The sequence below is a fragment of the Erwinia sp. S38 genome (assembly GCF_016624545.1).
In the GTDB taxonomy this organism is placed as follows: Bacteria; Pseudomonadota; Gammaproteobacteria; order Enterobacterales; family Enterobacteriaceae; genus Erwinia; species Erwinia coffeiphila.
Genome location: NZ_JACVTS010000022.1, coordinates 57,672 through 112,066 on the forward strand (window position 1 = coordinate 57,672; position 54,395 = coordinate 112,066).

The 54,395-nt window shown below is 57.4% G+C and carries 50 protein-coding genes and 1 pseudogene (1 of these 51 only partly in view); 31 read left to right on the plus strand and 20 right to left on the minus strand.

The features are described from left to right. The 4 genes from IBT46_RS21065 to IBT46_RS27600 form a co-directional block, all read left to right on the plus strand. A protein-coding gene (locus IBT46_RS21065) for an ABC transporter ATP-binding protein (protein ID WP_200547277.1) crosses the window boundary here: on the plus strand, positions 1 to 923 show its 3' portion. The gene continues 844 nt to the left of window position 1, outside the view; 923 of the gene's 1,767 nt are visible here — the last part of the coding sequence; the start codon falls outside the window, past its left edge; the stop codon is at positions 921 to 923. Beyond that, entirely contained in the window at positions 920 to 2,638 is a 1,719-nt protein-coding gene (locus IBT46_RS21070) for an ABC transporter ATP-binding protein (protein WP_200547278.1), read from the plus strand. Before IBT46_RS21065 ends, IBT46_RS21070 begins: the two co-directional genes overlap by 4 nt. A gap of 131 nt (positions 2,639 to 2,769) precedes the next feature. Next, entirely contained in the window at positions 2,770 to 4,077 is a 1,308-nt protein-coding gene (locus tag IBT46_RS27595) for a TonB-dependent receptor domain-containing protein (RefSeq protein ID WP_200547279.1), read from the plus strand. Further along, positions 4,035 to 4,925 (plus strand): TonB-dependent receptor domain-containing protein, encoded by an 891-nt coding sequence (locus IBT46_RS27600; protein ID WP_200547280.1) that lies wholly within the window; start codon positions 4,035 to 4,037, stop codon positions 4,923 to 4,925. Before IBT46_RS27595 ends, IBT46_RS27600 begins: the two co-directional genes overlap by 43 nt. Positions 4,926 to 4,963: 38 nt before the next feature. Here IBT46_RS27600 and IBT46_RS21085 read toward each other — a convergent pair whose 3' ends face one another. From IBT46_RS21085 to IBT46_RS21095, 3 genes are read right to left on the minus strand one after another with little or no spacing between them, the layout of a single operon-like run. Continuing rightward, positions 4,964 to 6,349, minus strand: a complete 1,386-nt coding sequence (locus tag IBT46_RS21085) for a glycerate kinase (RefSeq protein ID WP_200547281.1) — start codon at positions 6,347 to 6,349, stop codon at positions 4,964 to 4,966. A gap of 2 nt (positions 6,350 to 6,351) precedes the next feature. Next, the gene (locus tag IBT46_RS21090) at positions 6,352 to 7,440 is read right to left on the minus strand and encodes a tartrate dehydrogenase (RefSeq protein ID WP_200547282.1); all 1,089 of its coding nucleotides are present in this window, start codon (positions 7,438 to 7,440) and stop codon (positions 6,352 to 6,354) included. A gap of 20 nt (positions 7,441 to 7,460) precedes the next feature. After that, complete coding sequence (locus IBT46_RS21095) at positions 7,461 to 8,771, minus strand: MFS transporter (protein ID WP_200547283.1); 1,311 nt, start codon at positions 8,769 to 8,771, stop codon at positions 7,461 to 7,463. 129 nt (positions 8,772 to 8,900) lie between these two features. On the opposite strand from IBT46_RS21095, the gene IBT46_RS21100 reads away from it, so the two are divergent. Then, on the plus strand, positions 8,901 to 9,809 hold the full coding sequence (locus IBT46_RS21100) for a LysR family transcriptional regulator (protein WP_200547284.1): 909 nt from the start codon (positions 8,901 to 8,903) through the stop codon (positions 9,807 to 9,809). 33 nt (positions 9,810 to 9,842) lie between these two features. Here IBT46_RS21100 and IBT46_RS21105 read toward each other — a convergent pair whose 3' ends face one another. Together IBT46_RS21105 and IBT46_RS21110 are read right to left on the minus strand one after the other, a co-directional pair. Next, complete coding sequence (locus IBT46_RS21105) at positions 9,843 to 10,124, minus strand: type II toxin-antitoxin system RelE/ParE family toxin (RefSeq protein WP_200547285.1); 282 nt, start codon at positions 10,122 to 10,124, stop codon at positions 9,843 to 9,845. Beyond that, positions 10,117 to 10,359, minus strand: coding sequence for a type II toxin-antitoxin system ParD family antitoxin (locus IBT46_RS21110; protein WP_200547286.1), 243 nt, complete (start codon positions 10,357 to 10,359; stop codon positions 10,117 to 10,119). The genes IBT46_RS21105 and IBT46_RS21110 overlap by 8 nt, the downstream gene beginning before the upstream one ends. 297 nt (positions 10,360 to 10,656) lie before the next feature. Here IBT46_RS21110 and IBT46_RS21115 point away from each other — a divergent pair, with 297 nt between their 5' ends. Beyond that, positions 10,657 to 11,532 carry an AraC family transcriptional regulator gene (locus tag IBT46_RS21115; RefSeq protein WP_200547287.1) on the plus strand — a complete coding sequence of 292 codons (876 nt, stop codon included), beginning with the start codon at positions 10,657 to 10,659 and terminating at the stop codon, positions 11,530 to 11,532. Between the two features lie 49 nt (positions 11,533 to 11,581). Here the strand turns inward: IBT46_RS21115 and IBT46_RS21120 are convergent, their stop codons facing one another. Both IBT46_RS21120 and iolG read right to left on the minus strand, forming a co-directional pair. Further along, positions 11,582 to 12,541 (minus strand): sugar phosphate isomerase/epimerase, encoded by a 960-nt coding sequence (locus tag IBT46_RS21120; protein WP_200547288.1) that lies wholly within the window; start codon positions 12,539 to 12,541, stop codon positions 11,582 to 11,584. Positions 12,542 to 12,544: 3 nt separating this feature from the next. Beyond that, positions 12,545 to 13,546 carry an inositol 2-dehydrogenase gene (iolG, locus tag IBT46_RS21125; protein ID WP_200547289.1) on the minus strand — a complete coding sequence of 334 codons (1,002 nt, stop codon included), beginning with the start codon at positions 13,544 to 13,546 and terminating at the stop codon, positions 12,545 to 12,547. A gap of 664 nt (positions 13,547 to 14,210) precedes the next feature. On the opposite strand from iolG, the gene IBT46_RS21130 reads away from it, so the two are divergent. Both IBT46_RS21130 and IBT46_RS21135 read left to right on the plus strand, forming a co-directional pair. After that, positions 14,211 to 15,644, plus strand: a complete 1,434-nt coding sequence (locus IBT46_RS21130; RefSeq protein ID WP_200547290.1) for a sugar porter family MFS transporter — start codon at positions 14,211 to 14,213, stop codon at positions 15,642 to 15,644. Between the two features lie 123 nt (positions 15,645 to 15,767). Further along, a complete protein-coding gene (locus tag IBT46_RS21135; protein WP_105591922.1) occupies positions 15,768 to 16,355 on the plus strand; it encodes a TetR/AcrR family transcriptional regulator in 588 nt (195 codons plus the stop codon). Between the two features lie 22 nt (positions 16,356 to 16,377). On the opposite strand, the gene IBT46_RS21140 is transcribed toward IBT46_RS21135, so the two are convergent. The 3 genes from IBT46_RS21140 to IBT46_RS21150 are packed head-to-tail and all read right to left on the minus strand — an operon-like array spanning position 16,378 to position 19,632. Further along, a complete protein-coding gene (locus IBT46_RS21140; protein ID WP_200547291.1) occupies positions 16,378 to 17,862 on the minus strand; it encodes an FGGY family carbohydrate kinase in 1,485 nt (494 codons plus the stop codon). After that, positions 17,859 to 18,809 carry a transketolase family protein gene (locus tag IBT46_RS21145; protein WP_200547292.1) on the minus strand — a complete coding sequence of 317 codons (951 nt, stop codon included), beginning with the start codon at positions 18,807 to 18,809 and terminating at the stop codon, positions 17,859 to 17,861. Before IBT46_RS21145 ends, IBT46_RS21140 begins: the two co-directional genes overlap by 4 nt. After that, positions 18,802 to 19,632, minus strand: coding sequence for a transketolase (locus IBT46_RS21150; RefSeq protein WP_200547293.1), 831 nt, complete (start codon positions 19,630 to 19,632; stop codon positions 18,802 to 18,804). Before IBT46_RS21150 ends, IBT46_RS21145 begins: the two co-directional genes overlap by 8 nt. Positions 19,633 to 19,943: 311 nt before the next feature. Between IBT46_RS21150 and IBT46_RS21155 the strand changes: the two genes are divergently transcribed. Continuing rightward, a complete protein-coding gene (locus IBT46_RS21155; protein WP_200547294.1) occupies positions 19,944 to 20,894 on the plus strand; it encodes a sugar-binding transcriptional regulator in 951 nt (316 codons plus the stop codon). Here IBT46_RS21155 and IBT46_RS21160 read toward each other — a convergent pair. After that, complete coding sequence (locus IBT46_RS21160; RefSeq protein WP_200547295.1) at positions 20,891 to 22,381, minus strand: DUF5605 domain-containing protein; 1,491 nt, start codon at positions 22,379 to 22,381, stop codon at positions 20,891 to 20,893. The two genes, IBT46_RS21155 and IBT46_RS21160, sit on opposite strands and share 4 nt — an antisense overlap. 16 nt (positions 22,382 to 22,397) lie before the next feature. Next, complete coding sequence (locus IBT46_RS21165) at positions 22,398 to 23,759, minus strand: glycoside-pentoside-hexuronide (GPH):cation symporter (RefSeq protein WP_200547296.1); 1,362 nt, start codon at positions 23,757 to 23,759, stop codon at positions 22,398 to 22,400. A 313-nt stretch (positions 23,760 to 24,072) separates the two neighbouring features. Between IBT46_RS21165 and IBT46_RS21170 the strand changes: the two genes are divergently transcribed. Then, a complete protein-coding gene (locus tag IBT46_RS21170) occupies positions 24,073 to 24,336 on the plus strand; it encodes a CopG family ribbon-helix-helix protein (RefSeq protein ID WP_200547297.1) in 264 nt (87 codons plus the stop codon). 6 nt (positions 24,337 to 24,342) lie between these two features. Further along, on the plus strand, positions 24,343 to 24,621 hold the full coding sequence (locus IBT46_RS21175; protein WP_200547298.1) for a type II toxin-antitoxin system RelE/ParE family toxin: 279 nt from the start codon (positions 24,343 to 24,345) through the stop codon (positions 24,619 to 24,621). 99 nt (positions 24,622 to 24,720) lie between these two features. Here the strand turns inward: IBT46_RS21175 and IBT46_RS21180 are convergent, their stop codons facing one another. Together IBT46_RS21180 and IBT46_RS21185 are read right to left on the minus strand one after the other, a co-directional pair. Then, positions 24,721 to 26,214: a CoA-acylating methylmalonate-semialdehyde dehydrogenase gene (locus IBT46_RS21180; protein WP_200547299.1), complete on the minus strand. Its 1,494-nt coding sequence runs from the start codon at positions 26,212 to 26,214 to the stop codon at positions 24,721 to 24,723. Between the two features lie 10 nt (positions 26,215 to 26,224). Then, the gene (locus IBT46_RS21185) at positions 26,225 to 27,556 is read right to left on the minus strand and encodes an aspartate aminotransferase family protein (protein WP_200547300.1); all 1,332 of its coding nucleotides are present in this window, start codon (positions 27,554 to 27,556) and stop codon (positions 26,225 to 26,227) included. Between the two features lie 99 nt (positions 27,557 to 27,655). Here IBT46_RS21185 and IBT46_RS21190 point away from each other — a divergent pair, with 99 nt between their 5' ends. The 14 genes and pseudogenes from IBT46_RS21190 to IBT46_RS27765 all read left to right on the plus strand — a co-directional run bounded on the left by IBT46_RS21190 (position 27,656) and on the right by IBT46_RS27765 (position 43,280). Next, positions 27,656 to 28,558: a LysR family transcriptional regulator gene (locus tag IBT46_RS21190; RefSeq protein WP_200547301.1), complete on the plus strand. Its 903-nt coding sequence runs from the start codon at positions 27,656 to 27,658 to the stop codon at positions 28,556 to 28,558. Positions 28,559 to 28,772: 214 nt separating this feature from the next. Continuing rightward, a complete protein-coding gene (locus IBT46_RS21195) occupies positions 28,773 to 29,606 on the plus strand; it encodes an ABC transporter substrate-binding protein (protein WP_200547302.1) in 834 nt (277 codons plus the stop codon). 63 nt (positions 29,607 to 29,669) lie between these two features. Continuing rightward, the gene (locus IBT46_RS21200; protein ID WP_200547303.1) at positions 29,670 to 30,506 is read left to right on the plus strand and encodes an amino acid ABC transporter ATP-binding protein; all 837 of its coding nucleotides are present in this window, start codon (positions 29,670 to 29,672) and stop codon (positions 30,504 to 30,506) included. A gap of 11 nt (positions 30,507 to 30,517) precedes the next feature. Further along, positions 30,518 to 31,189, plus strand: a complete 672-nt coding sequence (locus tag IBT46_RS21205) for an amino acid ABC transporter permease (protein WP_200547304.1) — start codon at positions 30,518 to 30,520, stop codon at positions 31,187 to 31,189. 7 nt (positions 31,190 to 31,196) lie between these two features. Further along, the gene (locus IBT46_RS21210; RefSeq protein ID WP_234480227.1) at positions 31,197 to 31,865 is read left to right on the plus strand and encodes an amino acid ABC transporter permease; all 669 of its coding nucleotides are present in this window, start codon (positions 31,197 to 31,199) and stop codon (positions 31,863 to 31,865) included. A gap of 21 nt (positions 31,866 to 31,886) precedes the next feature. Then, a complete protein-coding gene (locus IBT46_RS21215; RefSeq protein ID WP_200547305.1) occupies positions 31,887 to 32,765 on the plus strand; it encodes a dihydrodipicolinate synthase family protein in 879 nt (292 codons plus the stop codon). Positions 32,766 to 32,829: 64 nt separating this feature from the next. Beyond that, a complete protein-coding gene (locus tag IBT46_RS21220; protein ID WP_200547306.1) occupies positions 32,830 to 34,104 on the plus strand; it encodes an FAD-binding oxidoreductase in 1,275 nt (424 codons plus the stop codon). Then, positions 34,101 to 35,582, plus strand: a complete 1,482-nt coding sequence (locus tag IBT46_RS21225; protein WP_200547307.1) for an aldehyde dehydrogenase family protein — start codon at positions 34,101 to 34,103, stop codon at positions 35,580 to 35,582. Before IBT46_RS21220 ends, IBT46_RS21225 begins: the two co-directional genes overlap by 4 nt. Before the next feature lie 11 nt (positions 35,583 to 35,593). Then, positions 35,594 to 36,619, plus strand: coding sequence for a proline racemase family protein (locus IBT46_RS21230; protein WP_200547308.1), 1,026 nt, complete (start codon positions 35,594 to 35,596; stop codon positions 36,617 to 36,619). A gap of 42 nt (positions 36,620 to 36,661) precedes the next feature. Continuing rightward, a complete protein-coding gene (locus IBT46_RS21235; protein ID WP_200547309.1) occupies positions 36,662 to 37,369 on the plus strand; it encodes a GntR family transcriptional regulator in 708 nt (235 codons plus the stop codon). A 109-nt stretch (positions 37,370 to 37,478) separates the two neighbouring features. Continuing rightward, positions 37,479 to 38,234, plus strand: a complete 756-nt coding sequence (locus tag IBT46_RS21240; RefSeq protein WP_200547310.1) for an SDR family NAD(P)-dependent oxidoreductase — start codon at positions 37,479 to 37,481, stop codon at positions 38,232 to 38,234. A gap of 11 nt (positions 38,235 to 38,245) precedes the next feature. After that, the gene (locus IBT46_RS21245; RefSeq protein ID WP_234480228.1) at positions 38,246 to 39,001 is read left to right on the plus strand and encodes an SDR family NAD(P)-dependent oxidoreductase; all 756 of its coding nucleotides are present in this window, start codon (positions 38,246 to 38,248) and stop codon (positions 38,999 to 39,001) included. A gap of 328 nt (positions 39,002 to 39,329) precedes the next feature. Continuing rightward, the gene (locus tag IBT46_RS21250) at positions 39,330 to 41,711 is read left to right on the plus strand and encodes a membrane-bound PQQ-dependent dehydrogenase, glucose/quinate/shikimate family (RefSeq protein WP_200547311.1); all 2,382 of its coding nucleotides are present in this window, start codon (positions 39,330 to 39,332) and stop codon (positions 41,709 to 41,711) included. Between the two features lie 367 nt (positions 41,712 to 42,078). Then, positions 42,079 to 43,280 (plus strand): annotated as a pseudogene (locus IBT46_RS27765) (MFS transporter). 66 nt (positions 43,281 to 43,346) lie between these two features. On the opposite strand, the gene IBT46_RS21260 reads toward IBT46_RS27765, so the two are convergent. Further along, a complete protein-coding gene (locus tag IBT46_RS21260; RefSeq protein ID WP_200547312.1) occupies positions 43,347 to 43,781 on the minus strand; it encodes a DoxX family protein in 435 nt (144 codons plus the stop codon). A 383-nt stretch (positions 43,782 to 44,164) separates the two neighbouring features. On the opposite strand from IBT46_RS21260, the gene IBT46_RS21265 reads away from it, so the two are divergent. After that, the gene (locus tag IBT46_RS21265) at positions 44,165 to 45,241 is read left to right on the plus strand and encodes a nitronate monooxygenase family protein (RefSeq protein WP_200547313.1); all 1,077 of its coding nucleotides are present in this window, start codon (positions 44,165 to 44,167) and stop codon (positions 45,239 to 45,241) included. Between the two features lie 79 nt (positions 45,242 to 45,320). Here the strand turns inward: IBT46_RS21265 and IBT46_RS21270 are convergent, their stop codons facing one another. Continuing rightward, complete coding sequence (locus IBT46_RS21270; protein WP_200547314.1) at positions 45,321 to 46,250, minus strand: DMT family transporter; 930 nt, start codon at positions 46,248 to 46,250, stop codon at positions 45,321 to 45,323. Positions 46,251 to 46,382: 132 nt separating this feature from the next. Between IBT46_RS21270 and IBT46_RS21275 the strand changes: the two genes are divergently transcribed. Then, the gene (locus tag IBT46_RS21275) at positions 46,383 to 46,871 is read left to right on the plus strand and encodes an Lrp/AsnC family transcriptional regulator (protein ID WP_200547315.1); all 489 of its coding nucleotides are present in this window, start codon (positions 46,383 to 46,385) and stop codon (positions 46,869 to 46,871) included. Positions 46,872 to 46,945: 74 nt separating this feature from the next. Here the strand turns inward: IBT46_RS21275 and IBT46_RS21280 are convergent, their stop codons facing one another. Both IBT46_RS21280 and IBT46_RS21285 read right to left on the minus strand, forming a co-directional pair. Continuing rightward, entirely contained in the window at positions 46,946 to 48,103 is a 1,158-nt protein-coding gene (locus tag IBT46_RS21280; RefSeq protein ID WP_200547316.1) for an L-dopachrome tautomerase-related protein, read from the minus strand. Positions 48,104 to 48,113: 10 nt separating this feature from the next. Then, entirely contained in the window at positions 48,114 to 48,611 is a 498-nt protein-coding gene (locus IBT46_RS21285; protein WP_234480230.1) for a lactoylglutathione lyase family protein, read from the minus strand. A 93-nt stretch (positions 48,612 to 48,704) separates the two neighbouring features. On the opposite strand from IBT46_RS21285, the gene IBT46_RS21290 reads away from it, so the two are divergent. Beyond that, the gene (locus tag IBT46_RS21290; protein ID WP_200547317.1) at positions 48,705 to 49,577 is read left to right on the plus strand and encodes a LysR family transcriptional regulator; all 873 of its coding nucleotides are present in this window, start codon (positions 48,705 to 48,707) and stop codon (positions 49,575 to 49,577) included. A gap of 70 nt (positions 49,578 to 49,647) precedes the next feature. On the opposite strand, the gene IBT46_RS21295 is transcribed toward IBT46_RS21290, so the two are convergent. Then, the gene (locus tag IBT46_RS21295) at positions 49,648 to 50,451 is read right to left on the minus strand and encodes an IclR family transcriptional regulator (RefSeq protein ID WP_200547318.1); all 804 of its coding nucleotides are present in this window, start codon (positions 50,449 to 50,451) and stop codon (positions 49,648 to 49,650) included. Between the two features lie 74 nt (positions 50,452 to 50,525). Here IBT46_RS21295 and IBT46_RS21300 point away from each other — a divergent pair, with 74 nt between their 5' ends. Genes IBT46_RS21300 through attM form a run of 3 tightly spaced genes read left to right on the plus strand, consistent with a single transcriptional unit; the run spans position 50,526 to position 54,012 of the window. After that, positions 50,526 to 51,977 (plus strand): NAD-dependent succinate-semialdehyde dehydrogenase, encoded by a 1,452-nt coding sequence (locus IBT46_RS21300; protein WP_370569510.1) that lies wholly within the window; start codon positions 50,526 to 50,528, stop codon positions 51,975 to 51,977. A gap of 28 nt (positions 51,978 to 52,005) precedes the next feature. Then, positions 52,006 to 53,166, plus strand: coding sequence for an iron-containing alcohol dehydrogenase (locus tag IBT46_RS21305; RefSeq protein ID WP_200547320.1), 1,161 nt, complete (start codon positions 52,006 to 52,008; stop codon positions 53,164 to 53,166). Positions 53,167 to 53,220: 54 nt separating this feature from the next. Beyond that, a complete protein-coding gene (gene attM, locus IBT46_RS21310; RefSeq protein ID WP_200547321.1) occupies positions 53,221 to 54,012 on the plus strand; it encodes an N-acyl homoserine lactonase AttM in 792 nt (263 codons plus the stop codon). Positions 54,013 to 54,141: 129 nt separating this feature from the next. Here attM and IBT46_RS21315 read toward each other — a convergent pair whose 3' ends face one another. Then, the gene (locus IBT46_RS21315; protein ID WP_200547322.1) at positions 54,142 to 54,294 is read right to left on the minus strand and encodes a type I toxin-antitoxin system Hok family toxin; all 153 of its coding nucleotides are present in this window, start codon (positions 54,292 to 54,294) and stop codon (positions 54,142 to 54,144) included. Between the last annotated feature and the right edge of the window lie 101 nt (positions 54,295 to 54,395).

Consider the following 54,395-nt stretch of genomic DNA (forward strand, 5'->3'; position numbering starts at 1 on the left):
TGCTGGCGCTCACGCTCGGTACGCTGCCCGTCAAAGCGCTGGAGCCACTGGTGCATCTGGCCAATTATCTCAACGATGCCGCCGCCGCCACCCGGCGAATTACCGACATCCTTGCCCAGCCCGAGCTGGAGGAGGCGGCCATGCCGCAGTCGCCAAAGGGGCATCAGCTGTGCCTTGAAAGCGTCAGCTTTCGCTATCCCGGGCAGACAAACTGGGCGCTGCGCGACATCACGTTAACGCTCGAACCGGGGATGCGCTGTGCCATTGTCGGGGCGTCCGGCTCGGGGAAATCCACGCTGGCTCGCTTGATTCCCCGCTTTTACGACGTTGAAGCGGGGAGTATCCGTCTGGGCGGCTGCGATATTCGTCAGATTCGCGGCGAGTCGCTGTTGCAACGAATGGCGCTGGTGCTGCAGGAGCCATTTTTAATTTCCGGCTCGCTGGAAGATAACCTCCGTCTGGCCAGCCCGGGAGCCAGCGATGCCGCGCTAAAGGCGGTCATGGCGGCGACGGGCGTGGACGACATTGCTGCGGGGCTGCCGCAGGGGCTGCAAACGCCCGTAGCTGAGCGCGGCAGCTCGTTTTCCGGCGGGCAGCGGCAGCGTATTACCCTGGCTCGCGCGCTGCTGGCGGATGCGCCGCTGCTGCTGCTGGACGAGGCCACATCGTATCTTGATGCTCACAGCGATCGGTTGATCCAGCAGGCGCTTGGCAGGCTGGCCGCCGATCGGACGCTCATTGTGATCGCCCATCGCCTGCACAGCGTGGTGGATGCCGATCTGATCGTGATGATGCATGAAGGCAGACTGGTCGAGCAGGGAACGCATCAGCAACTGCTGAAGCGGGACGGCTATTACGCACGGCTGTGGGAGCACCATCTTAAGGCCAGCAGTTGGACGCTACAGCGGGAGAATACGGCATGATGCGCCTTTATCGAATGATGATTTCCGTCGCCGGAGAGTTTGCCGGAGCGTTACGCCGCACGCTGTTCTGCTCCGCTGTCGCAGCGCTGATGCAGGCCGCTGGCTGGGCAATCGCGCTGCCGCTGTTTCAACGGGTGCTGGCGCCCGGGCCGCTGGTTTTGGGCAGTATGCTGCCCTGGCTGGCGGGCCTGCTGGGTTTGATGGTCGCCGAAGGCGTTTTGCGCTGGCGTGAGGCGGACTTTATCTATCGCTACTGGCATCGGGTGACCGAAGCCATGCGGCTGAGGCTGGCACGGCGGCTGCGTGCCATGCCGCTGGAACGGCTGGCGCAGCGCAAAAGCGGCGATCTGGCGACGATCCTCGGCAACAATGTGACCTTTGCTGCCACGGCTATCTCCTCTCTTGCCACGCTGGCCGTGCAGTTGCTGATCGTGCCCGCCGCGTTACTGCTGTTAATTTTTGTTCTCGACTGGCGGCTGGGAGGGGTACTGGCGATCGGCGCACTGCTCATTGTGCCGGTGATGCGCCAGGCGAGACGACGGGCAAATAATGATTTTCAGCGCATTGATCGTGCCGACGCGCAGGCCAGTGCGGCCATCGTTGAATATGTGCAGGGCCAGGCCATGCTGCGTGCAAGCGGACGCTCGGGGACCTCCGCTCCCTGCCTGGAGCAGGTATTTCACCGCCAGCACGAAGCGCAGCACCAGGCGGGAGGTACCGTGCGGTATATCGCCCATGCTCAGTTGCTGATGCAGTTGACCATGCTGGCGACCGTCGCGCTGGGGCTGATGTTGTACAGTGAGGGCGAGCTGCCGCTAGCCTCTTTGCTGTGTCTGATTCTGCTGGTGGTTCAGATGGTTGAACCGCTGACTCTCGGTCTGTCGATGGTGCGCCTTTTCGAGCTGGCGGATGCATCGTTACAGCGCATCAACGTGCTGCTGGCCGAAGCGGATCTGATAACACAGGTTCCGCAACAGCAGCCTGAGGGGTTCGATTTCAGCCTGGAAAATGTCAGTTTTCGCTATGAAAATCAGACAGCCTGGGCGGTAAACAACCTTACCCTGTCGATTCCTGAAAAATCACTGACGGCGCTGGTGGGGCCATCCGGTGGCGGAAAAACCACCCTGACCCGACTGCTGAGTCGTTTTGCCGACCCGCAGCAGGGCGGTATCCGGCTGGGCGGGGCCGATCTTCGGCATTTACCGCCGGAAAGCCTGCTCAGCAGCGTTGCCGTGGTATTTCAGGATGTCTGGCTGATGGATGACAGCCTGGCCAGTAATATCGCGCTGGGTAAACCCGGAGCCACGCTGGCTGAGGTAGAAGACGCAGCGCGGAAAGCCCACATTCATCATGTTATTTCGCGCCTGCCGCAGGGCTATGACACCCGCGCAGGTGAGGCAGGCAGCGCGCTGTCCGGCGGCGAGCGGCAGCGTATTGCGATTGCCCGCGCCATTCTCAAAGATGCGCCGGTCGTTCTGCTGGATGAACCGACGGCTTCGCTGGACAGTGAATCGGAATATCAGGTGCAAAAAGCCATCGAGGCGCTGGTGGCGGATAAAACGGTGGTGATTGTGGCTCACCGGCTTTCAACCATTCGGGCGGCGGATCGTATTGCGTATATTGCCAACGGCGGGTGCCTGGAGCTGGGCAGCCATGAACAGCTGATGGCTCACCCTGAAGGCCATTATCGTCAGTTGGTGATGGCTCAACGTTGAGCCATCACCCGTGAGGAGGTGCTGTTCCACGGTCATTGTCATCATATTAAGAAAAATCTGTGCTCTGTATTTGTAATGATATAACATTACAAATGATTCTCATTATACTTAACAGGGAGCACAGGGATTTAATGAATACGATGATGCGGAAAAGGGTCCGTCTTTCTCCACTTAGCCTGGCGTTACTGCCTCTGCTGTGGGCGAACATAGCCCAGGGCGAAGAGACGCTGAACGTGGTGGCGCAGGAGCAAAACACGGAAAACGGGCTGCTGGCGACGAGCAGTAACAGCGCCACGAAAACCGATACCCCGCTGCTGGAAACGCCGCAGTCGGTATCGGTGATTACCCGCCAGCAGATGGACACGCAGAATGTTCGCTCGCTGAATGAAGCTCTGCGCTACACCCCCGGCGTGGCGGCGGAACAGTGGGGCGGGGTCAGCGCTTTCGATCAGTTCTCCATTCGTGGTTTCAACTATGGCTCGACGGGCTTTAACGATCAGTTTCTTGACGGTCTGCGGATGAACAACGGGCTGGTTTACGGCTTCCAGCAGGTCGATCCCTCACTGCTGGAGGAGATTACGGTACTGCGCGGTCCGGCATCGGTCCTGTACGGGCTGGCGAATCCCGGCGGCATTATCGCTTCGCAGAGTAAATTACCGGTTGCCCGCGAGATCCGCCACGTTGAGCTGGAGGCGGGTAACCATCAGTACCAGCGCGGATCGTTCGACCTCGGCGGTAAAGTCACGGACGACGGTAGCGTGCTGTATCGGCTGGCGGGTACGGCAACCACACGTGAAGGGCAGGAGCGCGGTACGGAAATGCGCCGCTGGGCGATTGCCCCGTCGATGACGTTCCAGCCTGATTATTATAATAAATTCACCCTCTATGCCCGTGCGCAGAACGATCCGAAAATGGGCGCGCAGACCTCGCTGCCGGTCGCGGGAACGGCACACGATAACCCCAATGGCAAACTCCCCACGGATGCCTATCCGGGAGAACCGGATCACAATACCTTCTCACGCAAGCAGGCCGCAGTGGGTTACAGCGTGGACCATTTCTTTAATGATGACTGGTCAACCACGCTTAACGGGCGCTACACCAGCGTAACGTCCAACTATAATGCGGTTATTTTCGCCGGGCTGGAGGCCGACCAGCGCACCATCGATCGTGCCATCGCCGCCTCTGATGAACACTTCAATACGCTTAATTTTGATAACCAGCTGCACGGTAAATTCGCCACCGGCGAGGTGGATCATCAGCTGATGCTGGGCATGAGCTGGGATCGTTTCACCGGCCATGCTAACTATGCGTCCGGTGGCGTATCCTCAATCGACATCTTCAATCCTGACTATGGGCAGGCCGTCTATGGCGAGCTGGGGATTATCAGAATAACCGCGTGCAGAACACGCAAACCGGGATCTACCTGCAGGATCAGCTGAGCTACGGCCAGTGGCGCGCCACGCTGGGTGCCAGACATGACTGGTCGAGTATCAGTACCGTTGATAATTTACCTAATGGGCAGGATTTTAAGCAGCGCGATGAAGCAACCACGCTGCGTGCCGGGCTGAACTATCTGTTTGATAACGGCGTTGCGCCTTACTTCACCTGGGCGCAGTCCTTCCAGCCGACCAACCAGCTGGACAGCAGCAGTAAACCTTTCGATCCCTCCCGGGGAGAACTGTATGAAGCGGGCGTTAAATATCAGCCGAAATCACTACCGGCACTGTTCACGCTGGCCGTCTTTAATCTGACTCAGGATAAGGTACTGACCACCGATCCGAACAATACGGCATATTACGTACAGGGCGGAAAAATACGCTCTCGCGGCGTGGAGCTGGAAGCCCGTGGCCAGCTGAGCGAACAGTTCAGCGTGATCGGGGCCATGACCTGGCAGGATGTGCAGTATGTTCAGGACAGCAACCCGGATGTGGTCGGCAGAAAACCGCTGCGCGTGCCGGGCCGCTTTGGCTCACTCTGGCTGAACTGGCAGGCCGCGGAAGCCAGCGCTGTCGCCGGGCTGGGTGCCGGCATCGGAGGCCGGTTCAGCAACGGCACGAAAGGTGGAACGATGGAAAATCAGTTCGATACGGCGGGATATGGCGTGATAGATGCTGAGATCCATTACGATTTGGGACATCTGGCCACCGATCTTAAAGGGGGCAAAGTGCAGGTGACCGCCCATAATCTGACCGACCGCCAGTACGTTACCAGCTGCTTTACCGACTCGCAGGGCTGCTTCTACGGTGCAGAACGCGCCGTGATGGCGAAACTTTCCTGGGACTTCTGATAATACAGCCCTTCCCGACGGGAAGGGCTGTTCCGGCTTCAGGCAATCAGAATCACGCGGATGTCGTTGACGTTGGTCAGCGTCGGGCCGGTGATCAGTAGATCGCCGGTGGCGTGGAAGTAGCTGTAGCTGTCGTGGGCATCCAGATAGTCAGCGGCATTCAGCCCGCACGCCCGGCCCCGCGCCAGCGTGTCGGGGCTGATGATTGCCCCGGCGGCGTCTTCGGTGCCGTCAATGCCATCAGTGTCCCCGGCGATGGCCCAGATGCCGCTTTCCCCTTTTAACGCGCAGGCCAGGCTGAGCAGAAATTCGGTGTTGCGCCCGCCTTTCCCCGCCCGGCCATTGGCCACCGTCACCGTGGTTTCGCCCCCGGAGAGCAGTACCGCAGGGCCGGAAACCGGCTGCCCGTACTGCTTCACCGATTTGGCGATCCCGGCCATCACGATAGCGGCTTCGCGGCTCTCTCCTTCAATGGCATCACCGAGGATCAGCGGGGTTAAGCCCAGCCGCCGGGCGGCATCAGCGGCGGCGTTGAGCGCCATAGCCGGTGTGGCAACCAGCCTGACCTCGCTTATCGTCGCCGAATTATCGCGCAGCCTTGCTTCAACCCTCCTGTCGTCTACCTGAGAATAGCTCCGGGTGGCTTCAACGCTGCTGCTCGCTGGCGATCCGGGAAAAGTGGCCTCCGACAGAGGCGGGCTATGGCGTTCGCTGTCAGCCCGATCCCCAGCCTGCAGCACCTGACGCACCGCCTCAGGCACCGCAATACCGTAGCGCTCAAGTACCCTGAGCGCATCCGCAGGTTGGCTGCCGTCGGCCACCGTCGGGCCGGAGGCAACGTCCGCCGGATTGTCACCGGGAACGTCGCTGATAATCAGCGACACCACCCGGGCGGGATGGGCCATCGCCGCCAGCCTGCCGCCCTTCACGGCTGAGAGATGGCGACGCACCAGGTTCATCTCGCTGATGCTTGCTCCGCTGTGCAGCAGCGCCCGGGCGATCGCCTGCTTATCGCCGAGCGTCAGTCCCGGCAGCGGCAGCGCCATTAAGGCGGAACCGCCGCCGGAGATCAGCGCCAGCACCAAATCGTCGGAGGTCAGCCCGCGCAGGGATTCAACGATCTGTAATGCCGCCGTTTCGCTCATCGCGTCGGCCACCGGATGTGCCGCTTCGAGGATGCGAATGCGTCCTGCGGGAACGGCGTGGCCGTAGCGGGTGACCACCACGCCGCTGAGGTCGACATCCGGCCAGGCCGCATCGACCGCCGCTGCCATGGCCGCCGATGCCTTACCGGCACCGATCACCACGCAGCGCCCGCGCGGCTTATCCGGCAGTACGGGCGGGATTACCGGTCCGGGGCGGGCGCTGTCAACGGCCCGCATAAAGATCTGCCGCAGCGTCTCTGCGGCCTGTGGGTTATTCATTGTTATGCGCTCTCGGCGATGGGCGCTTTGGCGGTAATAAAGCCGACCAGCGCCCGGGTAACCTCGGCGGTGGTGGCGCTGCCGCCGACGTCCGGGGTCAGAATGCCTTTAGAACAGACGTATTCGATACCCTCCATCACTAGAGCGGCGGCCTCGCGTTCGCCCAGGTGTTCCAGCATCTGCACGGCGGTCCAGAAGCTGGCGACCGGGTTGGCGATGCCCTTGCCGGTGATATCGAATGCCGAGCCGTGAATCGGTTCAAACATCGACGGGAAGCGGCGCTGCGGATCGATATTGGCAGTCGGTGCCACGCCCAGACTGCCCGCCAGCGCCCCGGCCAGATCGGACAGAATATCGGCATGCAGGTTGGTGGCGACGATGGTATCCAGGCTCTGCGGGTGCAGCGTCATGCGGTGGGTCATCGCATCTACCAGCATCTTGTCCCAGCTGACGTCCGGGAATTCCTGCGCCACTTCGGCGGCGATTTCGTCCCACATCACCATTCCGTGCCGCTGGGCGTTAGACTTGGTCACCACCGTCAGCAGCTTGCGCGGGCGGGACTGCGCCAGGGTAAAGGCGTAGCGCATAATGCGGGTTACGCCGACGCGGGTGAAAATCGCCACTTCGGTGCCCACTTCTTCCGGCAGGCCGCGGTGCGCGCGGCCGCCGTTACCGGAGTATTCCCCTTCGGAGTTTTCACGCACGATCACCCAGTCCAGATCGCCCGGTCCGCAGTTGCGCAGCGGCGGCGTAATACCCGGCAGGATTTTGGTCGGGCGGACGTTTGCATACTGGTCAAAGCCCTGGCAGATCGGCAGCCGCAGCCCCCACAGGGTGATATGGTCCGGCACATCCGGCGCGCCGACCGCGCCAAAATAGATGGCGTCGAATTTCTTCAGCGTTTGCAGCCCGTCCTCCGGCATCATCACCCCGTGTTTTTTATAGTAATCTGAACCCCAGTCGAAGGTTTCAATAGCGAACCTGAGCTGCGGGTTTTGCTGTTCCAGCGCGCGAAGCACTTCAACACCGGCGGAAATCACTTCAGGGCCGATACCGTCGGCGGGAATGGCGGCAATAGCGTAGTTACGCATGTTGTTTCTCCAGTTTGATATCAGTGAGTACGGGGATGGGGGGCATCAGCGGCCTGCGCCTGCGGTTTTTTTGCCGACAGGATCAAAACGGTGATGGCCGAGATAGCCAGCAGTCCGGCGACAAAATAGAGTCCCCAGGTGTAGCTGCCGGTCTGCTGGCGGATCACGCCAATCATCATCGGGCCGACGAAGCCGCCGAGATTACCGATGGAGTTAATGGTGGCGATGCCTGCGGCTGCGGCCGGTCCGCTAAGGAACAGGGTGGGCATGCTCCACAATGGCGGCTTGGACGCGCTGATGCCCACGGTGACCAGCGTCAGGGCGAGGATCACCGCCAGCAGCGAGCTGACGTTACCGGCATAAATCAATCCGGCGGCGGCCAGCAGACAGGCGGCGATCACGTGCCAGCTGCGTTCGTTGGTGCGGTCGGAGTGGCGAGCCCAGAGGATCATGGCGATAACGCCGACCACCGCCGGAATGGCGTTGAGGAAGCCAAGCTCCAGCGACGATGCGCCAAAACTGTGAATAATCTGTGGCGACCAGATGCCCAGCGTGTACAGTCCCGCCGAGGTGCCGAAATAGACCAGCGCCAGGGCCAGCACGCGGCGATCGGTCAGGCCCCGCCAGGCGCTGCTGTGGCTCTGTTTCGCCGCCCGCGCCAGCTCTTCCTGCTGCATGGTGTTTTGCAGCCACTCGCGCTCTTCATCGGTCAGCCATTTCGCCTTCGCCGGGCGATCGGTCAGCCAGAACAGCACCACCACGCCCAGCACCACGGCGGGGATCGCTTCGAGCACAAACATCCACTGCCATCCGGCGTAGCCGAACAGGCCGTGCATCTCCAGCAGCGCGGCCGAAATCGGTGAGCCGAGCGCGGTGGAGAGCGGCGCGGCGGCCATAAAAATAGCGGTGACCTGGGCGCGTTTCGCCGCCGGGAACCAGTAACTGAGATAGAGAATGATGCCGGGGAAGAATCCGGCTTCGGCGACGCCAAGGAGGAAACGCAGCGTGTAGAAGCTGGTGGTGCCCTGCACGAAGGCCATGCAGCCCGATACCAGTCCCCAAGTGATCATCACGCGGGCTATCCAGATACGGGCACCGACTTTATGCAGGATCAAATTGGACGGCACTTCGAAAAGGAAATAACCGAGAAAGAAGATCCCTGCGCCAAGGCCAAATACCGTGGGCGAAAAACCTAAGTCCTGATTCATCGTTAATGCGGCAAAACCGATATTTACGCGATCGAGAAAAGCGATGAAGTAGAGCAGGATGATAAAGGGCACAATGCGCAACGTCACTTTACGCATTACCCTTTTTTCGAGGGACGTGTTCATAGATAAGTGCTCCGGATTGTGTAGGGGGTGTTATTATTTTGTAATCAAGTTCAGTATGCTGATTTGCCCGGGCAGATCATCAGGGCCGGATTATATAAAGTATTTGAATAATCTTTTGGCGAGGGAAAAGTGGATATAAATCAACTGCGTTGCTTTGTTGCCGTCGGCAAAGAGCTGCACTTTGGCCGGGCGGCCCAAAGAATGGAAATGATGCCTGCGTCACTTTCTCGCTTTATCAAACTGCTGGAAGAGGACCTCGGGGTTCGATTGCTGAATCGCTCAACGCGCAATGTTTCATTCACCGCAGAGGGCGCGATATTCTTTGACGAAGCGAATAATATTATTGAGCGGTTTGATGCGCTGGCGAGGCGATTTAAAGTCGGAATAAAAGACGATCGCCGAACGTTAAGGATCGGTGCAATGGATACCGCCGCCCGGGGATTAGTTCCGGCGCTGCTGAACTTATTTCTGGCGCAGCATCCCGATACCGATATTCATATTATTGAAGATAAAACTATTAACCTGCTGCCTAAATTAAAATCCGGCTGGCTGGATATGATCTTTATTCGTGCGCCGCAGACGCTGGATGCCTCTCTGGCGGTGCGCTTTATCACCCGCGAGCACTGCGTGCTGGCGGTGCCGGTCAGCCACCTGCTGGCGGCAAAAAGCAGCGTCTCGGTAGCGGATTTCAGCGAGGCAGCGATGATCGTCGCCGATCGTCGAACCCGCCCGCACAGCCACGACCTCACCATGAGCCTGTTCAAGCATGCCGGTCTGACGCCGCATATCGCGCAGTATGCCGAAGAGAAGCAGACCATTCTGAGCCTGGTCGCTGCCGGTCTGGGCCTGGCCGTGGTCCCGGCTTCCTATAGCAATATGAACGGTGACAAGGTGGCCTATATTCCGCTGATCATGGACGAACAGAGCAAGGGGCTGCCGCTCAGCGTGGCGTGGCAGAAGGGGAACGAGGATGAATATCTGCGGGATATGCTGCGGCTGCTGAATGAGCATAAAGGGGCGTTGACCGAGGGGCTGTAGACGACCTGCGGAGAAAGCATGTTAGTTTTCGGATTACAGATGGCTGGTGTGATTCATCTGCTGATGCAGGATACGTACGATCAATATGTCTGAATCCCGGATGGCATAAAAGATGCTATGTTTTTGAAATTCAATGCGCTTAATGTTCAGTACCGCCGGATAATCCCGGCCCATTTCAGGCATGCTGGCCAGAGTCTGAAAGAACGCTTCCAGCGTTTCGGTATAGCTGTCTGCCTGAGATTCGCCAAAATTTAACCAAGTATAATCATAGATATCGGTGAAATCTTCAGCCGCACGTTGGGTGAGTTTATACACGATGCTTTAACTTCCTTTGTTCTGCAATTTCCTTCAGCGTCAATTCACTTTCGCCGCTTTCCAGCCCGGCAACAACGGCCTGGCGGAGCAGTTCATCGCTCGCTTCTTGTTTTTCAAGCAGCCTTAATGCTGAACGCATTACTTCACTGGTGGAACCGTACCGACCACTCTCAATCAGGCGGTTGATAAATAATTCCAGCTGTTCACCGATTGTCACGCTGGTTGTTCTTGCCATAATGCCCCCTGTGTTAATTATTAACACAATAATAGAAATGCGTCGGGAGTACGTCAACCTTGAATTATCTCAGCCCTCTGTATCGCGTTTAACGCTGCCCTTCTGAGTGTGACCCTTATCACGTAAAAGCAATTTTTAACCATTAGTGATGTAACCCTGACTATCTAAATCAATCATTTCATCATCTTAGCGTGATACCTACCACAATTTCACGCCTTGCAACTTGTGCATATTCAGAGAAAATAAACCCGACCCTGCCAGCGCTACCCGCTGTGAAAATAATAATGTGAGGCTGTTATGCTGACCCACTGCCAGGATGACGTCACCGTCTATCCCGATTACGCCGCGCACACCGCGCCTAAACTGCTGTTTGTCTGTAAAACTCAGGGCGAAGAGTCCGCCATCCCGCGCGTTATGCATAAGCATGATGACCGGCTGGAAATCATGTTTGTGGCCAGAGGCAGCGGCCAGTATCTGATCGGCGGCCGCCAGTACCTTGCGCAGCAGGGTGATATCCTGATTTTTAACCAGGGCGTGGTTCACGATGAACGTCCCCACGTCAGCGAGGATTCGCTGATCTACAGCTGCGGCATCAGCAAGCTGCACATCGACGGGCTGCCTGAAAATCATCTGATTGGCCGCGATAAAAGCGCGGCGATCGCCGCAGGGGAACAAAGCCAGGTGCTGTGTGGCCTGTTTGATGCGCTTTGTGCGCAAATTTTTAATAATGAGCGCCACCACGGGGTGGTCACGCATCACCTGCTGAGTGCGATTGTGGTTATCTGTCGCAATATTTGCCTGGCGCGCCATGAACAGCTGGAAAAAACCGATGCCTCGCTGGGGTTGTCGATTAAGCAGTTTATTGATGAGCACTATAAAGAGCCGATTAATCTGGAGTCGATTATGGCGGCGTCCGGGATCACCCGCTTCTACCTGATCCACCTGTTCAAGAAGTTCTCCGGCTACACCCCCAAGCAGTACCTGATCCGGCGTCGGGTGGGGGAAGCGCAGTCGCTGCTGGTGAACACCGATATGGACGTTACCACCATCGCCAGTGAAGTGGGCTATGAGAGCGTTAACAACTTCCATCGGGTATTTAAAATGGTGGTCGGTATTCCACCGACGCAGTACAAAAAGCTGTGGATGGAGGGGATTCAGGTAAAGGCGGGATAACGAGAAAGCCCGCCGGATGGCGGGCTTGAGTCTCGTTGCTGTCTGTGGATCAGATAGCCGGTAAAACGTAGTCGGATTTCTCAATGGTTGCCGTGCGCTTCAGCAGATTCACCGATTTGATCACGCCTTCCATCCGCGACAGATTCATATCTTCATGCTCGATACTCAGGGTCAGATCCGGGCTGGCAAAATGCGCCAGATGGTAGCAGAAGGCATTCCACCACGGTTCCGTCTGGCCGTAGCCCAGCGTCACGTAGGACCAGCTGCGTTCGCGGCTCTGCGTCATCGGGCGATTATCCAGCGCCGTGGCGGTGGCGCGGTTAACCGTGTCGATAAAGGTATCTTTGGCGTGAACGTGATAGATCATGCTGCCCGCCTGGCGAATAAACGCCAGCGGATCGCCGCCCATCCACATGATGTGGCTTGGGTCGAAGTTCAGACCCACCACGTCCCCGGTAATCTCGCGCAGCTGCAGGAAGGTTGGCAAATTGTACGCCAGCTGCTGGCCGTGCAGTTCAATGCAGATTTTCACCCCGTAGGTGCGCGCCGCCTCGGCGGTTTTGCGCCAGTAGCCTTCGGCCACTTCCCACTGATGCTTCAGGATGGTCTGCGTTTCCGGTGGCCATGAAGTGACAATCCAGTTGGGATAGCTGTCGCCCGGCGCGCCCGGCAGGCCGGACATGGTGATCACGTTTTCCACGCCCAGCAGGTTAGCCAGCTCCAGGGTTTTATACAGGCAGTCGGAGTGGATCTTGCCGGTTTCACCCGGATGCATCGGGTTGCCGTTAGCGTTTAGCGCGGAGAGCGTCAGCCCGTTATCGTCCAGCTTGCTCTTCAGTTCCGCCCGGGCGTAGGTGCTGGAAAGCAGTTTTTCCAGGTTGAGGTGTGGGGCCGTTGACCAGTTGCCGGTGGCGAACTCGATGCAGTCCAGCTTCAGTTCGGCCGCGGTTTTGATCACCTCATCCACCGGGAGGTGGGCGAGGCTGTCAGAGACTAATCCGATTTTCATCTTTTATCCCTCCAGGTTAACGCTAACGACTTTCTGCGTTTTAAACGATTCGATCGCCGCTTCGGCCAGCAGCAGCGCGCGCAGCCCGTCGTCCGCGTTGGTGGGTACCGGACGATTGTCTTTCAGCGCGGAAACAAAGGCTTTCCACTGCTCGCTGAACGCTTCCTGATAGCGCTCAAGGAAGAAGTGCAGCGGCTTCTGTGCCTGTGCGCCGAACTCTTCAGTCACCTTCACCAGCGTGGTGGTCGGCACGTTGTGAACGTACAGGCAGCCTTTCTGGCCGTGCGCCTCAATGCGCTGGTCGTAGCCATAGCCTGAACGGCGGCTGTTGTTAATCACCGCAATCTTGCCGGAGGCGGTTTGCAGGGTGATCACCGCCGTATCAACATCCCCGGCCGCTTTGACCGTCGGGCTGACCAGCGCGGAGGCGATGGCCGATACCGATACCGGCTCTTCGCCAAGCTGGAAGCGCGCCATATCGAAATCGTGAATGGTCATATCGCGGAACATCCCGCCGGAAACCAGCAGGTAGTCGTCCGGCAGCGGCGACGGATCGCGCGAACAGATTTGCAGGTGTTCCAGTTCGCCAATCTCGCCGCCGCGCAGGGCGCGGTTAAGGTGGGCGTGGTTTGGATCGAAACGGCGGTTAAAGCCAATCATAAACGGCACGCCGAGCGCTTTGATTTCAGCCACGCAGGACTTCACGCGCTCAATATTCAGGTCGATCGGCTTCTCGCAGAAAATCGCCTTGCTGGCGCGGGCGGCCTGCAGGGAAAAACCGGCATGCGTATCGGTGGAGGTGGCAACCAGCACCACGTCAACCTGCGGGTCGGCAATCGCTTCATCTGCTGAGAGTACGCGTGCGGCATACTTTTCGGCGAGGGTTGACGCCGCCTCGGCGTAAATATCCGATACGGAATAAAGTGTGGTATCCGGATGGTCATGAATATGGCGAGCGTGAACCTGAGCAATGCGCCCGGCACCTAATAAAGCAACTTTTAGCATGTTAAACCTCAGCAGAATGAAATTAAGTGCAAAAACGTTTGCCCGTAGAGCAACTTTTAATAGTGAGAGAAAGAACGGCAGCCAATGGCATTTATTCTTCCCTCATGCACAGGGCCAAGAATATATCCGTGGATTTTACGTTTCAATATGTTTTAACGTGGAGTTTTTATTTTGTTATGGCGGTAACATTTCTTACGGGGTGCGAAAAATTGCTGTGAGATAACCTGTTGTTGTATATATATAAAATAATCATGCTGTCGTAAATTTGCCCTAAATCCATGGCCAAATTAGTGTTAAATTGGCGTTTCAATGAGACAATCACTGTAAGGTAAATGTTTATTTTTAGATCCTGAAATCAATGTGTTTATCTATAAACTGAATTAAAATCATCATCTTGTGTTTATAATGGTTTTGGCGGTTTTTTGTGCGCAATGCCGATCTTTGTGAAAGACCTCACAGCTCTTCACTGCTTTCTGCCGCAGAGCAATTTCTATCATTGGAATATAAATTTCATTCGTGATTAATAATAGAACAAACGGCGTGGGGTGTGCGGCGTTTAAAAAATGACTGATTAACGTTGGTATTTGTACCTGAAAACAGGCAGCCATTAATAAACTCAATACGCTGCCTGACATTATCTGACTACCAGGATGAGATAATCACGATGGAAGAAAAACTGGCTCGACAGAATATAGCCACGCAGGATCAATCCTCCGGGAAAAATATAAAACGCATTACGCTGGTGTCGACGATTGGCGGTTTGTGTTTTGGCTATGATACCGGGGTGATCTCCGGCGCATTACTGTTTATGAACCGCGATCTGGGGCTGAGCCCGGCCGCAGAAGGGTTTATTACTTCTTCGCTGCTGTTCGGTGCGGCGTTTGGTTCCTTGTTCGGCGGCATGCTGTCGGACCGCCAGGGACGCAGGAAAAATCTGCTGTGGGTGGCGATTATCTTTATCTTCGGCGCGCTGGCAACGGCGGTAGCCTGGGACGTTCCCTCCATGCTGGCGGCGCGCTTTATCCTCGGTCTGGCCGTAGGCTGCGCCTCGGTGACCGTGCCGGTCTATATTGCTGAACTGGCCCCGGCCAACCAGCGAGAACGGCTGGTGACGGTGAACGAGCTGATGATTGTCACCGGCCAGTTTCTGGCCTACTCGGTCAACGCCGGGATCGTCAACGCCTATCCCGAACTGAGCCACAACTGGCGCATTATGCTGGCTATCCCGGCGATCCCCGGCGTGCTGCTGTGGTTCGGGATGATGATGATGCCGGAGTCGCCGCGGTTCTTCCTGCAGCGCGGCAAAGAAAAAGAGGCGCGCAGGGTACTGTCGATGGTGCGCCAGCCGGAAGAGGTGGAGAAAGAGATTGCCGATATCCGCCAGATTATCGCGCTGGATGCCAGTGGTCCGAGCATTCGCGAAGAGCTGAGCAAGAAATGGGTGATTAAGCTGATCCTGATTGGCCTGATGATCGTACTGGCAACCCGCGTTACCGGGGTTAATACCATCATGTACTATGCGCCGAGCGTGCTGAAATCCACCGGCTTAGGCGATGCCGCCGCCGTTACCGCCGCCGTCGCCAACGGGCTGATCTCGATCATCGCCACCGTGCTCGGCATGGCGATTATCGGCAAAATTCCCCGGCGTAAAATGTTCCTCAGCGGCCAGATCGCCGTGACGCTGGTGCTGGTGATGATTGGCCTGGCCTTCAAGCTGTGCTTCCACTACGAAGATCATAACGGGGTGAGCGTTCTGCAGGGTAACTTTGCCGGTGCGAGCTACATCATTCTGGCACTGATGTCGCTGTTCCTGGTGTTTATGCAGGGCTGGATTGCCCCGGTATTCTGGCTGATGCTGTCTGAAATCTATCCGCTGCGCATTCGCGGGCTGGGGATGGGTATTGCGGTGTTTGGCCTGTTCGGCTTCGATTTTATTATCCAGTCGCTTTTCCCGATTATGCTTAACGCATGGGGTGGCGGCTCGACCTTCGGCGTGTTTGCCCTGTGTAACGTGGTGATGCTGGTGCTGCTGTTTAAATACCTGCCGGAAACACGCGGGCTGTCGCTGGAAGAGATTGAGAAGAAGTTCAGGGAGTAAACGAATCCCCTACAATTTACGCCAATAAACCCGGCCCCAGGCCGGGTTTTACCGTATGACATCTCTTAGGCAGGGAAACATAATTATGTTACTGTAATGAATGATTTTTGCCACGGAGCCTCCATGAAAAACGCGACCCCGCCCATGCGAAAAGGTGAAAAGACCCGGGAACGATTGCTGGCGGTTTCCGCAACGCTGTTTGCAGAAAAACAGTTTCACGGCACCCGTATCAGCGACATCGTCAAAGCCGCAGGCGTCACGCAGCCCAGTTTTTACAGCTATTTCCAGAGCAAAGAAGAAATCTACAGTCTGCTGATCGATAAGTTCGATCGCGAGCTGGAAGAGCTGGTGGCTTCGATGCTGATCGATGCCTCGCTGCCGAAGGAAAACGTGCTGGAAAACGTGTCCGCCAGCTTCCTGCGCTATCTTGAATTTTTCCACCGCAACCGCGAGCTGACGATGATCAGCCTTTTCCAGCAGCCGCAGGATCGGGAAACGCGCGATAAGCTGAAGCGCTGGATCGCCCGCAATATGCAGATTGAACAGCAGCGGGGTTTTTTCAGCCCGGATATTCCGGTGGAGATTATGGCGGACTGCTATCTCGGCGTGTTGCTGCAAACCATGCTGATTGCCACTGATGCGAAAGCGCTGCAACAAATCAGTGAGGAAAGAGGCCGCTTTATCTATGGCGGCCTGACGTTTCGGCGTTAACGTGGACTTCGGTTCGCCGGCTTCAGCCCGGCTGGAAGCGGCAGCGGGCGATAGCATCCCGCCAGCCTGCGTAACTCTGCACCATCGCTTCAGCCTGTTCCGGTCTCGGCACGATCACCGCACCGCCCTGTAGTGCGGCCAGGTCACGGCCATGCTGCCACCAGCCCAGTACTTTCCCCGCCATCACCGCCGCCCCTAATGCAGAAACTTCAGGCGTCGGTGCGCAGCGCAGCGGGCGTTGCAGCACATCTGCCTGTAGCTGCATCAGCCAGCGATTGGCGGTGGCGCTGCCGTCAACGTAAAGCTCCGGCAGGGTATGATCGCAGGCCTGCTCCATGGCGAAGAACACATCCGCTATCTGGAACACAATCGATTCCAGCGCCACCCGCGCCAGCGTTTCCGGCGTGGCCGCATCGGTCAGGCCGCAGATCAGTCCGCGAGCCTTCAGATCCCACCAGGGTGCACCCAGGCCGGACAGCGCGGGCACAAAGTAAATGCCCTGGTTCGATCCGGCCGTTTTCGCCATCTCGGTCAGGCGGGTTGGGCTGTCGATGCCCAGCATTTTTGAAACCCAGGCCGCCCCCGATCCCGTATGGGTGATGTTGCCTTCCAGCGCATAGCGCAGTGTACCGTCGTGCCAGGCCACCGTAGTGCTTAACCCGAACTCATTCTGTACCGGGCGTTCGGTGGACATCATCAGCGACGAACCGGTGCCGTAGGTGGCTTTGATGGTATCCACGCCCGGCCTGGCGCGCGCATACAGCGCGGCGTGAGAGTCACCAACGCGGGACAGCAGCGGCACGCCCGCAGGCAGCCCCGCAGCGGCATCGGCGACGGTTTCACCGCATGATTGCGCCGACGCGACGGTTTCGGGCAGGGCGGCGCGTGGGATATGGAACAGTTCCAGCAGCTCATCGTCCCAGTCTTTTTTCTCCAGGCTGTAGAGCTGAGTGCGGGCCGCGTTAGCATGGTCGGTGACGAACACCGCGCCGCCGCTCAGCCGCCAGCTCAGCCAGCTGTCGACGGTGCCGATACACAGTTCAACGTTCTGCGCGCGACGATAGCCGTCCGCGATGGATTGAAGCATGCCGGTCAGCTTGGCAGCGGGGAACATCGGGTCAACCGCCAGTCCGGTGAGGGCGGTAATTCTGGCGTTCTGGCCGCTTTCCTGCAGCTGCTGACAAAAGGCTTCAGAACGACGATCCTGCCAGCTGATCAGTGGCGTAACGGGTTCACCGGTTTTCCGATCCCAGATCAGCACCGACTCACGCTGATTGCTGATGGCAATGCCCGCCACCGGTGCACCGCTCAGGCGGATACACTCTTCGATGGCATCCTTCACCGCCCGCCATATCTGCCAGGGGTCCTGCTCGGACCAGCCCGGCTGCGGGTGAGACAGCGAAAGAGGGCGGCTGCTGCGTGCCACCACCTCGCCTTCACCGTTGACCGCCAGGACTTTGGCGTTGGTCGTGCCTTCATCAATCGCCAGTATCACCGGTGAGGTCATACATTTTCTCCGCGAATAAGATGCTGTGCCGTGCGGGCGATGCCCTGCGCATCAATACCCAGCCGGTCACGCGTTGCGGCGCGGTCGCCGGCGATCGCGTACTGCCCATCCGCCAGACCCAGCCGTTTCAGGCGAATGCCCAGACCGTGTTCCGCCAGCACTTCCGCCACCAGGCTGCCGACGCCGCCGTTAACGTTATGTTCTTCTGCTGATACCACGTAGGACACGTCTTTCAGCTGTTCAAACAGCGCCTGAGTATCGCACGGACGCACCGAAGAGATAGAAATCACTTTGGCAGAAATGCCCTGCCCGTTGAGTAACTCTGCCGCGCTGACCGCCTCATGCACCGTTGATCCCAGCGCCACCAGCGCTACGTCCGAACCCTCGCGGAGGGTATCGATTTTACCCGGCACAAAGGCGTAATCGTCGTCGTGCAGCACCGGCAGCGCTTTGCCATCCAGACGGATGTAAACCGGCCCGGTGTGGCGCAGGGCATAATCGATGATTTTACGGCATTCCACCGGACAGGACGGCGCGTAGATTTCAATGTTGCCAAAGCCGCGCATGATGGCGATATCGTCGGTACTGTGATGAGTGCTGGCCAGCGGGCCGTAGCTGGCACCGGCATTCAGCCCGAACAGCTTGACGTTGGTATTGTTATAGCAGACATCGACCTTCACCTGCTCGTTGGCGCGGGAAATCAGGAAGGGCGCGGCGTTACAGGTCACGGCGACTTTACCGCCCAGCGCCAGGCCTGCGGCGGTGCCGACCAGGGTCTGTTCGGCGATACCGACGTTAACCAGCCTGCCGGGGAACGCTTTAACAAACGGGCTAATTTTTGCCGTTGAGGTAGAGTCGGCCACCACCGGAACCAGATCGATTCCCTCATTCACGGCGTTGATAAAGGCGTCAACCATCACGCTAGCCAGGTGTTCTGCATTACTCATCGTTCAGTTCCTCCAGCGCCAGCGCGATCTCTTCGCCTTTTGGCACGCGGTGATGCCATTCCGGCTGCCCCTGGATAAACGAGATCCCGAAGCCTTTTTCCGTATTGGCGATAATAACCTGTGGTTTTCCGGCGGGCTTTAAGCCTTCCAGCGTATCCACAACGTCCTGCATATCGTTGCCCCGGCACTCGGTAACATCCAGTCCAAAGGCGCGCCATTTTTCCGCCAGCGGGTCGGTATTCAGGATGTCGCGCGTAGCACCGGCCAGCTGCAATTTATTTTTGTCGTTAATAATAATCAGGTTATCCAGCCCGTAATGGGCGGCAACCAGCGCGGCTTCCCAGTTACTGCCTTCGGCCAGTTCACCGTCCCCGGTGACCACAAAGATGCGGCGAGCGTGATTGCTCTTTTTCGCTGCCAGCGCCAGACCAACCGCAACCGGCAGGCCGTGGCCGAGTGCGCCGGTGTTCAGCTCAATACCCGGGGTTTTTTGCCGTACCGGATGGCCCGGCAGGCGTGAGTCCGCGTGCTGATAGGTTGGCAGCCACTCGGTCGGGAAGTAACCCGCCTCGGCGAGCACACAATAATAGCCGCCTACCGCATGCCCTTTGGACTGGATATAGATATCCCGATCCTCAGCGTCCGTGCGGTCCGGGGCGCAGTTCAGCACGCGGAAATAGAGCGCCGTCAGGATTTCAACCTGCGACAGGTCCGCACCGGTGTGCCCACCCGCCGGACTGTTGGCGTTCAGCTCAATGATACGGCGACGGACGGCGCGAGCCTTCTTCTGCAGTTCCGGTACATCATATCTGAAGGGATTCATCTGCTACTCCTGAATACTAATTCATGCATGAATAAATATTCATGCGGGGTAAAAATAAAGACCGTCGCGAGCGGTCGTTCAGTCTTGAAACCGTATTAACTGCAGTGCGCAGGTTTTTGCTTTACTGGCTTGAATATATATTCACTATTGATTTAATATTTATTATTATGACCTCAGTTACGCAGTCGAACTATCGGTTCAGCGAACAATTGAGATCGCGATCACAATTTAACCGCAGAAATTATCCGGTGTCACGGTGCTGACTTTAGCTTACGCTCTGCGCAGTAGGGATTGTTTAAATACGAGGCTTTATGATCAGGCAAAACGAAATCAGATTGATGGTAAAAATCGCCAACCTTTATTACAACGAAGGTTCCAAACAGGCTGAGATTGCCGCCGCGCTGAATCTTTCGCAGTCTTTTGTCTCCCGCATGCTGAATCGCAGCGTTCGCGAGGGGATTGTTAAAATCAGTGTGGTCCAGCCTGATAACGTCTTTCCGCAGCTTGAGCGCGGTATTGAGCAGCGCTACGGCATTCAGCAGGCGATCGTCGTTGATGTCGCCGAGGATGACGATGCGGCGCAGGTGCGCAAGGCCATCGGTGCCGCCGCCGCGCACTATCTGGAAACGCGGCTGCGCAACGGCGAGCTGGTCGGGATTTCGTCCTGGAGCAGTACCATCAGAGCGATGGTCAGTGAAATGCATCCGCAGACGGTCAAAGTTGATGGCGTGATCCAGCTGCTCGGCGGGGTAGGCGTGAACGGCAACGTGCAGGCCACCATTCTGACCCAGGACCTGGCAAACCGGCTCAGCTGCCGCGCGTGGCTGCTTCCGGCACAGTCGATTGAAGGTTCGGTGACCAGCCGCGATCTGCTGGCGGCCAGTAAGGACGTGAGCGAGGTGCTGCATAAGTTTAATGAAGTCACCACCGCCGTGGTCGGTATCGGCGATATGGAACCGTCGCAGCTGCTGCGCCATTCGGGAAATTACTATGATAAAACCATGCTGCTGTCGCTGACGGAAAAAGGCGCGGTCGGTGATATCTGCCTGCATTATTTCAACGCGGCGGGCCAGCCGGTGCTGAACGAAGATGACGATCCGGCGATTGGCATGACGCTGGCACAGCTGAAAGCCTGTCCGCACGCCATTGCGCTGGCGGGTGGACAGGAGAAGGTGACGGCGATTAAAGCGGCGCTGAGCGGCGGGTATCTTAACGTGCTGATTACCGACTACCCCACGGCGCGCGCGTTGATGGAAGATTAAACGGCGGTGATGCGCAGGGCGATACCGGGGCGGCCTGGCAGCGGCAGCCTGTCGCCGCTGCGCCATGTCCCAGTTACGCGCTCCACGGTCATGGCCCAGGCGTCGATAATCTCGACCATAAACTCTTTCCCTTCCGGCAGCATGGTCAGTAGCTTAAAGCCCGGCTGGCTGTCGCCGAACCACAGCAGCCAGTAGTCGTCGCCCATGTGACCGATGGTGACATCCCACTGCGAGTGGCTGCGGCCCTTCCACGGCGACAGGCGTTTTGCTTCGCCTTCTTCCAGGATGTTGCGCAGGAACGCAATACGTTCGGGGCTTTCTCCCTTGAGCTTTCCGCCGTGCGACCACCAGATAATTTCATCATCGCTCAGATAGCTTTCGCCGTGGGTGACGTAGCCACCGGCACAGACCCCTTCCCAGGTCAGGTTCAGCATCTTGCGGCCGCTGATATTGCCCCAGCCGCAGTCAACGTCCCCTTCATAGCGGCATTCATCAATGACGATCGGCTTGCTGAACTGCTCGCGCCAGCCGGGAACAAACCACAGATCGTGGTGCTGGATGCTGGCGTGGGTAATCAGCGGGTCAGTCTGATCGTACCAGTGGTCGTTACTGGTGTAATGAATCGGCGGGTTATGCCAGTTATGGATGGAGATAAGATGACCGTAGGGATCGTCCGCTGTAATCTGCTTAAACACGCCGTCCCAGAACGACAGGGGCTTTTTACGCAGTAAATCGAACTCGTTGGCCAGCGACCACCAGACGTTGCTGAAGCTGGAAAGACGCGCCACCAGATAGTCCACGTAGCGGCGATCCGTTTCAGCATCCATCTCCGCAAAGCCCCAGCGGTCGTAGGGATGGAAGATAATCAGGTCGGCTTCAATCCCGCGATCCTTCAGCGCGTCGATCTGGTTCTCCAACTGGTGGAAGAAGGCACAGTCGAAGCGTGAAAAATCAAACCCGTCGGTGATATTGCCCGGGAACGGGAACCGCTGCGGTTCTTTAAAGTTATAGGTGTAGTGTTTGGGGAACACGCACATTCTGATTTTATTGAACGGTGAAGCCGCCAGCGAGGCCAGCGTTTGCTCCTGCACCGCGTCCGACTGATAGTTCCAGACGTAGGCGGTGGTGCCGAACGGATACCAGGCTTTGCCGCTGGCGGTACGGAAGTGGAAAGTCTCATCCGTCTCAATCGGGCCAGTGGCCTCAGCCCCGGCTGGCGTGCAGTTTACGCTGCCGGTAATGCCGCTGAGGCTGGCGATATTACTCTCGGTTCGAAACGTCCAGATGCCTTCGCTCTGTGGCATAAAGCGCAGCAGGAAACGGCCGCCATCATCGTAAAACCCGCGCACTACCTTCTGGTCATCGCCGTTGCTGAAGGTGGCTGTTACCCATGACCGGGTGAAATGCGCCGGATCGTTTTCTGCTTTAAACACGAATTCGGCACGTGACCATTTCGCGATATTAAGTGTGGAAGGGGAAACTAACATCTCAGGGTTCCTCTGCTTAGTGAATGCCGGGCTGGTGTGGCTGTGATACAGGGGCCTGCGCCGCCTGACTGTCATCCAGATTAAAGAACATCAACAGCACCACGCTGATGCCGTGGAAAATGGCGGGTACGCCGGCGATCAGGAAGATAATGCCTTTCAAAATCTCCGGAGTGATGGCAACGCCGGCGTGATAGCCGCTCATGCTTAAAATAAAGCCCACCAGGCCACCGGCGATGGCCAGGCCGATTTTCATCGTGAACAGGGTGCCTGCGGCGATAAAGCCGGACATCTTCAGGCCGCTTTTACGTTCACAGTAGTCCGCGCATTCCGACGGCAGCGCCCAGGCGGTGATCGCACCGATTTCAGCGAGCAGGACAGAGACTACCAGTAAGGCCACCGCCAGCCAGATGTTATCCGGGCTGACAAAGAACAGCGCCAGTGCGGCGATGCAGCCTCCTGCCTGGGCCAGCTTCAGCGTGCCCAGTGCACTGACTTTCTTACGTTTAATCAGCTGCAGGGCGATCATCGGCGCAATAATACCGGCGATAGCGGTGGCCGAAAGCAGCCCGGAAACGAAACCGTCGCTGCGGCCAAGGAAGTACTTCACAAAGTAAATCGTTGCGCTGCCCTTAATCACGAAGGCGATTGAGCTGGTGATTTTGAAGATGTAAAAAATCACCACCGGGCGGGCAGACAGCGAGATGCGCAACTGCTGCTTAAATGAAACGTTTGACGCCAGCGATGCCGGTTTCACTCGTTCTTTGGTGCCGAAGAAACAGCTCAACATCATGGCGGTAGCCAGCACGGCAATCATGCTCATTGCCACCATGTAGGCCTGCGCTTCATTATCCTTGCCGTACCAGGCAACGAACATCGGCACCGTCACCGAACAGATCAGGAAAGACATCTTCGCCAGCGGGAAGCGCCAGGCATTGGCAGCCAGTCGTTCCTGTGGATCGCTGGTCAGCGCCGACAGCAGCGCGACATAAGGCACCACGGTGGAGGCGTACATCAGGATCAGGAACAGGTAGGTGGCATAGGCATACACCAGTTTCCCCGTCGGGGAAAAATCGGGTGCCAGGAACACCAGCAGGCAGGAGAGGCCATAGGGCACGGCCAGCCACAGCAGCCACGGGCGGTAGTGCCCGTGCCGGGTTTGCAGCCGATCCGCCACGTTGCCGATAAACGGATCGTAAAACGCATCCACCAGGCGCGCGATAACAAACAGCAGGCCCATCGCCGCTGCCGAAATGCCTAAAACATCGGTGTAAAAATAGGGTAGAAACATCATCGTCATGCCGAGGAAAATATTTGCTGACGAATCTCCCAGACCAAAACAGATTTTTTCCCGTACGGACAGCTTGTGAACCGGTTCCATTTTTACTCCTGAATATATATTCAATTAGGATTATATATTCTATTCTGCGGGATACCGGTAACAGACTGCCAGGGGACAAAGTGGATTCTGGAAGAGGAGTCACATTATTTTTTAGTCAGTAAGATGGTTTTGACAATGAAAGTGTCATTAGTATTATGATATTTAATGATTTATTTTACAAAAATAAATGTTATTGGTGAGTAGTATTTTGAGTGAAGGATGCTGCCTGATAACAAGCTGACGCTAATTAAAAATGAAGGGACGTGAGAATGAAGTGTTACCATGTAGATACAGTGTAACGACGAGGTGCATAATGACACAGGCAACCCTGAATTTAAGAATTGATGCAGAACTAAAGGCCGCCTTTCTTGAAGCCGCTAAAGCGATGGACCGTAATGGATCGCAGCTGATACGAGATTTCATGCGAGAAACGGTGCAGCGGCAGCATGATGAATGGTTTCGTCAACAGGTTCAGGCGGGAATTGAACAGGCCGATCGCGGTGACGTTTTCTCCGCGGAATTAGTTGAGGCAGCAGCAGCTGAATGGCGTAAGCAGGCAACAAAGAAACTGGGCTGACAAACAATGGAAATCACATGGACGCGGTTGGCCAGTCAGGACAGACAGAGAATTCGCGAATATATCGCGGAAGAAAATCTCTTTGCCGCGCTAGAACTGGATAAGCAGATCGGGAATAAGGCGGCAAGTTTAGCCGCCCATCCACTTAAAGCACGTATCGGACGCGTGGAAGGGACGAGGGAACTGGTTATCCATTCTCACTTTATTTTGATTTATCGCCTCAGGGAAAGTCAGAAAAAGATTGAGATACTTCGCGTGTTACATACCGCGCAACAATGGCCTTGATGCCAACAGTTCCTTCGAGAGCATCATCAGGCAGGCGGCCGCAAGTCCGGCCGCCTGAGGGTTGTAAAGTTGGTCATGCAGAAACCGCCGGGCCGTCAATTAATGGCTGGGGAACGCAAACTGGGAAGCTTCCTGCGCTTTCTGTTTTGGCCATCGCTGGGTGATAGTTTTGCGGCGGGTATAGAAGCGCACGCCGTCCGGGCCGTAGGCGTGCAGATCGCCAAACAGCGAGCGCTTCCAGCCGCCGAAGCTGTGGAACGCCACCGGAACCGGCAGCGGTACGTTGACGCCAACCATGCCGACTTCAATCTCAGTGCTGAAGTGTCGGGCGGCTTCACCGTCGCGGGTAAAGATGCAGGTGCCGTTACCGTACTCATGCGCGTTGATCAGTTCGATTGCCTGTTCCACTGAATCGACCCGCACCACGCACAGCACCGGGCCAAAAATTTCTTCTTTATAGATGCGCATATCCGGCGTGACGCGGTCAAACAGGCAGCCGCCGATAAAGTAGCCCTCTTCGTGACCTGGTACCCTCAGCGAGCGGCCATCCACCACCAGCTCCGCGCCGGATGCCACGCCGTCATTAATGTAGCCGGTGACTTTGTCCCTGTGTGCGGCGGTGACCAGCGGCCCCATATCCAGCCCGCATTCGGTTCCTGCGCCGATTTTCAGCGCGGTGATTTCCGGAGTCAGGCGGGCAATCAGCGCGTCGGCCACCGCATCGCCCACGCAGACCGCCACCGAAATCGCCATGCAGCGCTCGCCGCAGGAGCCGTAAGCTGCGCCCATCAACGCACTGACCGTATTATCCAGATCCGCATCCGGCATCACCACCGCATGGTTTTTTGCGCCGCCCAGCGCCTGCACGCGCTTGCCGCGCTTCGTCCCTTCGCTGTAGATGTACTCGGCAATCGGCGTGGAACCGACAAAGCTGATCGCCTTCACATCCGGGCTTTCAATCAGCGCATCCACTGCTTCTTTGTCGCCGTTGACCACGTTAAGCACGCCCGCAGGCAGGCCAGCCTGCTGAAACAGCGAGGCGATCAGCAGCGTGGAACTGGGATCGCGCTCGGAAGGTTTCAGCACAAAGGTATTGCCGCAGGCGATAGCCAGCGGATACATCCACAGCGGCACCATCGCCGGGAAGTTAAACGGCGTGATGCCCGCCACTACGCCGACGGGGTGAAAGTCGCTCCAGGAGTCGATCCCAGGCCCGGCATTTCGGCTGTATTCTCCCTTCAGTAGTTCAGGGGCGGCGCTGGCATATTCCACATTTTCGATACCGCGCTTCAGTTCGCCTGCCGCATCCTCCCGGGTTTTACCGTGCTCCTCGCTAATCAGCTGGACGATCGCTTCCTGGTGTTCCTCAAGCAGCTGCTTAAAGCGGAACAGCACCTGAGCGCGCTTCGCCGGAGGCAGATTGCGCCACGCGGGAAGCGCGGCTTTGGCGGCGGCAATCGCTTCCTGGACCGTGGCGGCGCTGGCCAGTTCAACCTGGCGGATGGGGTTGCCGGTAGCCGGATTGAATACCGGGGTGGTGCGGCCATCGGGCTGGCGACGCTCACCGTTAATCAGATGGGTGATTACAGTCATGACATTTCCCTCAGTTAATGTGGTGCAGGGCTTCGCCCACGGCATCAAAAAGACGATCCAGCTCTGCAGGCTCGGTGTTAAACATCGGGCCAAACTGCAGCGTATCGCCACCAAAACGCACGTAAAAACCGGCTTTCCACAGCGCCATACCGGCATCAAACGGCCTGATGGCGGCGTCGCCGTCGCGCGGTGCCAGCTGAATCGCCCCTACCAGGCCGCAGTTACGGATATCGATCACGTTAGGCGCAGTGCGCAGGGCATGCAGCGTGCGTTCAAAGTGCGGGGCCAGCTCTGCCGACCGGGCGATCAGCTGCTCGTTTTCCAGCAGATCCAGCGTGGCCAGCCCGGCGGCGCAGGCCACCGGATGCGCGGAATAGGTGTAGCCGTGCGCGAACTCCACCGCATGCTCGGGGAGCGGCTGCGACATAAAGGTGTGATAGATCTCGCTGCTGGCCACCACGCCGCCCAGCGGGATCGCGCCGTTGGTCACCTGCTTGGCGAAGTTGAGCATATCCGGGGTGACGCCAAAGTATTCGGCACCGCTCCAGCGCCCCATGCGACCAAAGCCGGTGATCACTTCATCAAAGATCAGCAGGATATTATGCTGGGTACAGATCTCACGCAGGCGCTGCAGATAGCCGCGAGGCGGAATAATCGCCCCGGCGGAACCGGAAAGCGGCTCAACGATCAGCGCGGCGATATTGGATGCATCGTGCAGCTCAATCAGCTTCAGCATCTCATTAGCCAGCTCCACGCCGCCGGTTTCCGCCATGCCCGCCGTGAAGGGCAGGTCGGTTTGCAGCGTATGCGGGATATGGTCAACATCCATAAACTGGCCGAACATTTTACGGTTGCCGCCAATGCCGCCCAGGCTGGTGCCGGCAATATTCACGCCGTGATAGCCACGCGCGCGGCCAATCAGTTTGGTTTTCGACGGCTGGCCTTTGGCGCGCCAGTAGGCCCGGGCCATTTTCACGGCGGTATCGGCGGATTCAGAACCCGAACCGGTAAAGAACACGTGATTCAGATCGCCGGGCATACGCTGGGCGATTTTATCTGCCAGTTGGAACGACAGCGGATGGCCATACTGGAAGCCCGGCGAGTAGTCCAGGGTGCCAAGTTGTTTGCTAACCGCGTTCTGGATCTCGCTGCGGGTATGGCCAGCGCCGCAGGTCCACAGCCCGGACAGGCTGTCAAAAATCTGGCGGCCTTTATCATCCGTCAGCCAGCGCCCCTCTGCCGAAACGATAAAGCGCGGATCGCGATGGAAGTTACGGTTGGCGCTGAACGGCATCCAGTGCGCCTGCAGGTTAAGTGATGCGGTATTAACGGCTTCAGACATGATTTTTCCTCCTGACGGGTGTAGGAAGAGTTTGCATTTAAGTATCAGTTAAGTTAAATGCCTATTAATGCATCTTTAGTTATGGAATAACTTACCTATATGAAAAGCAAATCTCTCGCCCAGGTTACGGACTTTGACCTCAAGCTACTGCGAATATTCAAAACCGTCTGCGAATGCGGCAGCTTTTCTGCCGCTGAAAGTCTGCTGGGTATTACGCGCTCTGCGATCAGCCTGCATATGAGCGATCTGGAAAAGCGCCTCGGCATGCGTTTGTGCCAGCGCGGGCGCGCCGGGTTTGCCCTGACCGATGAGGGGCGCGAAATTCTGCGCCACAGCGACAGCATGATGGCGGCCATTGAAGGGTTCCGTCAGCAGGTGAACCAGATGCACAAGCAGCTACGCGGTGAGTTTAACATCGGCATTATCAATAACCTGGTGACCCAGCCGAAGATGAAAATCACCCGTGCGCTGGATTCCCTGCGGGAGATCGGGCCGGATATTCGTCTGAATATCAGCATGAGCACGGCCGCGGAGATAGAGCGCGGGCTGATGGACGGCCGTCTGCATATCGGTGCTCTGCCGCTGACATCTCCCGTTTCCGGGCTGGATTATTCTCATCTTTATGATGAAAAATCAGAGCTTTACTGTAGCAGTACGCATCCGCTTTTCAGCGGGGACAGCGATCCGGGGGACGATCTTCTGGCGCAGTATGATGCGATTGCGCCGAGCTTTCGTATGACGGCTGAAACCATCGGTCTGCACCAGATGCTGAACTGCACTGCCACCGCCTCCGACCGCGAAGGCATTGCGTTTCTGATCCTCACCGGGCGCTTTATTGGCTACCTGCCCGATCACTTTGCCGCGCAGTGGGTGGAGAAAAAGTTAATGCGTGCCGTTGCGCCATCGCGGCTGAACTTCAGCAGTAAAATTGCCATCGTCACCCGAAAAGGGCGCCGGCCTAATGCCATTCTTGAACGATTCCTCCAGGCGCTCGATCTGTAACCCGCTCGTCATCCCCGCTTTTATGAAGCCGATCACACGCGAGTGGCGATCGGCGTCAAACTTTGATCATAAGTAAACCGTATTAGTTGACTTTGTTAATTTCGTGCTTCTATTCTCTCATTCAGTGATGCATACAAAATTGCATACATGAATGAAGAAATAAGCACCACCTAACTGTTCCTGTTCGCAACATCAACGTTTGGACGAGGTCTTTATGGTCAGTGTTCGTTTATCACATCTCAAAAAGTTTTCCTGTTGTCTGGCGCTGGGCAGTGTTCTGCTGGCGTCCTCTCTCCCCGCTTCGGCGGCCGTCGGTTTCTGGCAGAGCATTCAGCAAAAGGGCGTCCTGCGCTGCGGCGCGGCAACGGCGGCACCCTATGTGATGCGTGATGCTAAAACCGGCCAGTACAGCGGCTATTTTGCTGAACTTTGCCGCGATTTTGGTGAAAACGTCTTAAAAGTGAAGGTGCAGTTTGTCGATGCCAACTGGGACACGCTGGTGGCCGGGCTGCAAAGCGACAAGTGGGATATGGCGCTGGGCTTAAATCAGACCCCGGAGCGCGCGCTGGCGGTCGCGTTCTCGGCACCGGCGCAGGACTATCAGGTCTCTTTCCTGATTAATAAGCAGAACCCCAAAATGGAAGGGGTGACCAACAAATTAGCGGATCTCGACAAACCCGGCGTGACCTTTGCGGTGATGTCCGGCACCTCGCAGGATAAAGCGGTCACCGCCGCGATTAAGAAAGGCACGATTATGCGCCTGCCCGGCAATGATGAAACCCGCCTGGCGCTGATGGCCCGCCGCGCCGACGTGCTGGTGGATGCCAGCGATACCAACCACCTGTTCGCGCTGGCTAACCCGGAATGGGCGAAAGAGATCCTGCCGGTTCCGGCGCTGGCGAAGCAGGGCGTTTCCTTCGGGCTGCCGCGCTCCATCACCGAAGCGGACCGGGACGTGATCGATATCTACCTGACCCAGCGCCGTGCCACCGGCGAGATCGACCAGCTGGTCAATAAAGCCTCGATGGAAGCCAACGCCGCAAAATAAGGCGTGATGAATTTCTGACACTTAATTAACCGTGTGCATTCCGCACGCAGCGGAGGAATGAGTATGAATGCCTCAAGTAATTTGGCGGCCGCACCCACGCGCCTGCAAGATAACCGACCTGTATTTCTCAATGAATTTAATAAAGGCGAATTTATTCAGCTGGAAAAAGTGAATAAAGCCTATGGCGAATTAGTGGTGATGGATAATTTTGATCTCACCATGAGAAGCGACGATCGTCTGGTTATTATCGGGCCGAGTGGAAGTGGTAAAAGTTCTCTGCTGCGTGTGTTAATGGGACTGGAAGGTATTCAGGGCGGGACGATCAATTTCTATAAGCAGCACTATATCGTCGGTGATAAGGCCAAAAAAGCAAAAATCGTTGATGCGAATATTCAGAAAAAAATCGGCATGGTTTTCCAGCACTACACGCTGTTCCCGCATCTGTCCATTTTGAGCAATCTGATCCTGGCACCGATGAAAGTCCACGGGCTGGAGAAAAAAGTGGCGGTGGAAAAAGCGCGGGCGCTGCTGGCCCGCTTTGGGCTGGAAAGCAAGATCGGCGCTTATCCCAGCCAGCTGTCCGGCGGCCAGAAGCAGCGCGTAGCCATTGCCCGTGCGCTGATGCTGGAACCGGAACTGATGCTGTTTGATGAAGTGACTTCGGCACTCGACCCGGAAATGGTCACCGAAGTGCAGAGCGTGATGATGCAGCTGGCCGATCAAAAAATGGCGATGATTATTGTCACCCACGATATGCATTTTGCGCGGAATATCGCTTCCCGGGTGGTGTTCTGCGCTAACGGGAAAATTGTTGAGCAGGGCCACCCTGATTCGCTATTTACCTGTCCGAAAGAAAAACGCACTCGTGAGTTTCTGGAAAAAGTCCTGCATCAGGATTAATGAGGTTAATTATGAACTATCAGTTTGACTTTCATTTCCTGCAGGGAAATCTGGGGGCGCTGTGGGACGGATTAAAAGTCACACTCGAACTGGCGCTGGTGGCAAATATATTCGGCCTTGTTTTGGGTTTTATTTTATGCCTGATGGCGATGAGCCCGCGGGCGATATTACGCTGGCCGACGAAATTATTTATTGAGTTTTTCCGCTGCACGCCGGTATTGCTGCAAATCGTCTGGTTTTATTACTGCGTGCCGATCATGTTCAACCTGTTTATTGACCCGATCTATATGGGTTATCTGGCGCTGGGGCTGAATCTGGCGGCGTTTAATGCCGAAGCTTATCGTGCCGGGGTACAGGCAGTGCCGCACGAGCATCACGATGCGGGGATTGCGCTGGGCCTGAATCGCTTCCAGCAGACGGTGTACGTGGTGCTGCCGCAGGCGATACGCAATGCGCTGCCGGTACTGATGACCAACGGCATCTCGATCCTGCAGCAGAGCGCGCTGGTGGCGATTGTTGCCATCTCCGATCTGATGTACGTCGGCCGAAATATCGCCACCGAAAGCTACCGCCCGCTGGAAACCTACTCGTTGATTGCGCTGATTTACTTCGCGCTATCGCTGCCGATTTCCCAGCTGGTTGCCTGGGTTGAACGCCGCCAGGATGCGGCCACAGAACGCTGAGGCTCAGATGATGACACTCGATTTCACCCAGGTCTTTTCCTACTGGCAGGTGCTGTTACAGGGCCTGGGCCTGACGCTGGCCTTTACGCTGAGCTGCGCGGTAATCGGCAGCCTGACGGGCTTTATTGTCAGCCTGCTGCGCCTGTCGCCGTTCCGGCCGCTGCGCTGGCTGGTGACGCTGTACGTGGAGTTCTTTCGCGGCACGCCGCTGCTGATCCAGCTGTTCTGGGTGTTTTTCTGCTTCCCGGTGGTATTCCAGCTCAATATCGCCCCGTGGCTGTGCGTCACCCTGTCGCTGGTGCTGTATATGGCAGCGATCACCAGCGAAACCTTTCGCGGCTCGCTGAAATCCATCGCCGGGGAACAGCATGATGCCTGCGTGGCACTGAGCCTGACGCCAACGGCCAAAATTCTTTACGTCATTTTCCCCCAGGCGCTGCTGCGCGCCGTGCCCACGCTGTTGTCGAACGTGGTTGCACTGTTTAAAGAGAGCGCGCTGATCTCGTCGGTCGGCGTGGCGGATCTGATGTTCGTGGGGCAAAGCATTTCCAACAGTACCGCGCGCCCGGTGGAGTTCCTCTCGGCCGTGGCGGTGATCTATTTCGTTGTGGCATTCCCCTTAACGCGCCTGGTGGGCGTGGTCGAGTCGCGTTTGTTACGGCGTTACGCCCTTTAACTGTCCACAGGAGAAGTAACGATGAAACTACAAGGTATTTTACCGGCCCTGGTCACCCCTTTTGATGCCGCAGGCGCGGTCGATCACCAGCAGCTGGCCGATATTCTGGAGTATCAGCTGAAGGCGGGCGTGAACGGCTTTGTGCCGCTCGGCTCCACCGGCGAATATTATGCCCTGACCAACGAGGAACGCCGTCAGGTGCTGAAAACGGTAAAAACGGTGGTGGGGGATCGCGGCACGCTGATCGCCGGAGCGAACGGTTCCTGTACCCGCGAAGTGCTGGAACAGGTGCGGCAGACCGTTGAGGCGGGCTATCACAACCTGCTGATTGCCCCGCCGTACTACGCGCTGCCTTCTCAGGAGGAGCTGGTCGGCCACTATCAGGCGATTCTTGATGAATTCAGTGACATCAATGTGGTTCTGTATAACTATCCGGTGCGCACCAACGTTGAGGTCGGCTTCAGCGTGCTGGAAGCGTTTAAAGATCATCCACGCGTGGTCGGAATTAAAGAAAGCAGCGGCAGCGTGCTGCGTGCGGTCGAAATTGGTCACCGCTATAAAGAGCAGTATCAGCTCTCCTGCGGCTCCGACGATGTAGCGTTTGATTTCTTTATGTGGGGTGCCAGCAGCTGGATTTGCGGACCGGCCAACTGCTTCCCGGATCAGATCGTCGACTTCTATCGTAAATTCAGCAGCGGCGATTTACGCGGTGCGCAGGATGTTATGCGTACGCTGTTCCCGGTGATGGCCAGCATGGAAGAGGGCAAGTTTATCCAGAAGGTGAAATACGGCTGCGAGCTGGCTGGGTTTAAGGCGGGTAATGCCAGAATGCCGCTACAGCCGTTAACCCCGGAAGAGAAGGCGGCATTCCGCCAGGTATTTGAAGCATCTCAGCGCTAATCACAATTGAGGTTTCGGCTGGCGGGCCAGAGCGTGCGCGCCAGCCGGTTAACGAGTGGCAACTATGTCAAAACAGCAGATTACACAAAAGTCGGTGGTGATTGGTGGCGGTATTGTGGGCGTCTGTTGTGCGCTCTGGCTGCAAAAAGAAGGACATCAGGTCTGGCTGATCGACCCGGCTGCACCCGGCGACAGCACCGCCAAATGGAGCTGCGGGCAGATGGCGGTGAGTGAAGTGATCCCGCTTTCTAAACCGGGTATTTTAAAACGTATTCCTGGCTGGCTGCTGGATCAGACCGGGCCGCTGGCGCTGCGCCCGGCGGCGCTACCGGCCATGCTGCCCTGGTTTCTGCGCTTTGTTGCCAACGCGCGCCACAGCCGCATCGACGCCATTGCCCATGCGATGGCTACGCTCACCCATCAGGTTTACCCAGATTTTGCCACGCTGCTGGCGATGTGCCCGGACAAAACGCTGCTGGGGCAGCGCCCGGTCATTGAAGTGTTTGATTCACCGCGCGGCCTGGCGGCGGAAGCTGAACACCTGCGCCTGCGCGAGCAGCTTGGCTTTAAGGCCGAGACGCTGGATGCCGCGGCGATTGCCGATCTGGAACCTGCGCTGGCGGGGAAATTCTCGCACGGCGTGCTGTTCCCGGACTGGTGCGCCGTCAGCGATACCAAAGGCTTTATTGCCGCGCTGACCGACGCGTTTGTGCGCCAGGGCGGCGCGCGTGTAGACACCGAAGCGCAGTCAATCAACGAAGCGAACGGTCTGGCCTGCGGCGTGACGCTGAACGATGGCCGCCAGCTGCCCGCCGATAACGTGGTGGTGGCTGCCGGCACCGGCTCGCGGCGCTTCTTCGACCAGCTGGGCGTGTGCGTGCCGCTGACCGGCATTTCCGGCTATCAGGCGCTGCTGCCGCAGCCCGAGGTCGAGTTTCACCATTCGGTGATTTATGCCGACGGCGGTTTCTGCTTCACGCCGATGACCCGTGGTTTGCAGATCGGCGGCACCATTGAATTTGCCGGTGCCGATGCGAAACCGAACTTCCAGCGCGCCGAGATTATCCTGCAGAAGGCCCGCAGGCTGCTGCCGCAGCTCAATGTGGCCGATAAAGAATTCGGCGTCGGCCACCGACCTTTCCTGCCGGACACCAAACCGATCATTGACCGTTCGCGCCGTCTGACCAACGTGTTGATGGCCTTTGGCCACGGCCAGCTCGGGCTGACGCTGGGCGCAACAACCGGACGGCTGATTGCCGATCTGGCTGCCCTTCGCGTACCCGCTCAGGATCTTACCCCTTTCAGTGCCTATCGCTTTATGTCAGGAGACCGTTCATGACCTTTACGAACCAGCTTTTTATTAACGGCCAGTGGGTTGCCCCGGTGCGCGGCGGCAGCTTTGATACGATTGACCCGGCGAATGAAACCGCCATTGCGCAGGTTGCCGCTGCCACTGCTGAAGATGTGGATCGGGCGGTACAGGCCGCGCGCAACGCTTTCGACCACGGCGGCTGGCCGGAACTGAGCGGCAAAGCGCGCGCCGGGTATCTGCGCCGCATCGCCAGCCTGATCCGCGACCGGCAGCAGACGCTGGCCGAACTGGAAGTGCGCGACAACGGCAAACCGCTGCCTGAAGCACTGTGGGATATCGGCGATACCGCCTACTGTTTTGATTTTTATGCCGATCTGGCCGAGCAGCTGGATGCGCAGCAGGAAAAGGCGGTGGGGCTTTCTGACGAGCGCTTCAGCTCCGTGGCGCGCAAAGAGCCGGTCGGCGTCTGTGGGGCGATTATCCCCTGGAACTTCCCGATGCTGATGGCGGCGTGGAAAGTGGCCCCGGCGCTGGCCGCGGGCTGCACGGTAGTACTGAAGCCCTCCGAGGTCACGCCGCTGACCGCACTCCAGCTGGCGGATATCGCCCGTGAGGCCGAGCTGCCGCCGGGCGTGCTCAATGTGATCACCGGCTTCGGGGCTGATGCCGGCTCGCCGTTAACCGAACATCCCGATGTCGATAAGCTGGCCTTCACCGGCAGCGTCCCGACCGGGCGAAAAATCATGCAGGCCGCCGCCGCAGAGATTAAAAACGTCAGCCTGGAGCTGGGGGGGAAGTCGGCGTTTATTATCTTTGATGACAGCGATATTGAAAAAGCGGTGGAGTGGATACTGTTCGGCATCTTCTGGAATAAAGGGGAAGTCTGCTCGGCCACGTCGCGGGTGCTGGTGCAGCGCAACCTGTATGATGCGCTGCTGGCTCGTCTGGTGGAGGAAGCGGAGCGCATCCGCATCGGCAACGGAATGGCCGACGGCGTACTGCTAGGACCGCTGGTCAATGCTGCGCAGTATGAAAAAGTGCAGACGGCGATCGCCCGGGGAATAGAACAGGGGGCGACCCTGCTCAGCGGCGGGAAGAGACCGAACGGCCACGACAAAGGCTATTTCCTGCAGCCGACGATTTTCACCGACGTGTCGGAAGAGAGTGACATCTGGCGCGAGGAAATTTTCGGCCCGGTGGTCTGCGTGCGCGCCTTCGATGACGAAGCCGAAGCCGTGGCCTCCGCTAACCGTTCTCGCTTTGGCCTGGCCGCGGCGGTGATGTCGTCGGATCTGGCGCGTGCCGAACGCGTAGCCCGCAGACTGCGCGCCGGGATTGTGTGGATTAACTGTTCGCAGCCCACCTTCACCGAAGCGCCGTGGGGCGGCTATAAGCAGAGCGGCATCGGCCGCGAGCTGGGCGAGTGGGGCCTGAACAACTATCTGGAAACCAAGCAGATCACCCGTTACGACAGCGACGAGCCGTGGGGCTGGTACATTAAATAAGAGATAACGCCATGCGCTGGAAAAAAACATTACAGCTGATTGATGTGCACTGTGAAGGGGAGATCGGCAAGGTGATCACCTCGGGAGTGATTGATATTCCCGGTGCCACCATGCTTGATAAAATGAACTACATCAACGAGGTGGACGACAGTCTGCGTCGCCTGGTCATGCTGGAACCGCGCGGCTGCCTGCAAATGTCGGTGAACCTGCTGCTGCCGCCGACGGTGCCGGGCGCACATGCGGGGTTCATTGTCTTGCAGGCCGATAAGGCGCATCCAATGTCCGGCAGCAACTGCATCTGCGTGGTTACCGCACTGCTGGAAACCGGGATGATCGCCATGCAGGAACCGGAAACCACCGTGGTGCTGGATACCCCCGCCGGGCTGGTGACGGCGGTAGCGGCCTGTTCCGACGGGCGCTGCGTGAGCGTGTCGCTGGATATGGTGCCTGCCTTTGTTGAACATCTGGACCGGGAGTTTGATATTCCTGGTTTTGGTAAGATCGCCGCCGATATTGCCTTTGGCGGCGTCTATTATGCGCTGATTGACGTTGAGCAGATCGGCCTGACGATTTCACCGGACAATGCCCGCGAGCTGGCAACCCACGGCGTGGCGTTTTGCCAGGCAATCAACCAGCAGATCCAGGTTCGCCATCCGCTGCTGCCGTTAATTAACGACGTGGCCTATGTGATGTTCCGCCAGCGTGAGGAAAGCAAAATCTGGCGTACCTGCACCACGCTGCCGCCGGGGCGGGTGGATCGTTCGCCCTGCGGCACGGGCAGTTCTGCTAACCTGTCTGTACTGGATGCGCGCGGTGAAGTGGAAGTGGGCGATCGCCTGACCTCGCGTTCAACGATTAACGGTGAGTTTCGCGTAGAGCTGCGCGGGCGTACTCAGGTCGGCGATAAACTGGCGGTACTGCCGCGCGTCACCGGGCGGGCCTGGGTGTACGGCATTCAGCAGTTAGGCGTTGATCCTGACGACCCGCTTGCGGCGGGCTTTATGCTCAGCGATACCTGGGGACCGGCATTATCCTGAGGCCGTTTTTGTATTAATTGACTCTCAGTCAGGGAAAGAGCCATGAAACCAAACGATAAAGAAGAAGGCACCGGCCGCCGACACGGCGGGCGCTATATTTATGAAGAGCTGCGTCGGCAGATCCTGACGCTACAGTTGAAGCACGGCGAACAGCTGGACGAGATTTCGCTGGCGAACACATTTGGTTTGTCTCGCTCCCCGGTGCGCGATGCGATGGCGCGTCTGGTGAGTGAAGGACTGGTGACGATTCTGCCGAACCGTACCGCCATCGTGACGCCGTTTGAAATTGAGGAATTTCCGAACTACATCACCGCACTGGATCTGATCCAGCGGGCGGTGACGCGGCTGGCGGCGAAGCACCGCAGCGAAGCCGATCTGCTTAAAATCGAAGCGGCAAACGCCGAGTATATGGAAAAGGTTTACCAGGGCGACTTCAGTGCGATGACGGAGAAGAACAAAGCTTTTCATCTTGCCATCGCCGCCGCTGGTCGCAATAACTACCTGGCGACCTACTACGATAAGCTACTTTCCGAAGGCCAGCGCATCCAGCATCTGCAGTTTGATTTTATGACCAGTCAGGATGCGCCGCAGAAGCTGGGCCGCGATCACGATGAGCTGATCGCGGTGATCCGTGCCGGAGATGCCGACGCGGCCGATAAAGCCGCTCATGAACATACCATGCTTTTCCAGAACCGTTTTCTGACCTTTATGCAGCGCAATCTGCTGAAGGATATGGACATTAACGCCTGATCCCCCCGGTTTTAAACCCTCCGCCGCGCGTAAAAAGTGCGGCGGGCGGGGAGCGTTTGGCTTTTTTCCGGCAACGGGCAGTGCACAACAGCGATACGAGGAGAGAAAAATGCAGCGTTTTATCAATAAGAACGTCATCGTCACCGGCGGCGCAGGCGGTATCGGCGAGGCTATCTGCCGCCGTTTTGCCTCGGAAGGTGCGCAGGTGTGGATCGTTGACAGCAACGCGAAACTGGCCACGGCGCTGGCGGAGAGTATTCGTGAGCAGGGTGGAAGGGCGCAGTGGCGGGCGGTGGACCTGGCCAGCGCGGCAGAAATCACGGCGTTTGTCGCCGACGTGAAATCGCAGGAATCCCGCATTGATGTGCTGATCAATAACGCCGGGATCAACCGCCGTGGTCCGCTGCTGGAACTGAGCGAAGAGGACTGGCACAGCACCTTTACGGTAAATCTGGATGCGCTGTTTCATATGTGCCGCGCGGTGCTGCCGCAGATGATCGCGCAGGGCGGCGGGGCGATTGTCAACACCGCCTCGCAGTGGGGGCTGCATCCCGCGCCGGGACATATTGCCTACAACACCTCCAAGGCCGCCGTGGCCGCCTTTACCCTCAATCTGGCACGTGATTACGCCGCCGATAAGGTGCGGGTCAACGCCGTGTGCCCCGGCGAAGTGCGAACCCCGATGCTGGAAAGCAATCTGGCGCGCAGCGGGCGGACGCTGGACGACTTAAACGCGCTGGTGCCGTTTGGCCGCATCGGCGAACCGGAAGAAATTGCCGCTACCATGGCTTTTCTGGCCTCGGATGAAGCGCCGTATCTTTGCGGTGCACTGATTGAAATCACTGGCGCGCAGGCCGTGGCATAACTCCTGGAGGAATGATGACTTCACTTAGCGGAAAAACAGTACTGGTCACGGGCGCTACCAAGGGGATTGGTCGCGAAATTGTTAAATCGCTGCACGCTGAGGGGGCTTCGGTGATCGGCCACTATGGTCACGATGAACGCAGTGCGGTGGCGCTGCTTGCGGAGTATCCCCGACGACTGCAACTCGTTCAGCAGGATTTGTCACAGCCGCAGGCTGCGGCGTCGCTCTGGCAAAAGGCGCTCCGCTGCGCTGACAGAATAGACGTGCTGGTGAACAACGCCGGTATTTATGTTGCGTCGCCGCTTGAGGATGCCGAAGCCTGGCAGGCGGGATGGCAGGTCAATTTACAGGTAAATCTGCAGGCTCCCGCCGATCTGTGTCGGCTGGCAATCGGCCACTTTAGCCCGCAGGGCGGCGGGATAGTGATTAATATGGCCAGCCGATCTTCGCATCGCGGCGACGGGCCGGAACATCTGGCCTACGGTGCGGCTAAGGGCGGACTGCTGGCGCTGACCAAAGGGATCGCCCGCGGCTACGGTCATCAGAACGTGCTGGCCTATGCGCTGGCGCCGGGCTGGGTGCGCACGGCGATGGCGGAGGATCATATCGCCAGCGTCGGCGAAGCCGCGGTCACGGCGAACCTTCCGCTGCGTGAAGTCACGCCGCCTTCCGACGTGGCGGCGATGATCGCCTTCCTCGCCAGTGGCCGCTGCCGCCACGCCACCGGATCGACCATCGATATCACCGGCGCGGATTACGTTCGCTAATCTGCCATCGCTGTAATTTTCATCTCTCATGACAAACCTGCATCCCGCTGAGGGGATGCAGGGTGTGATCTGAATCACAAATCAAACCTTAGTGTCGCGAATTTAAATTTATGTAAAGCAGCTTGATTGACTTTGTTAATCACGAGGTTCTATGCTTTGCGTCGCATTGTGTGCAAGTTTGTACACAATTAAATTTCCAGCCTGACAATCAGCAATCCCGTGAGTGGATGAAACGATTATCCCTTTTAACACAGTGTGTTAAGAGACGGGCTGGTATTGCCTGAAGCAAAGTGAGTTATCCAACTATTCATTCTTTGGAACTAAATTTATGGATGTAAACAACCCGGGGAAACTCGGCAAACTATGGCTGAAGCTGGTGGCGGCGGTGACCGCGCTGGCCGGTATTTACTTTCTGGCGGGCGGGGCCTGGCTGGCCGGGATCGGTGGAAGCTGGTACTTCCTGATCGCCGGTATCCTGCTGCTGGGCAGCGGGGTGCTGATGTTCCGCCGTCGGCTGGCCGGTGCGGTACTGTTTGGCATTACCCTGGTTTACACGGCGGTCTGGGCGCTGTGGGACGTGGGCCTGCAGTTCTGGCCGCTGTTCTCACGCGTTTTTGCCCCGGCGGCGGGCGCGGTACTGATCGCCTTTACCGTGCCGTTGCTCACTCGCCGTGTCGGTATCCGGCGCGGGGCATTTGTTTCCGGTTGCGTGCTGCTGGTGGCGGTGATCGCCGCCTTTATCAGCTCGTTCCAGCCGAAAGGTATTATTCGCAACACCGATGAAGCGGTGGTCAGTAAAGCACTCCCGGAAACGGACCCGCACGCCTCGCAGGCCGACTGGCCCGCCTGGTCCGGCGATAACAAAGGTTCGCGCTTCTCTTCGCTGAGCGATATCACGCCGGCAAACGTCAAAGACCTGAAAGTGGCCTGGACGGCTCACACCGGCGAAGCGGTGATCCCCGATAAGGGCGATGCAGAAGACCAGAACACCCCGCTGCAGATTGGCGACAGTCTGTATGTCTGTACGGCGTATACCTCGCTGATTTCCTACGATATCGACAGCGGTAAGGAAAAATGGCGCTACAAGGCCGGACTGGGGAACTCCACCTATCAGCGCTGCCGTGGTATCGGCTACTTTGATGCCACGACAGCGAAGAATGTCGCCGAGCCGGGGAGCGCGATCGATGCTTCCGTCAGCCCGCAGCGCCTGTTCTTCCCTACCGGCGATGGCCGTCTGGTCGCTATTGACGCGCACACCGGTAAGCCGGCAGCCAACTTTGGTAACAACGGCGTTGTCGATCTGAAAATCGGCATGGGCGAGGTGAAACCGGGTTACTACCAGCAGTCTTCTTCCCCACTGGTGGCCGGAAACCTGGTGATTGTCGGCGGCCGCGTGGTCGATAACTTCGAAACCAACGAGCCACCGGGCGTGGTCCGCGCCTATAACGCCGTGACCGGCGATCTGGTGTGGGCCTGGGACCCGGGCAATCCGAACGTCACCCGCGAGCCGCTGTCGCCGGAAGGCTATACGCGCGGTACGCCGAACGTCTGGGTTGGCATGTCGTACGACGCCGATCTGGGGCTGGTCTATCTGCCAACCGGTAACGCCACACCGGACTTTTATGCCGGAGAGCGTACCGAGGCCGATGACAAATACGGTTCTTCTATTGTTGCGGTGAAAGTGTCCACCGGGCGTCCGGCCTGGTCGTTCCAGACCGTGCATCACGACGTGTGGGACTTCGACGTGACCGGTACCCCGGTGCTGTACGACGTGAAAAACGATGACGGCACGGTGACACCGGTGCTGGCGGAAACGTCGAAGACCGGGATGATCTACCTGCTGGATCGCCGTAACGGTAAGCCTGTCGCACCGATCGAAGAAAAGCCGGTGCCGCAGGGCAACGTGCCGGGCGAACGCTATTCGCCGACGCAGCCGTATTCCACCGGCATGCCGGGAATTGGTAATGAAACGCTGACCGAATCGGATATGTGGGGTGCCACGCCGTTTGACCAGCTGATGTGCCGCATCCGCTTCAAGTCCAGCCGCTACGACGGCATCTTCACCCCGCCGGGGCTGGATACTGCATTACAGTATCCGGGATCGCTGGGTGGCCTGAACTGGGGCGGCGCGTCCGTTGACCCGACGACCGACCTGCTTTACGTCAACGATCTGCGTCTGGGCCTGTACCACTATCTGGTCCCGGCGAAGGATATTCCAGCCGGGCTGGGCAGCAGTGAAGGAATGGGGATCGTCGTGCAGAAGGGGCTGCCTTACGGCTCCATGCGTCAGCGTCTGATGTCACCGCTCGGCGTGCCGTGCCAGGCACCGCCGTTCGGTACGCTGTCGGCGATTAACCTGAAAACCCACAAGCTGGTGTGGCAGGTTCCGGTGGGCACCGTGCAGGATACCGGGCCGTTAGGTATTCCGGTGGGTCTGCAAATGCCGCTGGGGATGCCGACACTCGGCCCGACGCTGACCACGCGTTCCGGCCTGCTGTTCTTTGCGGGTACTCAGGACTTTTACCTGCGGGCGTTTAACAGCCACAACGGTGAGGAAATCTGGAAGTCGCGCCTGCCGGTGGGCAGCCAGAGCGGCCCGATTACCTACCGTTCAGCGAAAACTGGCAAGCAGTACGTGGTGATCTTTGCCGGGGGTTCGCCGCACTCCAGCGAGCGCGGTGATGACATTATCGCCTACAGCCTGCCTTAACGGCTAAAGCGGCGGCAGAGGTTGCCGCTTTCTGGGGGCCACGGGATGACCGTGGCCCCTTTTAATCTGAATAATAGCTTGCCCTAATCTAACCAGGTGGACAGGCTGCTAACTCTGCTAACTCTGCTAACTCTGCTAACTCTGCTAACTCTGCTAACTCTGCTTTCGAGGTTAAGCATTTTTTCTGCTAAAGATTTGCGGAGTTATTTTTTTCGTTCAAAACTCCATCACCCGTCACCTTTTTAACTTGTTTCCAATCTTTAACATCTGCTAAAAAGGGTCTGCCAGGACGGCATTTGATTAATGGCAAACTCAATTCTCCTGCGTTAGAACAATAACGTATTAAAACTATTTAACTGGTATAAAAATGAATAATACTGCGGCCGTTGCGCGGCCAAAAACCTGGATGAGCGTGCTGCTTGTTCTGGGATTAACGCATTTACTTAACGATCTTATTCAGTCTCTGATCCCTGCCGTATACCCGATTCTGAGAGAAAAATATCAGCTCGACTTTGTGCAGATCGGTATTATCACCCTGACCTTCCAGATTGCCGGATCGCTCCTGCAGCCAGTGGTGGGTGCAATTACCGACCGTCGTCCTTATCCTTATTCCACCGTGCTCGGCATGATGTTTACCCTGGCCGGGCTGGTCGGGCTGGCGTATGCGCCAAGCTATCATCTCATTCTGCTCTCTGCTGCCAGCATCGGTATTGGTTCATCTATTTTCCACCCTGAAGCCACACGCATGGCACGCTACGCGTCCGGCGGCAGGCAGGGGCTGGCGCAGGGGATCTTCCAGGTCGGCGGCCAGGCCGGTGGTGCAATGGGGCCGCTGTTTGCGGCGCTGATTATCGTGCAGCGCGGGCAGGAAAGCCTGGCGTGGTTTGCGGTGCTGGCGCTGTTCGCCGTGGCGCTGATGATCTGGACCGCAGGACGCCACGATGCGATGAAGCACAGCTTTATCCAGTCGGTAAAACCAAAGCAAAAAGCGGGCACAAATCCCAAACCTATCCGCCTGCGGTAGTGGCAACCGGGCTGATCGTGCTGACCCTGCTGATGTTTTCCAAGAACGCCTATAACGAAAGCTTCCGCTCGTTTTACACCTTCTACCTGATGGACCATTTTGGTGCCTCGATCACCACATCCCAGTTTATGCTGTTTCTGTTCCTGGCCGCTTCGGCGGTAGGTGCGCTGCTGGGGGGAATTTTAGGCGACCGCATTGGCCGCTATAAAATCATCTGGATCTCCATCCTTGGCCCGCTGCCGCTGACGCTGATGCTGCCGTACGCGGATTTCCACTGGACGGTGGTGCTGACGATTCTGATCAACCTGATTATGGCCAGTGCCTTTGCCGCCATTCTGATTTACGCCATGGAACTGGCGCCGAATCGTATCGGTCTGGTCGGTGGGTTGTTCTACGGGCTGAACTTTGGCCTGGGCGGCATTGCCGCTGCCGTGCTGGGCGCGCTGGCGGATAAAACCGGCATTGAGAATGTCTACTGGCTGTGTTCGTTCCTGCCGCTGGCGGGGCTGCTGGCGTGGTTCCTGCCGAAGATTGAAAACGCGTAAATCAGCATTTAGCGGGTGCGAAAATGATATCGGGCAGCCTTTGTGTTATGCAGGCTGCCCGTATTTTTAGCGCCAGTTGGGATTGGCTATCACGGAGTATTTACCGCTGCCGAGGAACAGTAAGATAACCGACAGCATCACGTAGAAGACCAGGTCTTCTATTGCCCACGCACCGGTTTCACTCAGCGCCAGCGTATTATCAACGTCCACCAGCCACCAGGCGACGATCATCGTACCAATGATGGTCAGCGCCGAGGGGCGGCAGAGGATACCCAGAATAATGAGTATCGGTGCAACCACTTCACCCAGATAAACGCCGTAGCCAACAAAGGCAGGAACGCCATGTTCGGCGAGGGTATTTAAAATAAAGCTGATACCACTGTGGACCTTGTGCCAGCCGTGAAACAATAATAATACCCCTAAGGTGATCCTTAACAGCAGGGCGGCCAGATCTTTATTGTTCAGGCGGTTGTTAATGTTGGCGAGGATATGTTCAATCATGATTCAGCTCCGGTTTTTATAATTCAACTATAACGGCTAATGCTGTTGTCAATGAGATATCCACCCTGAAAGCGGTTAATGGCATCCACTCCATTAATACCTGGCGACAGAGTTATTACAGAAGGTAAAAGAGAATCGTTTCTGGTAATTAAATTAGTTTAAATTCTTACTCTGTACAATGAGATTTTAAATTCTTTTTTAAAATAGAAAAAATAAACCAACTAATAACAATTGAATTACACATGGTTTATTTTTAATTACCCATTGTGCATCTTTTTATTCTCATTGCGTCATGATTGACGGGACCGAATGCCGAAATCGATCTTATACTGATGGCTACCGTTTTTATGGACCCGTTCCGCAACGCTGTGCAGGATGACCGAATGAATAATCTGCTCTGTAAACGTCTCAACCTCCGTTTTCCGCTGATTCAGGCCCCGATGGCCGGAGTCTCTACACCCGAACTGGCCGCCGCCGTCAGCAATGCGGGCGCGCTGGGATCGATCGGTGTAGGGGCGTCAACGCCGCAGCAGGCGGAGGCGATGATAAGGCAGTCGCTGTCCCTGACTAGCGGCCCGCTTAACGTGAATGTCTTTTGCCATGCTCCGGCGCAGCGTGACCCGCAGCAGGAAAGCGCGTGGATTGCGCGTTTTGGTGAGCGCTTCAGCGGGTTTGATGCGGCTCCTCCGGGAGAACTGTCAGAGATCTATCAGACCTTCTGCGGCAATGACGCAATGCTGGAAGTGCTGCTCAACACCCGCCCGGCCGCCGTCAGCTTCCACTTCGGCCTGCCTTCAGAGGACGTTATCCGGCGGCTGAAATTGCAGGACATCGTGACCCTGGCGACGGCGACCAGCCCGGAAGAAGCGCGGGTGATTGAAGAGGCGGGCGTCGATTTTATCGTCGCGCAGGGCATTGAAGCCGGGGGCCACCGGGGTATTTTTGACCCGCAGGCGGAAGATCGGCAGCTCAGTACCCTGACGCTGGTACAGGCGATACGTCGTGTATCGCGGCTGCCGGTGATTGCCGCTGGCGGCATTATGGACGGTGCGGGGATCGCAGCAATGATGAAGCTGGGTGTGGCGGGCGTGCAGCTGGGAACAGCCTTTGTGCTCTGCCCGGAATCGGCGGCGAATGCGGCTTACCGCCGGCTGATGAAGAGCGAACAGGCCGCCAGCACGGTGATGACAGCGGCGATTTCCGGACGGCCTGCGCGCTGCATTACCAATGACTTTTGCCGCATGACGCAGGATATTCCCGCGCAGACGATCCCGGCCTATCCGCTGACCTATGCCCTTGGCAAAGCGCTGGCTGCGGCGGCCAGCGCAAAAGGCGATCACGGCTACGGCGCGCAGTGGGCGGGACAGGGTGCGTCGCTTGCCCGCGAACTGCCCACCACAGAGCTGGTCAAGGTGCTGATCGCCGAGTGGCAGGCCGCCGATGATTTGACGGCAGAGTGATGTCAGTGAGAGCGAAGGGGAGATGTGGCGGATTTAACGGGGTGAGAAACAGAGGCCCGTCAGGGCCTCTCAGATAAAATTATTTTTTCACGGCGGCAAAGGTCGTGAGCATCACACCTGAGAATATCAGTAGCAGACCGGCGATATACAGCGATGACAGCGTATTGTGCAGAAACACCACGGCGGCCACGGCCCCGATCAGCGGTACGCCGAGGGTGACATTGGACATGGTAAACACGCTGACCCGACGGCCATGTTCGGATGAAATCACAAAGCACAGTGACGTGGCTACCGGACCAATAAACAGCAGCAGCCACAGCAGGTTGGCACTGAATTCAATTGTTGCCGGTGAGCCTTCCACGTTCCAGGCGATCATTGCCAACGGAACCGCGGCCAGCAGCATCTGCCATGGGGCCAGCGACAGCGGCGATGAAGCCCAGCGGTGATGGCGAACGTGCACAATCACCAGCGACCAGGATATTGCGCCGATAATCAGCAGCGCAGCACCCATTAGTACCTCAGGGTTATCCCACTGCATTTCCCACGGCGAACAGATCAATCCGATGCCTGCCATGCCGGTCAGCAGCGCAACGAGCTGGAGTTTAGACGGTGCCTGCTTCAGTAACAGCCACGATGTGAGTATCCCCCACAGCGGCGTGGTATATGCCAGCAGCACCGCGTGGCTGGTGTCGGTGTGGCGCATGGCGATCATTCCCAGCCCGGTGAACACCATCATCTGCATAATTCCCACCGAGGCAACGATAGGCAGATCCTGATGCGAGGGGAGTCTGAGCTGGCCGCGCAGCGCCACGAAGGCAAACAGGCAGATACCCGCCGATCCGAAACGGATCGCAGCCAGCCACAGTGGCGGCGTTACGTTCAGTGCCAGCTTGGTTGCGGGCCAGCTCAATCCCCACAGCACGACCATCAGCAGCAGCCATAGCAGGGTAGATCGCCCGGCGTAGCGGGCTGCGTTTTGTTTAAGGGATTCTGACGTGATAACGCTCATCGGGGTTCCTGATAAATCAGCATGATTTCGATAATGCTATGCCGCTTTATCAGGTAAATCCGTGCTATTTTGTTCTTGCTTTGCTGATTAAAAGAAAAAATCTACGCTTAAATTCACTATTACAGGAAAACTATGCCGAAACAGAAGCCGCAGCTGGATGAAGTCAGTCTGAAAATCCTCGATATCCTGCAAAAACAGGCCGATATCAGTAATGCCGAACTGGCCGATCGGGTCGGGCTTTCAGTGTCTCCCTGCTGGCGTCGGGTGACGGAAATGCGTGAAAAGGGGGTGATCCGTGGATCGGTGATGCTGGTAGATCCGGAAAGTCTCGGGCTTGAGGTGAATGTTTTTGTTCACGTAACCCTGAAGCAGCAGGACAAACAGTCGCTGGAGGAGTTCACCGACACCGTCAGCAACCGCCCTGAAGTGATGGAGTGCTATCTGATGACCGGGGAAGCGGACTATCTGCTGCGGGTAGTGGTGGAAAATCTGAAGAAGTATCAGGTGTTTATTCAGGAGTGTCTGACGCAGATTCGCAGCGTGGCAAGCATTCGCTCCAGCTTTGCCCTAAGCCAGGTGAAATACACCACGGCGCTGCCGACTCAGCATCTGCTGCGGTAATGATGGGGCAGATGCGAGCGGTTTATGCCGGCCGTATTTCCGACCTGGGGATACCCGGCGAATCTGAACGGCACTCACGCACGGCCATCCACCGCGTCGCCTATGTCTATACCGGCAAATGATTCAGGCAGAGCCACCGAGTAAATCACAAACGGTGTGTCCGGGCTGCTGACGTCGGGGATCGGCTGTTTTACCGGAATATACAGTTTACGATCGGCGCTGATAAAGGTGCCATCCGGCCGAATAAGTGAAGGGTTTGAGGCGATGACCGCCGTTTTCCCCTCGGGAGACAGCAGGGTAATATTGCCGGTGACGGTTTCCGAAAAATAGACATTGCCACGTGAGTCCATGCAGCAGCCACCGGCGAAATTATTGGCATACACCTGTTCAACGTGCTGCTCCAGCTGCGAGTCGGTGAGAGACCGATCCTTAAGCCAGCGCGTTTCGATGCGGTAAAGCGGCCCGGTCGGCGCTGCCCAGTACAGCCATTTGCCGTCTGCGGTGATTTCCAGCAGGTCGCTGTTGGGCGGATGGAAAGTTTTCCCTCCCTTTACGTGCGCCAGAATTGACGGGATTTTCGCCGCCGAGGCTTTCATCACGCTGGCCCCGGACAGACGGCGCAGTGTCTTCCCGCTTTGCATATCGTGAACAATAATGCCGCCCAGCCCGGAGTCGGAGAGATACAGCGTTGAGCCGTGGAAACGCATGTCGTTTATCTGCGCGCCCGCAGGCAGGATCGTCTCGTCAAAACGCAGGATGCGCAGGATTACCCCGGAGCGGGCATCCAGCTGCACCAGCTTTTGTGCGCCCGGTTGCGGAATGGCATCGGCCGCAGAGAACACTCCTGCGCTCAATGACCCTTGATCGACGCACCACACCGTATCATCGGCGAACATATGCACCGAGTTGAGATACACAAAGGCATTCGTGCCATCCTTTCCCGGCTGCCATTCATTCCAGGCGTTACCCGGGAAGGGCTGAAACTTGCCGCTGGCGTCGCACCGGGCAAGCGACGGTGTGGATTTATCTTTGGCGTAGCGCGGCAGGCCAAGAAACATGACGTTGTCACGTGTCAGTGCCACCTGGTTGGCCATCCACGGCGATCTTGCCGCGACATTGAGCGGTAGCGGTGTGGCTGACGCTGCCGCTGCCGCAGAGAACCGGGGAAATGCGCTGCTCAGGCTCGCCGCTGCCAGATTGATCAGCAGCGAACGACGGGAAAGTGCGATCATCTTTACCTCATCAGGCGTAGGCACCGGCGGAATAGGTCAGCTCGTAGCTGTGGCTGTAAATCTCAATAATATTGCCGAACGGATCTTCCATATAGACCATGCGATACGGCTTTTCACCGGGGAAGTATTCGCGTACCGGCATGCGCTGTTTTCCTCCGGCAGCCACGATTTTCTCCGCCAGTCCTTCCACATCCGGGTCCTGAATGCAGAAGTGGAAAACGCCGGACTTGCGGAAGTCGAAGTTGTTTTCCGGCTTCACCGCATCCCTGAACTGGAAGATCTCTACACCCACGCGATCGCCGGTGGACAGGTGCGCAATGCGGAAGGAATGCCAGCCCGCGCCGAATACGTCGCTGCACATCACGCCAATTGCGGAGTCGTCTTCGGTAATTTCCGTCGGCGGCATAATCAGATACCAGCCCATCACTTCGGTATAAAATTTAACGGCGGCGTCCAGGTCGGTGACGGACAGGCCAATATGGGAAAAACTGCGTGGGTAAGGGGTCATGATATGCCTCGTTAATACGGGAAAAGGGCATAGTAAGTGGACAGGTGTATAATGAAAATATCGCCAGACTTATGGTTTTTATAAAATATCGTTATGGTCAATCCGCAATGGCTCCGATCGTTTGCCCTGCTTTGCCAGCAGGAGAGCTTTACCCGCACCGCCGACAGCCTGGGGATCACCCAGGCGGCCGTCAGTCAGCATCTGCGCTATCTGGAGAATCACTATGGCCAGCTGATCGTTCGCAGCCGACGGCGGTTCGATTTGACGCCAGCAGGAATTGCGCTGCTGGAGTTTTGCCGGGAAATGGAAAAAGCCAGCCAGCGGCTGGAGATGCGACTACAGGAAAATGACGGGGATTGTGGCGATATCAGCCTGATCACCCCCGGCAGCATTGGACTGCGCTGCTACCCGCTGCTGCTGAGTTTGCAGCAGTCGCTGCCCGGTCTGGCTATTCGCCACCGCTTTGCGCCCGATGATGAAGTCCTGTCAGCGGTGCTGGAAAATCGCTACGAGCTGGGTCTGATGACCCGTCAGACTGACGATTCTCGACTGGTCGCTGAACCCTTTGCCCGTGAGCCGCTGGAGCTGGTTTTTCCGGCGGGGAAAAAAGTGGAGAGCTGGCAGGATCTGGCCGCGCTGGGGTTTATCGACCACCCTGACGGCCAGGCAATGGCGACACGTCTGTTGAGCCGGGTATTTCCCGGGAACCCCGGCGTGCGTTCGCTGCCGTGCCGCGGCTTCAGCAATCAGATTGCCCTGATCCTCAGCCCGGTTGCCCGCGGCCTGGGCTTTACCGTGCTGCCCCGCTTCGCGCGGCTGGCCTGTGCCGGGCAGCACGAAATTGAAGTGATGCCCTGTACCGTACCGGTGGTGGACACTATCTGGCTGATCCATCGCGCGGAATGGCCGCTTTCAGGACGGGCGCAGAAGGCGCTGGCGTGGATGAAGGATCACCTGGAAGGTTGAAGCTCGCGTTTCGGATAAAAGCGACGCGCCGCGATATCCCATGCATGAAAGTGCATCCTCATCCGATTGCTTACCCTCCGCGATAGCCGCTCTGCTGCGACAGCGCCATCGCGGCATGGCGGATTTTCTCTCCGAGTCGGGTGGTCATATCCGATCTCGCCTCGCTGCTGAGGAAGCTGGTGGCGATTCCCGCCACCACTTTACCCGTATGATCGTAAATGGCCGCTCCCACGCAGGTCATTGCTTCGTGGATTTGTCCGTTATCGATTGAGAACCCGCGATCCCGAATGCCGGGGAACTCCGCCCGCAGTTCAGCGAGGTTGCTGACGCTGGAGAGGGTCAGCGGTGCGGGAAAGCGGCCGGCAAATATCCGTTCGAGTTCGTCATAATCCAGCTCGCTCAGCAGTACTTTCCCGGTGGCGGTGAAGGGCGCGGGCAGGCGCTTACCGATGCGGAAGCTGTGCCCCAGTGGCTGATCAGTGTTGCGGCAGCTGACGTACACTACCTCATCGCGATCGAGCACGGTCAGGGTGATGGTGTAGCCGTCGAGCTCGCTATCCGCCGCGAAGTAGTCGCGAAACAGCGAAACAAAATCCATCTGCGACAGAAAACCGTCAGCCCAGTGCATTAAATGTGGCCCCAAACGATAAGTGCCTTCCGCCGTTCTCACCAGTAACCCCAGCTCGGTCAGGACGTTGATCTGGCCGTGTGCGGTGCTTTTGGGCAGCGCCAGCTGTCGGGTAATGTCCGCCGCCGAGAGCGAGCCGCTGGCCGCCGCGACCAGATCGAGAATGGTAACAGCTCTCCGCAGAGCGGGCACCGAATCGACGCTTTTGAGCGGTTGATCGCTTTTTGTACCGGAATTCCCTGACATACTGCCCCTCGCATAAAGTTCATCATACAGGCTGTAGTTCAATATATTGAACTAAACGAAAAGAGGAAGCTATGATCAAGCTCAAGAATTCAGCACTGCTGCGTGACCGCTGCCTGATTAATGGAGAATGGATTTCCGCCAGCGATGGCAGCGAGATTGAGGTGGATAACCCCGCCAGCGGCAAAATTATTGCCAGGGTGCCTTCGCTGACTGGCAGCGAGGCGGAAACCGCCATCGCCGCCGCAAAAGCGGCACTACCCGGCTGGAGCCGCATGGCGGCGAAGGACAGAACCGCTATTCTTCGCCGCTGGTTTACGCTGATAGTTGAGAATGCTGACGATCTGGCCGCGCTGATGACCGCAGAGCAGGGTAAACCGCTGGCGGAAGCGAAGGGTGAAGCGCTGTACGCCGCCTCCTTCGTTGAGTGGTTCGCGGAAGAAGCCAAACGCGTGTACGGCGAAACCGTCCCGGCACCCGGCACCGATAAACGCATTATCGTGATGAAGCAGCCGATCGGCGTCTGCGCTGCGATTACCCCGTGGAACTTCCCGGCGGCGATGATTACCCGCAAAGCCGCACCTGCTCTGGCGGCGGGCTGCACCATGATTGTCAAACCCGCCGAGCAGACACCGCTTACCGCGCTGGCGCTGGGCGTGCTGGCCGAGCAGGCTGGTATCCCTGCGGGCGTATTTCAGGTGATCACCGGTGATGCAAAAGAAATTGGCGGGGTACTTACCGCCAGCGACACGGTCAGAAAACTCTCCTTTACCGGCTCGACGGAAGTCGGCCGGATTCTGATGGCGCAGTCGGCGCCAACCATTAAAAAACTGTCGCTGGAGCTGGGCGGTAACGCACCGTTTATCGTCTTTGATGATGCCGATCTGGATGCGGCCGTTGAGGGCGCGCTGGCATCGAAATACCGCAATGCGGGCCAGACCTGCGTTTGCTCTAACCGTATATACGTTCAGTCCAGTGTTTATGACGCTTTCGCCGAGAAGCTGGTGGCGCGCGTTGCGGCACTGCAAGTCGGGGAAGGTCATCAACCTGGCGTCACTATCGGACCGTTGATTGACGCCAGCGCCGTTGAAAAAGTGGAAGATCATATCGCCGATGCGCTGGCGAAAGGGGCAAAACTGCTGATTGGCGGGCAACGCCACGCGCTGGGGGAAACTTTTTATCAGCCGACGGTGCTGGCAGAGGCGACCCAGCAGATGAAAATTGCTCGCGAGGAAACCTTTGGGCCGGTTGCGCCGCTCTTCCGTTTTGAAACGGAAGAAGAGGTGATTGCCATGGCTAACGATACCGAATTTGGCCTGGCGGCCTACTTCTATACCGAAAACGTACGCCGCACCTGGCGGGTGGCAGAAGCGCTGGAGTACGGCATGGTCGGCCACAACAGCGGGCTGATCTCCAATGAAGTTGCGCCGTTTGGCGGCGTGAAGCAGTCCGGGCTGGGGCGTGAAGGTTCGCACCACGGCATTGATGAGTATCTGGAAATTAAATATCTGTGCTCGGTCATCGCCTGAGCATGCCCGTTACCTGAGAGGAGGAATAATGTCTATCAATCCATTTGAGTTCCGCACCGTGCCCTCCATTGAGGTGAAATGGGGAGGTGCACAGGAGCTGGGTACGATCGTTGCGGCGCGGTTCAAGGCGCGTAATACCCTGCTGGTGACCGATGCCGGGCTGATTAAGGCCGGGCTGATTGCACCGATCGAGGCCTCGCTGAAGGGGGCGGGATTTACTGTGACCCTGTTTGACCAGGTGGTCGCCGATCCGCCAGAGCATATCGTTCATGCCTGTGCCGACGCGGCGCGCAGCGCGAATGCCGATATTGTCATTGGTCTGGGCGGCGGATCATCGCTGGATATTGCCAAGCTGGCGGCGATTCTGGTGGAGAGCGAACAGCCGCTGTCGGAAATGTACGGTATCGGTAAAGTGAGCGGTTCGCGCCTGCCGCTGGTGCTGATCCCGACGACTGCCGGGACCGGATCGGAGGTGACCAATATTTCGATTATCACTACCGGTGAAACCACCAAGATGGGGGTGGTGTCGCCGCAGCTGTACGCTGATTTCGTCCTTTTAGATGCCGAACTGACCGTGGGACTGCCGCAGATCCACACTGCCGCAACGGGTATTGATGCGATGGTGCATGCGATCGAGGCGTATACCAGTAAACACAAAAAGAACCCGCTGTCCGATGCGCTGGCACGCGAAGCGCTGCGTCTGCTCGGTGCGAATCTGATTGCCGCCTGCCGCGACGGTAAAAATCGTGCGGCGCGCGAGGGGATGCTGCTGGGCGCAACGCTGGCCGGTCAGGCTTTTGCCAACTCGCCTGTTGCCGCCGTTCACGCGCTGGCCTATCCCTTAGGCGGTCACTATCACATTGCGCACGGCCTTTCGAACGCGCTGATGCTCGGCCCGGTGCTGCGCTACAACGCCAGCGCCGCCGCGCCGCTGTATGCCGAACTGGCAGACGTACTGGGTGTTGAGGGCAGCGGCAACGCCGACCAGCGTTCCGCCGCCTTCGTTGAGCATATGCTGACGCTGATGGAAGAGAGCGGGGCACCGCGACGTCTGCGCGACGTGGGCGTCACCGAAGAGAGCCTTACGCGCCTGGCGGCCGATGCCATGCTGCAAACGCGCCTGCTGACCAACAACCCGGTCGAGGTGCAGGAACACGACGCACTGAATCTGTATCAACAAGCATTCTGACGACCTGACTCAAACGTATCACTGTACCCACTATAAAAAAGAGGCAAGCCCAGTATGAACGATATCCGACTCTATATGCTTCAGTCCGGCACCCTGAAATGCAAAGTGCACAACATTAAAATGAACCAGGGCAGCGGTGCGGATTATGAAATTCCGGTACCGTTTTTCCTGATCACCCACCCCGATGGTCACACTATTATTGATGGCGGCAACGCCATTGAAGTCGCCACCGATCCTCGCGGCCACTGGGGCGGCATTTGCGACGTGTACTGGCCGGTTCTGGCGGAAGATCAGGGCTGTGTCGATCAGATTAAGGCACTGGGCATCGATCCGGCAGATGTGAAATATGTGGTGCAGTCGCATCTGCATCTTGACCATACCGGCGCAATTGGCCGCTTCCCGAATGCCAAACATATCGTGCAGCGCGTGGAGTATGAATATGCCTTTACGCCAGACTGGTTTGCCGCCGGTGGCTATATTCGTAAAGACTTCGACAAGCCGGGGCTGAACTGGCAGTTCCTCAACGGCACCGAGGATGATTTTTACGATGTTTACGGCGATGGTACGTTAACCACGATCTTCTCTCCCGGACATGCGCCCGGACACCAGTCATTCCTGGTACGGCTGCCAAACAGCAATCCTCTGCTGCTGACCATCGATGCCGCCTATACGGTGGATCACTGGGAAGAGAAGGCGCTGCCAGGATTCCTGGCCTCGGCGGTGGATTCCGTGCGCTCGGTGCAGAAGTTGCGTAACGTTGCCGAGCGTAACGATGCCATCGTGGTCACCGGGCACGATCCGGATGCCTGGGCGGGCTTTAAAAAAGCACCTGAATATTATTCCTGATTAATACTGCGATAAGACGTGTAAGGACGGGGTTATTAGCGTTTACTGATAACCCCGTTTTGATGGTGCTCTAAGCCATGCCCTGACGCATCAGCCTGATAACGGGGGATTGCTCCCCCGCCCAGGTCGCTACTTACCGGATTCGTAAGCCATGAATGCAGCCACCTCTTTGTCACCACTCTTCCAGCGTAATTCGCAAAGCGTCTCACGGGTAAAGTAGGTAAATATTAAAATGGTAATACAGAGTATTAACACGATAATAACCGGGGATGGTAGTTTCATAGCTCTTGCTCCTTGCATTACTGCGGGTAAGAGGCTACTCTGATGTTTCTTGGACATAGAGGATGCCTCGTTGGTGATTAACATTACCTTCGGGGCTTTCT

Excerpts from the sequence above, each read along its gene's own strand:
- IBT46_RS21070 (WP_200547278.1), top strand. The coding sequence starts at position 920 with ATGATGCGCCTTTATCGAATGATGATTTCCGTCGCCGGAGAGTTTGCC.
- IBT46_RS27595 (WP_200547279.1), top strand. The coding sequence starts at position 2,770 with ATGAATACGATGATGCGGAAAAGGGTCCGTCTTTCTCCACTTAGCCTG.
- IBT46_RS21085 (WP_200547281.1), bottom strand. The coding sequence starts at position 6,349 with ATGAATAACCCACAGGCCGCAGAGACGCTGCGGCAGATCTTTATGCGG.
- IBT46_RS21090 (WP_200547282.1), bottom strand. The coding sequence starts at position 7,440 with ATGCGTAACTACGCTATTGCCGCCATTCCCGCCGACGGTATCGGCCCT.
- IBT46_RS21095 (WP_200547283.1), bottom strand. The coding sequence starts at position 8,771 with ATGAACACGTCCCTCGAAAAAAGGGTAATGCGTAAAGTGACGTTGCGC.
- IBT46_RS21110 (WP_200547286.1), bottom strand. The coding sequence starts at position 10,359 with ATGGCAAGAACAACCAGCGTGACAATCGGTGAACAGCTGGAATTATTT.
- IBT46_RS21115 (WP_200547287.1), top strand. The coding sequence starts at position 10,657 with ATGCTGACCCACTGCCAGGATGACGTCACCGTCTATCCCGATTACGCC.
- IBT46_RS21120 (WP_200547288.1), bottom strand. The coding sequence starts at position 12,541 with ATGAAAATCGGATTAGTCTCTGACAGCCTCGCCCACCTCCCGGTGGAT.
- iolG (WP_200547289.1), bottom strand. The coding sequence starts at position 13,546 with ATGCTAAAAGTTGCTTTATTAGGTGCCGGGCGCATTGCTCAGGTTCAC.
- IBT46_RS21130 (WP_200547290.1), top strand. The coding sequence starts at position 14,211 with ATGGAAGAAAAACTGGCTCGACAGAATATAGCCACGCAGGATCAATCC.
- IBT46_RS21135 (WP_105591922.1), top strand. The coding sequence starts at position 15,768 with ATGAAAAACGCGACCCCGCCCATGCGAAAAGGTGAAAAGACCCGGGAA.
- IBT46_RS21140 (WP_200547291.1), bottom strand. The coding sequence starts at position 17,862 with ATGACCTCACCGGTGATACTGGCGATTGATGAAGGCACGACCAACGCC.
- IBT46_RS21145 (WP_200547292.1), bottom strand. The coding sequence starts at position 18,809 with ATGAGTAATGCAGAACACCTGGCTAGCGTGATGGTTGACGCCTTTATC.
- IBT46_RS21150 (WP_200547293.1), bottom strand. The coding sequence starts at position 19,632 with ATGAATCCCTTCAGATATGATGTACCGGAACTGCAGAAGAAGGCTCGC.
- IBT46_RS21155 (WP_200547294.1), top strand. The coding sequence starts at position 19,944 with ATGATCAGGCAAAACGAAATCAGATTGATGGTAAAAATCGCCAACCTT.
- IBT46_RS21160 (WP_200547295.1), bottom strand. The coding sequence starts at position 22,381 with ATGTTAGTTTCCCCTTCCACACTTAATATCGCGAAATGGTCACGTGCC.
- IBT46_RS21165 (WP_200547296.1), bottom strand. The coding sequence starts at position 23,759 with ATGGAACCGGTTCACAAGCTGTCCGTACGGGAAAAAATCTGTTTTGGT.
- IBT46_RS21170 (WP_200547297.1), top strand. The coding sequence starts at position 24,073 with ATGACACAGGCAACCCTGAATTTAAGAATTGATGCAGAACTAAAGGCC.
- IBT46_RS21175 (WP_200547298.1), top strand. The coding sequence starts at position 24,343 with ATGGAAATCACATGGACGCGGTTGGCCAGTCAGGACAGACAGAGAATT.
- IBT46_RS21180 (WP_200547299.1), bottom strand. The coding sequence starts at position 26,214 with ATGACTGTAATCACCCATCTGATTAACGGTGAGCGTCGCCAGCCCGAT.
- IBT46_RS21185 (WP_200547300.1), bottom strand. The coding sequence starts at position 27,556 with ATGTCTGAAGCCGTTAATACCGCATCACTTAACCTGCAGGCGCACTGG.
- IBT46_RS21190 (WP_200547301.1), top strand. The coding sequence starts at position 27,656 with ATGAAAAGCAAATCTCTCGCCCAGGTTACGGACTTTGACCTCAAGCTA.
- IBT46_RS21195 (WP_200547302.1), top strand. The coding sequence starts at position 28,773 with ATGGTCAGTGTTCGTTTATCACATCTCAAAAAGTTTTCCTGTTGTCTG.
- IBT46_RS21200 (WP_200547303.1), top strand. The coding sequence starts at position 29,670 with ATGAATGCCTCAAGTAATTTGGCGGCCGCACCCACGCGCCTGCAAGAT.
- IBT46_RS21205 (WP_200547304.1), top strand. The coding sequence starts at position 30,518 with ATGAACTATCAGTTTGACTTTCATTTCCTGCAGGGAAATCTGGGGGCG.
- IBT46_RS21210 (WP_234480227.1), top strand. The coding sequence starts at position 31,197 with ATGATGACACTCGATTTCACCCAGGTCTTTTCCTACTGGCAGGTGCTG.
- IBT46_RS21215 (WP_200547305.1), top strand. The coding sequence starts at position 31,887 with ATGAAACTACAAGGTATTTTACCGGCCCTGGTCACCCCTTTTGATGCC.
- IBT46_RS21220 (WP_200547306.1), top strand. The coding sequence starts at position 32,830 with ATGTCAAAACAGCAGATTACACAAAAGTCGGTGGTGATTGGTGGCGGT.
- IBT46_RS21225 (WP_200547307.1), top strand. The coding sequence starts at position 34,101 with ATGACCTTTACGAACCAGCTTTTTATTAACGGCCAGTGGGTTGCCCCG.
- IBT46_RS21230 (WP_200547308.1), top strand. The coding sequence starts at position 35,594 with ATGCGCTGGAAAAAAACATTACAGCTGATTGATGTGCACTGTGAAGGG.
- IBT46_RS21235 (WP_200547309.1), top strand. The coding sequence starts at position 36,662 with ATGAAACCAAACGATAAAGAAGAAGGCACCGGCCGCCGACACGGCGGG.
- IBT46_RS21240 (WP_200547310.1), top strand. The coding sequence starts at position 37,479 with ATGCAGCGTTTTATCAATAAGAACGTCATCGTCACCGGCGGCGCAGGC.
- IBT46_RS21245 (WP_234480228.1), top strand. The coding sequence starts at position 38,246 with ATGATGACTTCACTTAGCGGAAAAACAGTACTGGTCACGGGCGCTACC.
- IBT46_RS21250 (WP_200547311.1), top strand. The coding sequence starts at position 39,330 with ATGGATGTAAACAACCCGGGGAAACTCGGCAAACTATGGCTGAAGCTG.
- IBT46_RS21260 (WP_200547312.1), bottom strand. The coding sequence starts at position 43,781 with ATGATTGAACATATCCTCGCCAACATTAACAACCGCCTGAACAATAAA.
- IBT46_RS21265 (WP_200547313.1), top strand. The coding sequence starts at position 44,165 with ATGAATAATCTGCTCTGTAAACGTCTCAACCTCCGTTTTCCGCTGATT.
- IBT46_RS21270 (WP_200547314.1), bottom strand. The coding sequence starts at position 46,250 with ATGAGCGTTATCACGTCAGAATCCCTTAAACAAAACGCAGCCCGCTAC.
- IBT46_RS21275 (WP_200547315.1), top strand. The coding sequence starts at position 46,383 with ATGCCGAAACAGAAGCCGCAGCTGGATGAAGTCAGTCTGAAAATCCTC.
- IBT46_RS21280 (WP_200547316.1), bottom strand. The coding sequence starts at position 48,103 with ATGATCGCACTTTCCCGTCGTTCGCTGCTGATCAATCTGGCAGCGGCG.
- IBT46_RS21285 (WP_234480230.1), bottom strand. The coding sequence starts at position 48,611 with ATGACCCCTTACCCACGCAGTTTTTCCCATATTGGCCTGTCCGTCACC.
- IBT46_RS21290 (WP_200547317.1), top strand. The coding sequence starts at position 48,705 with ATGGTCAATCCGCAATGGCTCCGATCGTTTGCCCTGCTTTGCCAGCAG.
- IBT46_RS21295 (WP_200547318.1), bottom strand. The coding sequence starts at position 50,451 with ATGTCAGGGAATTCCGGTACAAAAAGCGATCAACCGCTCAAAAGCGTC.
- IBT46_RS21305 (WP_200547320.1), top strand. The coding sequence starts at position 52,006 with ATGTCTATCAATCCATTTGAGTTCCGCACCGTGCCCTCCATTGAGGTG.
- attM (WP_200547321.1), top strand. The coding sequence starts at position 53,221 with ATGAACGATATCCGACTCTATATGCTTCAGTCCGGCACCCTGAAATGC.
- IBT46_RS21315 (WP_200547322.1), bottom strand. The coding sequence starts at position 54,294 with ATGAAACTACCATCCCCGGTTATTATCGTGTTAATACTCTGTATTACC.